This is a genomic window from Halalkalibaculum sp. DA3122, assembly GCF_043951865.1.
Taxonomy (GTDB): domain Bacteria; phylum Bacteroidota; class Rhodothermia; order Balneolales; family Balneolaceae; genus JAMQKA01.
Window position 1 is genome coordinate 57,672 of sequence record NZ_JBINJF010000015.1, and the last position, 50,237, is coordinate 107,908.

40 protein-coding genes and 1 pseudogene (1 of these 41 only partly in view) are annotated in these 50,237 nt (G+C 51.2%); 22 read left to right on the forward strand and 19 right to left on the reverse strand.

Annotated elements, in window-relative coordinates:
• On the reverse strand, positions 1-825 hold the 5' portion of the coding sequence (locus ACG2F4_RS11295; protein ID WP_395260786.1) for a sterol desaturase family protein. Its footprint begins 99 nt before the window's first position; only the first 825 of its 924 coding nucleotides appear in the window; the start codon lies at positions 823-825; the stop codon falls past the left edge of the window.
• A gap of 277 nt (positions 826-1,102) precedes the next feature.
• Between ACG2F4_RS11295 and ACG2F4_RS11300 the strand changes: the two genes are divergently transcribed.
• Positions 1,103-1,876 carry an outer membrane lipoprotein-sorting protein gene (locus ACG2F4_RS11300; protein ID WP_395260788.1) on the forward strand — a complete coding sequence of 258 codons (774 nt, stop codon included), beginning with the start codon at positions 1,103-1,105 and terminating at the stop codon, positions 1,874-1,876.
• Positions 1,877-1,914: 38 nt separating this feature from the next.
• On the opposite strand, the gene ACG2F4_RS11305 is transcribed toward ACG2F4_RS11300, so the two are convergent.
• The 3 genes from ACG2F4_RS11305 to ACG2F4_RS11315 all read right to left on the reverse strand — a co-directional run bounded on the left by ACG2F4_RS11305 (position 1,915) and on the right by ACG2F4_RS11315 (position 5,049).
• On the reverse strand, positions 1,915-2,910 hold the full coding sequence (locus ACG2F4_RS11305) for a universal stress protein (RefSeq protein ID WP_395260790.1): 996 nt from the start codon (positions 2,908-2,910) through the stop codon (positions 1,915-1,917).
• Between the two features lie 150 nt (positions 2,911-3,060).
• Positions 3,061-4,224, reverse strand: a complete 1,164-nt coding sequence (locus ACG2F4_RS11310) for a DUF368 domain-containing protein (RefSeq protein ID WP_395260792.1) — start codon at positions 4,222-4,224, stop codon at positions 3,061-3,063.
• Between the two features lie 156 nt (positions 4,225-4,380).
• Complete coding sequence (locus tag ACG2F4_RS11315) at positions 4,381-5,049, reverse strand: protein-L-isoaspartate(D-aspartate) O-methyltransferase (RefSeq protein WP_395260794.1); 669 nt, start codon at positions 5,047-5,049, stop codon at positions 4,381-4,383.
• Between the two features lie 254 nt (positions 5,050-5,303).
• On the opposite strand from ACG2F4_RS11315, the gene ACG2F4_RS11320 reads away from it, so the two are divergent.
• On the forward strand, positions 5,304-8,384 hold the full coding sequence (locus tag ACG2F4_RS11320; RefSeq protein ID WP_395260796.1) for an AsmA-like C-terminal region-containing protein: 3,081 nt from the start codon (positions 5,304-5,306) through the stop codon (positions 8,382-8,384).
• Between the two features lie 325 nt (positions 8,385-8,709).
• Here the strand turns inward: ACG2F4_RS11320 and ACG2F4_RS11325 are convergent, their stop codons facing one another.
• Entirely contained in the window at positions 8,710-9,357 is a 648-nt protein-coding gene (locus ACG2F4_RS11325) for a PIG-L deacetylase family protein (protein WP_395260798.1), read from the reverse strand.
• A 68-nt stretch (positions 9,358-9,425) separates the two neighbouring features.
• On the opposite strand from ACG2F4_RS11325, the gene ACG2F4_RS11330 reads away from it, so the two are divergent.
• Both ACG2F4_RS11330 and hisS read left to right on the forward strand, forming a co-directional pair.
• Positions 9,426-10,412: an NAD(P)H-quinone oxidoreductase gene (locus ACG2F4_RS11330; protein WP_395260800.1), complete on the forward strand. Its 987-nt coding sequence runs from the start codon at positions 9,426-9,428 to the stop codon at positions 10,410-10,412.
• A gap of 175 nt (positions 10,413-10,587) precedes the next feature.
• The gene (hisS, locus tag ACG2F4_RS11335; protein WP_395260801.1) at positions 10,588-11,865 is read left to right on the forward strand and encodes a histidine--tRNA ligase; all 1,278 of its coding nucleotides are present in this window, start codon (positions 10,588-10,590) and stop codon (positions 11,863-11,865) included.
• A gap of 350 nt (positions 11,866-12,215) precedes the next feature.
• Here the strand turns inward: hisS and ACG2F4_RS11340 are convergent, their stop codons facing one another.
• From ACG2F4_RS11340 to ACG2F4_RS11350, 3 genes are all read right to left on the reverse strand, one after another.
• Complete coding sequence (locus tag ACG2F4_RS11340) at positions 12,216-12,980, reverse strand: succinate dehydrogenase/fumarate reductase iron-sulfur subunit (protein ID WP_395260802.1); 765 nt, start codon at positions 12,978-12,980, stop codon at positions 12,216-12,218.
• Between the two features lie 97 nt (positions 12,981-13,077).
• Positions 13,078-14,997 (reverse strand): fumarate reductase/succinate dehydrogenase flavoprotein subunit, encoded by a 1,920-nt coding sequence (locus ACG2F4_RS11345; protein WP_395260803.1) that lies wholly within the window; start codon positions 14,995-14,997, stop codon positions 13,078-13,080.
• 79 nt (positions 14,998-15,076) lie between these two features.
• Positions 15,077-15,775 carry a succinate dehydrogenase cytochrome b subunit gene (locus ACG2F4_RS11350; protein ID WP_395260805.1) on the reverse strand — a complete coding sequence of 233 codons (699 nt, stop codon included), beginning with the start codon at positions 15,773-15,775 and terminating at the stop codon, positions 15,077-15,079.
• A 241-nt stretch (positions 15,776-16,016) separates the two neighbouring features.
• Here ACG2F4_RS11350 and ACG2F4_RS11355 point away from each other — a divergent pair, with 241 nt between their 5' ends.
• The 7 genes from ACG2F4_RS11355 to coaBC all read left to right on the forward strand — a co-directional run bounded on the left by ACG2F4_RS11355 (position 16,017) and on the right by coaBC (position 22,083).
• Complete coding sequence (locus ACG2F4_RS11355) at positions 16,017-16,634, forward strand: IMPACT family protein (protein ID WP_395260806.1); 618 nt, start codon at positions 16,017-16,019, stop codon at positions 16,632-16,634.
• A 192-nt stretch (positions 16,635-16,826) separates the two neighbouring features.
• Entirely contained in the window at positions 16,827-17,384 is a 558-nt protein-coding gene (locus ACG2F4_RS11360) for a cob(I)yrinic acid a,c-diamide adenosyltransferase (protein WP_395260807.1), read from the forward strand.
• A 118-nt stretch (positions 17,385-17,502) separates the two neighbouring features.
• Positions 17,503-18,849: a phosphoglucosamine mutase gene (gene glmM, locus ACG2F4_RS11365; RefSeq protein WP_395260808.1), complete on the forward strand. Its 1,347-nt coding sequence runs from the start codon at positions 17,503-17,505 to the stop codon at positions 18,847-18,849.
• Positions 18,850-19,010: 161 nt separating this feature from the next.
• A complete protein-coding gene (locus ACG2F4_RS11370) occupies positions 19,011-19,892 on the forward strand; it encodes a YicC/YloC family endoribonuclease (RefSeq protein ID WP_395260810.1) in 882 nt (293 codons plus the stop codon).
• An 88-nt stretch (positions 19,893-19,980) separates the two neighbouring features.
• Positions 19,981-20,571 carry a guanylate kinase gene (gmk, locus tag ACG2F4_RS11375; protein ID WP_395260812.1) on the forward strand — a complete coding sequence of 197 codons (591 nt, stop codon included), beginning with the start codon at positions 19,981-19,983 and terminating at the stop codon, positions 20,569-20,571.
• Positions 20,572-20,583: 12 nt separating this feature from the next.
• Positions 20,584-20,877: a DNA-directed RNA polymerase subunit omega gene (locus ACG2F4_RS11380; protein ID WP_395260814.1), complete on the forward strand. Its 294-nt coding sequence runs from the start codon at positions 20,584-20,586 to the stop codon at positions 20,875-20,877.
• A gap of 3 nt (positions 20,878-20,880) precedes the next feature.
• Positions 20,881-22,083: a bifunctional phosphopantothenoylcysteine decarboxylase/phosphopantothenate--cysteine ligase CoaBC gene (gene coaBC / locus ACG2F4_RS11385; RefSeq protein ID WP_395260815.1), complete on the forward strand. Its 1,203-nt coding sequence runs from the start codon at positions 20,881-20,883 to the stop codon at positions 22,081-22,083.
• A gap of 64 nt (positions 22,084-22,147) precedes the next feature.
• Here the strand turns inward: coaBC and ACG2F4_RS11390 are convergent, their stop codons facing one another.
• Positions 22,148-24,832, reverse strand: coding sequence for a PAS domain S-box protein (locus tag ACG2F4_RS11390; protein WP_395260817.1), 2,685 nt, complete (start codon positions 24,830-24,832; stop codon positions 22,148-22,150).
• 385 nt (positions 24,833-25,217) lie between these two features.
• A complete protein-coding gene (locus ACG2F4_RS11395; RefSeq protein WP_395260818.1) occupies positions 25,218-26,360 on the reverse strand; it encodes a hypothetical protein in 1,143 nt (380 codons plus the stop codon).
• 140 nt (positions 26,361-26,500) lie between these two features.
• On the opposite strand from ACG2F4_RS11395, the gene ACG2F4_RS11400 reads away from it, so the two are divergent.
• Together ACG2F4_RS11400 and ACG2F4_RS11405 are read left to right on the forward strand one after the other, a co-directional pair.
• Positions 26,501-27,499, forward strand: a complete 999-nt coding sequence (locus ACG2F4_RS11400) for a hypothetical protein (RefSeq protein WP_395260820.1) — start codon at positions 26,501-26,503, stop codon at positions 27,497-27,499.
• Position 27,500: 1 nt separating this feature from the next.
• The gene (locus tag ACG2F4_RS11405) at positions 27,501-28,361 is read left to right on the forward strand and encodes a lipase family alpha/beta hydrolase (RefSeq protein WP_395260822.1); all 861 of its coding nucleotides are present in this window, start codon (positions 27,501-27,503) and stop codon (positions 28,359-28,361) included.
• 353 nt (positions 28,362-28,714) lie between these two features.
• Here ACG2F4_RS11405 and surE read toward each other — a convergent pair whose 3' ends face one another.
• The 7 genes from surE to ACG2F4_RS11440 form a co-directional block, all read right to left on the reverse strand.
• Positions 28,715-29,476, reverse strand: coding sequence for a 5'/3'-nucleotidase SurE (surE, locus tag ACG2F4_RS11410; RefSeq protein WP_395260824.1), 762 nt, complete (start codon positions 29,474-29,476; stop codon positions 28,715-28,717).
• A 222-nt stretch (positions 29,477-29,698) separates the two neighbouring features.
• Positions 29,699-30,526 carry a 3-methyl-2-oxobutanoate hydroxymethyltransferase gene (panB, locus tag ACG2F4_RS11415; protein WP_395260825.1) on the reverse strand — a complete coding sequence of 276 codons (828 nt, stop codon included), beginning with the start codon at positions 30,524-30,526 and terminating at the stop codon, positions 29,699-29,701.
• Positions 30,523-30,969 carry a 3-hydroxyacyl-ACP dehydratase FabZ gene (fabZ, locus tag ACG2F4_RS11420; RefSeq protein ID WP_395260827.1) on the reverse strand — a complete coding sequence of 149 codons (447 nt, stop codon included), beginning with the start codon at positions 30,967-30,969 and terminating at the stop codon, positions 30,523-30,525. The genes panB and fabZ overlap by 4 nt, the downstream gene beginning before the upstream one ends.
• A gap of 50 nt (positions 30,970-31,019) precedes the next feature.
• On the reverse strand, positions 31,020-31,709 hold the full coding sequence (ubiE, locus tag ACG2F4_RS11425) for a bifunctional demethylmenaquinone methyltransferase/2-methoxy-6-polyprenyl-1,4-benzoquinol methylase UbiE (protein ID WP_395260828.1): 690 nt from the start codon (positions 31,707-31,709) through the stop codon (positions 31,020-31,022).
• A gap of 216 nt (positions 31,710-31,925) precedes the next feature.
• Entirely contained in the window at positions 31,926-32,567 is a 642-nt protein-coding gene (locus ACG2F4_RS11430; RefSeq protein ID WP_395260830.1) for a histidine phosphatase family protein, read from the reverse strand.
• Positions 32,568-32,577: 10 nt separating this feature from the next.
• Entirely contained in the window at positions 32,578-33,213 is a 636-nt protein-coding gene (locus ACG2F4_RS11435; protein WP_395260831.1) for a hypothetical protein, read from the reverse strand.
• A gap of 400 nt (positions 33,214-33,613) precedes the next feature.
• Positions 33,614-34,327 (reverse strand): ComF family protein, encoded by a 714-nt coding sequence (locus ACG2F4_RS11440; RefSeq protein ID WP_395260832.1) that lies wholly within the window; start codon positions 34,325-34,327, stop codon positions 33,614-33,616.
• 222 nt (positions 34,328-34,549) lie between these two features.
• Between ACG2F4_RS11440 and ACG2F4_RS11445 the strand changes: the two genes are divergently transcribed.
• The 8 genes and pseudogenes from ACG2F4_RS11445 to ACG2F4_RS11480 all read left to right on the forward strand — a co-directional run bounded on the left by ACG2F4_RS11445 (position 34,550) and on the right by ACG2F4_RS11480 (position 47,041).
• Positions 34,550-35,650 (forward strand): helix-turn-helix domain-containing protein, encoded by a 1,101-nt coding sequence (locus ACG2F4_RS11445; protein WP_395260834.1) that lies wholly within the window; start codon positions 34,550-34,552, stop codon positions 35,648-35,650.
• Positions 35,651-35,665: 15 nt separating this feature from the next.
• Complete coding sequence (gene ligA / locus ACG2F4_RS11450; protein ID WP_395260836.1) at positions 35,666-37,663, forward strand: NAD-dependent DNA ligase LigA; 1,998 nt, start codon at positions 35,666-35,668, stop codon at positions 37,661-37,663.
• Positions 37,664-37,780: 117 nt separating this feature from the next.
• On the forward strand, positions 37,781-40,225 hold the full coding sequence (locus ACG2F4_RS11455) for an HD family phosphohydrolase (RefSeq protein ID WP_395260838.1): 2,445 nt from the start codon (positions 37,781-37,783) through the stop codon (positions 40,223-40,225).
• Positions 40,226-40,327: 102 nt separating this feature from the next.
• The gene (gene xerD, locus ACG2F4_RS11460; RefSeq protein ID WP_395260840.1) at positions 40,328-41,236 is read left to right on the forward strand and encodes a site-specific tyrosine recombinase XerD; all 909 of its coding nucleotides are present in this window, start codon (positions 40,328-40,330) and stop codon (positions 41,234-41,236) included.
• Positions 41,237-41,418: 182 nt separating this feature from the next.
• On the forward strand, positions 41,419-43,116 hold the full coding sequence (ggt, locus tag ACG2F4_RS11465) for a gamma-glutamyltransferase (RefSeq protein ID WP_395260842.1): 1,698 nt from the start codon (positions 41,419-41,421) through the stop codon (positions 43,114-43,116).
• A gap of 334 nt (positions 43,117-43,450) precedes the next feature.
• On the forward strand, positions 43,451-44,509 hold the full coding sequence (gene mtnA / locus ACG2F4_RS11470; RefSeq protein ID WP_395260844.1) for an S-methyl-5-thioribose-1-phosphate isomerase: 1,059 nt from the start codon (positions 43,451-43,453) through the stop codon (positions 44,507-44,509).
• 54 nt (positions 44,510-44,563) lie between these two features.
• Positions 44,564-46,378, forward strand: a pseudogene (locus ACG2F4_RS11475) (protein kinase); the annotation flags it as partial.
• A 78-nt stretch (positions 46,379-46,456) separates the two neighbouring features.
• Positions 46,457-47,041, forward strand: a complete 585-nt coding sequence (locus ACG2F4_RS11480) for a tetratricopeptide repeat protein (protein WP_395260851.1) — start codon at positions 46,457-46,459, stop codon at positions 47,039-47,041.
• Positions 47,042-47,104: 63 nt separating this feature from the next.
• Here the strand turns inward: ACG2F4_RS11480 and ACG2F4_RS11485 are convergent, their stop codons facing one another.
• Both ACG2F4_RS11485 and ACG2F4_RS11490 read right to left on the reverse strand, forming a co-directional pair.
• Entirely contained in the window at positions 47,105-48,181 is a 1,077-nt protein-coding gene (locus ACG2F4_RS11485; protein WP_395260846.1) for a 6-phosphofructokinase, read from the reverse strand.
• The gene (locus tag ACG2F4_RS11490) at positions 48,178-48,855 is read right to left on the reverse strand and encodes an L-threonylcarbamoyladenylate synthase (protein WP_395260848.1); all 678 of its coding nucleotides are present in this window, start codon (positions 48,853-48,855) and stop codon (positions 48,178-48,180) included. Before ACG2F4_RS11490 ends, ACG2F4_RS11485 begins: the two co-directional genes overlap by 4 nt.
• Before the next feature lie 243 nt (positions 48,856-49,098).
• Here ACG2F4_RS11490 and ACG2F4_RS11495 point away from each other — a divergent pair, with 243 nt between their 5' ends.
• Positions 49,099-49,800, forward strand: a complete 702-nt coding sequence (locus ACG2F4_RS11495; protein ID WP_395260849.1) for a metal-dependent hydrolase — start codon at positions 49,099-49,101, stop codon at positions 49,798-49,800.
• The last annotated feature ends 437 nt before the right edge of the window (positions 49,801-50,237 follow it).

The window sequence follows — 50,237 nt, forward strand, 5'->3', positions numbered from 1 at the left end:
TAAGATCCACAAATACTCCTTCCACCCGGAGGCTTCTTTAATATCCTTCCAGATATCGATAAATTCGTGGAATACTAGGTACACCGGGTTATACGATTCGGGCGGTTTCGTTATGCCGTAATTCGGCGTATTCAGCTCGGGTTGAAACGTACCGAACATTCGGTCCCATATAATAAATGTAGAGCCGTAGTTTTTGTCCAGATAGTGATCATCCTTGGCATGGTGCACGCGATGGTGAGAAGGGGTTGTAAAAATAAACTCAATGGGCCGCGGCAGCTTGTCAATCATTTCAGTATGAATCCAGAACTGGTAAAGCACCGCAATCTGGTGACAGATAAAAAAGACCACCGGATGAAAACCCGCCATTGCCACAGGCAGAAAAAAGATCACTTTGAAACCCTGAACCCAGGAAAGACGAAAAGAAACGGAAAAATTATACTGCTCGGAAGAGTGATGAGGGACATGCGTTGCCCACCAGATCCGCTGTTCGTGGGCAATGCGGTGCGCCCAGTACCGGCAAAAATCCAAAAACACAAAACAGAGCGGGTAAGACCACCAGGTATGCGGTACACGCCAGGGCATCATGTTATAGAAAAAGAGTATCAGCCCAAAGATACTTACCTTGGTGAGAGAGCTGACAATGATATTGCCGATGCCGATCGCCGTGGAAGCCCAAAAATCTTTTGTATCATACCGATCCTTCTTTTGGTAATAACTTATACCCCATTCGAGAAACACGAGGGCAAACATTACCGGGGCTGCATAAATAATGATGGGCGGCAGGCCCATGTTCATAAGTTCTTCTAGAGTAATCAGTTCTGGCATATGACTTTAAAAAATTTTATCAGAGGCGTCGTAAAATCACCGTTTTACCGGGCTCTCCGGGTATTCGAAAATTCTCAATAATTATCCGGGAATGCGATTCTGCATCCGACCAGGGATTGGCCTGAACAAACCACCGGAGATCAACGCCCTCTGTCACAAGAGTTAAAGAGGACTAAAGCTATCAGTTATAATTATGAATCAAAAAATTTAATTCCGTGGAATTTACCTGACAGGTTGCAGTGTTAATAAAACCAATTATTAAGATTAAAACATGACTATGAAAAATTTTTTACCTGTTATCGGTATCCTCCTTTTGATTTTGCCGGTTACAACAGCAGCACAAAACGCTGATGAGGACCCACGGGCCCGCGAAATATTTGAGGAGGTCGACCAGCGCCGCGAGCGGATTGATTACGAGACGGCCGACATGCAGATGATTATCTACGATGCCCGGGGTCGCACCCGCAACCGGCAGATTCAGTCTTTCAGTTACAACAGGAATAAAACAAGTCGATCCCTGCTGGTTTTTGAGGAGCCCGCCAACGTCAGGGGAACGGCCTTTCTCACTCTCAGTGAAGGAAGCGATGAAGTCCAGAAACTCTACCTGCCGGCCCTCCAGCGTATCAAAATCATTTCGGCTTCAGAACAGGGTGACCGGTTTATGGGCAGCGATTTCACCTACGAGGACCTGGGAGACCGCCAGCCGGAAGATTACCGATTCCAGATGCATGCGGAAACAGATACCTCCTACGTACTGCGCGCCGAGAAAAGGGATCAAAGTCAATATGCCTGGCTTTATTTCCATGTAGATCCTGATCGCTACGTGGTAGAGAAGATTGAATATTTCAATGCACAAGGCGACATGATCAAGCGGCTGGAGGCCACCGGTCATGAGCAGGTCCTGGAGGGAGTCTGGCAGGCTAGTGCCATGGTGATGCATGACCTGGCGGAAAATCGGAAAACCGAGCTCCGCTGGAGCGACCGCACCATCGGAACTCCGATACCGGAATGGAGATTTACCGATCGGGGATTGCGGCGCGGAATAAACTGAACGAGCGGTAATTGAAAATATATGCCCCCGGCTCACTTTTAATCTGCTTTTTTAAGCTCCTTACCGGCGGGTTTAACCGTTAGAACCGGCATATCCACGTGCTGGGCCACTTTTTCAGTTGTGGAACCGAGAAAGAAGTGGGCAAGTCCGCTGTGCCCGTGTGTGGTCATAACGATCAGGTCGGCATTGTCCGGGGCATAATTTTCAATTTCATAATGGGCTGAAAGCCCTTTTGCTATAACGGTATTCAGCTGTATGGCTTTAGGATTTACTCCCTCTGTTATTAAAATCTGATCCTCAAATTCCCGGTCGCCCCGCTGTACGGTAATCCCATCCTGGCCGGTCTCAGAAAGGTATTCAGTCAATTTCTCAAGGATGGCTTGGTAGAGGTCAGACTCTTCGGTATTGCCGGGATTTCGTTCCAGGCTTTCCGACAAGGTTCCGTAGAGCTCCAACACATGGAAGAGCGTGATCCGGGCACCGTAGGTATCAGCGAGGGCCAGCGCCACCGGCAGGCATGCAAATGAAAGCGAAGATGCATCTGTTGGCAGCAATATATTTTTAATGCCCTCCGGTTTCAGGCGGTTATCAACCGTAAATACCGGTACCGCGGAGTAACGGATCACTTTTTCGGTAATGCTACCGCGCAGCAGATCTGAACTGTGCTCCCCCCTTGCTGCCATTACAACAAGATCATAGCCGTTATCCGAGGCGAACTCCGCTATCGCTTTCGATGGTTTCCGCTCAATTCGCACGAGCGCATCGCCCTTGTTTTCCTCCTTCAGATAATCCGCCATAAATCCCTTCAGGCGGTGCTGCGCCCCATCCTTGACATGAGGATACAGGTCTTCATCAAAATTCAGGGGAACTCCCAGTTTGTTAATACTTTCGCTAAAATATTTCAGCGTGGGCACAATATGTATCATATCTACCCGTGCCCCGAACTTTGACGCCAGTTCCTGAGCATGGGTATAAGCAGAAATCGCCTCGTCAGAAAAATCGGTGGGCACTAATATTTTTTTAATCTCCATCATGGTAATCTCCCTTTTGGATCAACACTTGAATTTACAGATGCATATACGCGAAGTTCTTCATCAATTGGTCATTTTTTCAGTACAACAAAAAGTAACATACAAATATGAATTTACGATCAATTTTTAAAATTGGTCGTACGAGAATACAGCCTATTCCAACTCTGTTGACCGCAGGTAGTCAAGTCCCCCAACCATGGCCAGACCAATTATCATGCCGATAATGCCACTCCAAAAATGTTGGGTGCCGGCGTCTTCCCTCGTCAGGTACGGGATGTAGGGGGTCGTCTTGATCATTTTCTGCTTTATCGTCTGGATTTCAACCCGTTTCTCCGGGCCGTCGGTCTTTACTGGTCCCAGCCGCTCGTATTCCGGCCGGTTTTTATCGGGACCATGCTCTCGCAATGTTTCTGCCCGTGGATGGTCGTAATCCACAATTTCTGTTTTCCGTACCGTTTCGTGGTATGTACGGTCTTGATACGGCCAGATAACGTAAAGCGACCCGATCAAAAAACCGATAAGCACTGCCAGGGTAAAACCGTAATAACGGTCCAGCAGCCAGGAAAGCAGCCGCGAAAACAGGGCCAGTCCTACTGCCGCGCCTGCAAAAAAGGTGAGCAATACCAGTACCGGTTCCAGTGATTCGCCCAATGCCGCCACCTGCGACAGGATGTAGTCGTACTTGCGGAGTATAAGCAGAAGATATGAGCCAGAAATGCCGGGCAGAATCATGGCACATATGGCAATGGAGCCGCTAAAAAAAACGAACAGGCTCGTTTCCGGCGTATCGGTGGGTACCAGCGTCACCACCCAGAACCCGACCAGCGTTCCGAACAGGATAAACAGACCATGCCTCCAATCCAGGGCGTCTATCACTTTTACGAGAATATAGATTGATCCCACGATAAGCCCGAAAAAGAGTCCGAAAATCAACTCCGGTTTTGTGAACATGTAGACTTGCAGTGGTACCACGCGGGTAAAGAAGATGATGGCCAGGACAATGCCACTGAACAGCATAAACAAGAATTTCCAGTGCACCACCTGGAACGCCGCCTGCCAGCGGAAGGTCAACAAACGGGTGAGAAACCGGGTATTGGCACTTTTAATAGCATTGATCAGGCGCTCATAAATACCCAGGATAAGGGCCAGAGTCCCCCCGCTCACGCCGGGTACGATATCCGCGGAGCCCATCAAAAAACCCTTGACAAGCAGGAGCGGCCACTCTTTCCATGATGTGGATTCTAAGTCTGTATTTTCTGTTGCAGGCGACGTCTGAGTTTCTTCTTCTCCAACCACAATGTTAGTAACAACGACCAATGAACAGGTGCCGGTTATTCATTGCTCCGGTTTCCGATTAACGTAAATATTCAATAATGGCGGTGGTAAGTTATCAAGATATGCGTAATACGCAACACCAAATTAAACCCTGAAAAAGATGGCAGGCAACCAGCTGTTCTCATCACTGATCCCCGCCTACTCGTTCCACCCCTTCTCCCCGATCAGCGGAACAAACTTGAAATCCTTGTAGTTTTCCTCTTCAAACTCATCTTCCCGAATCTTGATAATACGTTTCATCACCTGGCGTGTGGAGCTCCCCACCGGTATCACAAGCCGCCCGTTTACATTCAGTTGTTTTACCAGCTCATCGGGTACGACCGGCGCACCTGCGGTTACCACGATGGCGTCATACGGGGCATACGCGGACCAACCCATCGTTCCGTCTCCCAGTTTGAGCTGCACTTTGTACCCCAGCTCGCGGAGGGTGGAGCGCGCCCGCTCGTAGAGTTCCTTGTGCCGTTCAATGGTATACACCTCGGCTCCCAGCTCACACAAAATCGCGGCCTGGTATCCCGAACCGGTCCCGATCTCCAGTACCTTTTCGCCCGGCTTTGCTTCCAGCAGCTCCGTTTGCCGGGCTACCGTATAGGGCTGGGAGATAGTCTGTTCCTTCCCTATTGGCAGCGCCGTATCTTTGTACGCCCGGTCGGCCAGCGCCGTATCCACAAACTGGTGTCGGGGGACGATGCTGAACGCCTCCAGAACGCGTTCGTCCTTGATACCTTTGCTTCGCAGCGTATCCACCAGGCGACGCCGGCGCTGTTTGTATTTCAGATCTCCATGACCGGATCCCAAATTTAGCATATAGTATACTACTACCTATTTAGAAAATGCGTTTCAACAACTCTTCTAAACATAAGGAACTTGAACCAATAAAACGGATATTAATTTTACCGGCCTGCTGCCGGAAGACCTGTTTTCTGCAACAGCATCCCCCTCTGACGGGATAATAAACCAAGTCGATCTCTCCCCGAATCCCATAAATTTTAATGTGCCGGGCGCGGTTTATTTACTTAAATTGCGTTTCAAAAATCTGTTCATTTTTATTCTCATCATCCATGAAAACGTTTGCCAAGATATTTGCCGGAGTTCTGCTATTCATCGTTGTAGCCCTTATCGCGCTCAACCTTTATTTTACCGACGAACGGTTGAAACAGACCATCATGCCCTATGTGGATGAGAGTCTCGGTCGCCCGGTGCAGGTTGAGTCGATCTCACTGACATTTTTCAGGACATTTCCACGTCCCGGGGTCCGTATCCAGCAGCTGAGCGTTCCCGGTGATACGCCCTCCGATACGCTGCTCGCGCTGGATGAATTCGTGGCAAGCGTGGAGCTTTTCTCCCTGTTTGGGAACCAGATAAACATTGCCGAAATACGGCTGCAAAATCCCCGGTTTACCTACCGCATACATGCCGACAGCACCACAAATATCGACTTCCTGCTGGAAGGGGAAGCCGACACCACTGCCGAAGCGGAGGGGTTAGAACTGAACATCCCGCGGTTTTCAGTAACAGGTGGCAATTTTGGATTTGAGGATGCGACCAGCAGTGCCTCCATACGTATGGACAATCTGAATGCCGATATCTCTTTGCAGTATGCCGATGTAATCAACAGTTCGGTAGATATAGACCTTGGAGGACTTACGATCCAGGTCGACAGCAGCCGATACGTGAACCGGCTGCCGCTCAGCCTTGCCCAGAGCTCATCAATCGACATGGAAAATGAGACGCTTAACCTGGAAAGCGGCACCTTTTCTATCCGGGGACTGGCCCTGAACCTGACGGGATCCATCCGGAACTGGAGTGCCGACCAACCGGCGATAGATCTCGATTTCAGCTCGTCATCCGACAACTTCGGGGAGCTTTTACGGCTGCTTCCCGATGCGTACCAGGAACAGGCAAGCGGACTCGAAACAAGGGGAACCCTCTCGATCGCCGGTCATGTAACCGGAACCGTCGGGGGTGAAGCGCTCCCCTCTTTCGCTGCCGATATTGACGTTACAGATGGATACTTGAAAAACCCGGATCTCCCGGAGCCGATCCAGGATATCCGGTTGCAGGCCAGTGCTTCCAATGAGCTCATAACACTTGAAACGTTTGAAGCCACCGCGGGTTCGAACCAAATTTCAGCCAGTGGCAAGCTGGAACAGCCTCTTAGTGACGAAGCCCCGTTCAGCGCAAAGATCAACGGTGATGTAGACCTGGGAACCGTAGAGCAATTTTATCCGCTCGGGGAATTCTCCATTGATCAGCTGGGAGGAACACTAACGGTCAACGCCGTAGCCAACGGGCGGCTTGATCAACCGGAAGCAGCCACGTTTAACGGGGACCTCAACCTCTCCGAAGGGTTGCTCAAATACGCCGACGTACCGAGACCGATAGAAAATATTTCGATTGATGCGACGGCCAGTCAGGACCTGCTCACCATCAACTCCTTTAGCCTGAATGCTGCTCAAAACAGGCTTTCCCTGCAGGGTCAAATAACAGAACCACTGGACGAAGCCAACCGCTCCGTAGATTTGACGACAGACCTTTACTTTGACCTGGCCAGCATAAAGGAGTTCTACCCGATTGACGAGGATACGCTGCAACTGCGGGGAGAGCTCACTGCACAAGCAATCCTGAAGGGCTCCACCGGGCAGATAGAGCAGGCGGTCCAAAGCGGATCCATTGAACTGAACAACGGGTATATCGCACACAAGCAACTGGGACAGCCGCTGGAGGATATTACGCTCAATTCAACCCTGGAGGGCAACCGACTCTCCGTCACGCGTGCCAGCTTCCGTTCCGGGCAAAATGATCTCAGTTTATCCGGTACTGTTACCGATTATCTCAGTGAAAATCCCGTCATCGATCTTCGCGTGCAGGGAAATGCACAGTTTGCAGAAATTCAACACTACTACGACCTGCGCCCCACCATATCCGAACTCACCGGCAGTGGTCAACTTGATCTGTCGGTCCGGGGCCCCCTGCAAACGCCTGAGAATCTTATATTTAACGGCAGTGCCACTGTCAACGATGTGAACATGAGTGGTGATTCACTGGGTCAGCCTGTCAACAATCTCAACGGCGTTCTGAAACTAACTCCCAAATCCGTTGACCTGACTGGCCTCAGCTTTGATCTTGGCTCTTCAGACCTACACCTGGAGGGCTCACTTCAAAACTATATGGAATACCTCAAGCTGAAGGAAGACCGTACAGCCACGCCCGCTCTATCCGGCAATTTCCAAAGCGATCACTTCAATATGGATGAGCTTATCGACTGGGAGGACACCACCGCTGCCACCCCGATACCCATAGAACTGCCCGACCTTACAAGTTCGGTTACCGCGAATATCAGAACCCTGGTAATTACCGGCGTCACCATGAACAACCTGGAGGCACAGGCCGGGACCACGCCCACGCGGATAACCCTGGATCGCGCCTCCATCGAACTCTTCGACGGCACCGCTTCCGGCTCTTTCATTTGGGAGGTGCCACAGCCAGATCGAACAAACCTGAACTTCAAGGGACAGCTGGAGGGACTTGACCTGGATGCGTTCTTCAGGGAGTACCAGGTGCTTGGAGAAAAAAACAATTTTCACGAGCATGTCACCGGATCTTTCAGCGCCGATATCGATTACTACTCCGAGCTGGATGTCTACCTCGAACCCGATATTTCCACCACGGAAATGGACGGCACCTTCACCATGACCAAGTCGCGCATAAAGGGGCATCCGGTACAAGAAAGCGTTGCAACGCTTTTAAAAACTGATGAATTACGAAACATCGCTCTGGATGAATCACAAACGCGGTTTTCACTCAGCAACAGCGTCATGACCATTGAAAACCTGGGGCTCACCAGTGGAGATATCGGGGCCGAGATGAGCGGTACGAGGCATCTGGTTACCAATGACATCGACTACCAGCTGAAGGTCTACCTGCCGGGGCGATTCCGCGGGCGTATTGCCTCCGTTATATCTTCACAGGCGGTAGAGGCCCTTACCCAGGAAAACGGTACCATCCTGGTACCCCTTCGGGTAACCGGCACGCAAGAGGATCCCAATATCCGTCCAGACCAGGAGATGATACAACCGATACTCAAGGATATGCTTAAAGACAAGGCGGGCGATGCCATTCGGAATCTATTCGGGAATTAGCCTGCATTTCTAACCAAGAAATTGGTTTGTATGCAAGGCGATGGGAATATCGGGAACCGAAACGCATCCCTATACGTAGAGTGAGCGATTTCCATCATCAACGAAACAATTTCGCAACCGGCTACCCACTGTAATAGTATTTTTGGTGTTTAAATCATTATGCTGATTTAAACACCAACTACTGGTTTTCAGAGGGGACTCGTTTTGTGATTCCGTGTCAAGGTATTTAAAAACAATTCTTCAGGGCAAATATACGAAGGGCAAGGTTGCTTTTTTACGCATCACGCATTTTGCAAGTAAACCCAACCCCGAAATTACCGCTTTTTTACCACTTGACGCGAATGACTTCAAACGCTTCGGCGTAATCCGCTTTCACTTGCACGCCCCGTACTTTTGCGAGTCCCCTGATGAATTCCTCTGTAAAGTAGTTTCGATTCTTTTTTACCTGTGACTCATACACCGTCAAGATCTCCCATTTCTTGTCGATCTGCTCTTTTGTCAACGTGACGAACGCCTGGGCAGAAAACGTGATGTGGTTCCACGGCAGCTCATATCCCCAGACGGTAATTTCCTTAAACGCCCGCAGGCCCTCTTTATTGACGACCTGGTGATCCTGGTGCAGGTCGCTTCCCGAGGGCAATAACACCATTTCAGGCTCAATTTTCCTCTTCAACTTAACCAGCTCTTCCAGCACTTCCTGTCGGGAATAGTTGAGTTTTCGAACCTGGTAGTCATAAACATACCGGCGCTCCCCCGGAATATTTAGAATATCCATTGCGGCGTTAAACTCTTTTCGCAGCAGATCCGGATCGCTGCCGGGTGGCAAAGAGGCACGGGCCGTGGAGAATACGGCGACATGCACCTCCACGCCGTTATCCAGCATTCGCACAATCGTGCCCCCGCACCCCAGCTCCGCGTCGTCGGTATGGGGAGCCAGCACCAATACTTTATTAAGCCCGGTAATATCTGTCATGTCAAAAAATTCTCTATTTGCGTATGTTTGATTGAGCCATCACCAAAAGAAGGAAGGTACCGATTTGCATGAAAGCCATCAACGTCATAAATCCCGGTAAAAAATCATCGCTGGAGATCCGGCATGTAGCCACTCCCGAGCCTGATCCCCATGAGATACTTGTCAAAATTGAGGCCACTGCCCTCAACCGTGCAGACCTGCTGCAACGGCAGGGAAAATATCCTGCTCCAGAGGGTGCCAGCAATATCCTGGGACTGGAAATGGCGGGCATCGTGGAAAAAATCGGGGCCGAAGTATCGGAGTGGCATCCCGATGATTTTGTATTTTCCCTGCTGCCGGGCGGCGGTTATGCCGAATTCTGCGTCATTCCCGCCGATATGGCGATGCCGGTTCCCGGGAACCTGTCATTTACGGAAGCGGCGGCGATCCCGGAAACATTTTTAACAGCGTACCAGGCCCTGAAATGGGTGGGAGAGATCCGTGAAAACGAGACCGTTTTAATCCATGCAGCCGGCAGCGGCGTCGGTACCTCCGCTATCCAACTGTGCCGCCACCTGTTCAATACCCGGGTTTTGGCCACAGCCGGTAAAAAGCGCAAACTGGAAACGGCCCGGGAGCTCGGCGCCGATTTTACCTATAATTACAAGAGGAATGATTGGGCGCAACAGGTGGAGCAGGAGCTGGGCAAGCATGCTGCAGACCTGATCCTCGACTTTGTTGGCGCTTCCTACTGGAATCAGAACATCAGCGTGCTGGCAGAAGACGGGCGACTGGTGCTGCTCGCAATGCTCGGAGGTACAAAAGTAACCAGGATGAACCTCATCCCGATCCTTTCCCGGCGCTTGTCGATCAGGGGCTCCACCCTGCGGGCTCGGTCGAATGCCTACAAAATTGAACTGACCCGCGAATTTTCCAACCGGGCACTACCCCTGTTTGAACAGGGTATCATCCACCCCGTAATCGATTCAGTATACGACTGGCGGGAGGCAGAAGAGGCCCACCAGCGGATGGCTGAAAATAAGAATACAGGCAAAATTGTGCTTACGGGGATGTAGAAGAGGGATGTGCACTATTAATAAAGCGAAAACCCAATTACCCTGTAGCACTCCCGGTCGGTAAACGTTGCATTTTATGCCACCCGCCCATTTGAATTTTCTTACAAGATATTCTCCCCAGCCTCTGTTATCTTTGACCAGCTAATTGAACAAATATTATTACAAGTACTTATTCATGGCGCAACCCAAATACCGTACTCACGTTGGAATGGTAGACATCCTGCCCGGAGAAGTTGAAAAGTGGCAAACGATAGAACGAATTATCCACGAAGAAGCTCAGAAATTTAATTTTGAGGAGATTCGCACCCCCATACTGGAACAGACCGAGCTGATCGCCCGCGGCATTGGCCAGCTTACCGATATCGTCTCGAAAGAGATGTTTGCTTTTGAACGGGGCGACGACCAGTACGTGCTCCGCCCGGAGTGTACCGCTCCCGTGGTTCGGGCGTTTGTAGAGCATCACCTCGAGCAGCGCGGCGGCACCCAAAACCTGTACTACATCGGGCCGATGTTCCGCGCCGAAAAACCGCAGAAAGGGCGCCAGCGCCAGTTTCACCAGTTCGGTGCCGAAATACTGGGCAGCGACGATCCCATCGCCGACGTGGAGTGCATGGCGTTTATGATGAGCGTCTATGAAAGGGTGGGAATCACCAACACCAGTCTGAAGATCAACTCGGTCGGCGATCCCGAAAGCCGCGATGCCTACAAGAAAGCGCTTGTTGACTATTTCACCCCTCACAAGAATGAGCTGAGCCAGGTTTCTCAAAACCGTCTCGAAAAAAATCCGCTGCGAATCCTGGATTCCAAGGAGGAGGAAGATCAGACGCTGGTTGCCGAGGCGCCTGTGATCGGGGATTTCCTGAACAAAGAATCGGCTGACCATTACCGCAAGGTTAAGCAGTACCTGGATGAACTGGGGCTCGCCTATGACGAAGATCCCCACCTCGTGCGGGGACTCGATTACTACACCCGTACGGCGTTTGAACTGGTCAGCCCCGATTTGGGAGCCCAGGATGCCCTTGCGGGCGGTGGCCGGTACGATCTTCTGGTTGAGGAAGTAGGCGGGCAACCGACCCCTGCCGTGGGATTCGCAGCGGGAATAGAGCGGTTAATACTGGCTTGTGATGAGCTCGGTATCAAGCTTTCGAAACCCAAATCGGTGGACCTCTACATTGTTACCATCGGAGACAAAGCTCGCAGCTGGGCGCTTCAGCAACTGCCCATATTTCGGCAGGAGGGATTTTCCGCAACCATGGATTATGCCGGGCGCTCCATCAAATCACAGATGAAAGATGCCGACCGGGAGAACGCCCGTTACACAATTATAGTGGGAGAAAATGAACTGAATGAAGGAACATTCACCTTTCGCGACATGGAGGCCAGTGAAGAAACGCAGCTTCCAGTTGAGGAGATCCTGGACAGGCTTGAAAAGAAACTGGATCCACAGGAGTAGATTAAAGAGGTTTGTGTGCAAAAAAATTTTTCAACGACCTCTTGAACCAGGACAGCAGGAACAACAGGGGATTTTACAAAAAGCGGGATTTAACCTGCATTTCTCACCAAAAAATTGGTTTTTATGCAAGGCGAAGTAGTAATCGCAAGCGAGAGCAAGACGTATGCTGATACCTTGAGCGGGCGATCCCCAAATTCAACGCAGCAGATGTGCCAATTTCAAAGTCCGCTAACCCTGCCATAGTATTTTCGGTCGGGAAATCAATATAAATCATTGTAATTCATAGTATTACAATGATTCAAAATTATTCTCGCGGGAATGCAGGTTAGAAGCCTTTACATTCGCTAATTTTATACCTCTTCTCCTGCAAAGACCGCTTTCATATAATCTCGTCGCATTTCGGCGATAGCAGAGATTGAGATCCCTTTCGGGCAAACCGCTTCGCACTCGGCAAAGTTGGAGCAGTCGCCAAATCCTTCTTTCTCCATCTGTTCAACCATCGCCACTGTTCGCCGTTTCTTTTCAGGTTCGCCCTGGGGAAGCCGATTCAGGTGAGCAAGTTTCGCTCCCGTAAAAAGTGAGGCGGATGAGTTGGGACAAGCCGCAACGCAGGCCCCGCACCCGATACAGGTCGCATAGTCAAAAGCGGTGTCCGCTGTCGCTTTTTCGATCGGAATGGCGTTGGCATCCGGTGCCGAACCCGTTTTCGTAGAGACGTACCCCCCGGCCTCAATAATTCGGTCAAAGGCGCTGCGATCTACGACCAGGTCCCTGATTACGGGAAATGCTTTGGCCCGGAACGGTTCCACCACAATGGTGTCGCCGTCGTCGTAGTTGCGCATGTGCAGCTGGCAGGTACAAGTCATCGCCTTGGGACCGTGGGCCGTTCCGTTGATCACCAGGTTACAGGACCCACAAATTCCCTCCCGGCAGTCATAGTCAAACTCAACAGGTACTTTGCCCTCTGCAACAAGCTTTTCATTCAACACATCCAGCATCTCCAGAAAAGACATATGCTCATTGACATTATCCAGGGTGTAATCAACCAGCTTGCCCGGCTTGTCAGGACCTTCCTGCCGCCAGATCTTCAGATGTATGGTCATTGTCTCTGCCATAATTAAAATATTTTTATCAGGAAACGCGGTTCATCGTTTTACGGATCGAGCGTATTTGCGATTTACGTTGAATCCGCGTCAACTCTGTTCAATTCCGTTATTTGTAACTGCGTTGTTTCAGTTCTACATATTCAAATTCAAGATCTTCTTTGTGAAGCTCTTCCACCAGCTGTCCATTCAGGCCTTTAAACTCCCATGCCGAGACATAAGAATACTCCTCGTCATTTCGGAGGGCTTCTCCCTCTTCGGTTTGATGCTCTTCCCGCAGGTGGCAGCCAGCCGACTCATCACGGTCAAGCGCATCTTCAGCCATCAGTTCGCCGAGTTCAAGGAAGTCAGCCACACGCCCGGCAAATTCGAGATATTTATTGTAGTTGGTTGCCTCCCCGGGCACGCGAACATTCTGCCAGAAGTCCGCCCGCAGATCCCGAATCTGGCTGATTGCTTCTTTCAGACCCTCTTCGTTCCGGGCGATGCCCACCTTGTCCCACATAATCTGGCCCAGCTCGCGGTGATACTCGATCACACTTTTCTCCCCGTTCACATTCAGTAACTTGTCAATATGGTTTTGGGCATTCCGGGCCGCCTCGTCAAACGCATCGTGACGAGTATCCGCTTCCGCCAGGTCGTTGCCGGCAATATAGTTGCCGATGGTGTAAGGAATGATAAAATACCCGTCAGAGAGTCCCTGCATCAACGCGCTTGCGCCAAGCCGGTTGGCGCCGTGATCTGAAAAGTTTGCTTCGCCGGCGACAAACAGGCCGGGTACATTGCTCATCAGGTTATAATCCACCCAGAGACCGCCCATGGTGTAATGCACAGCCGGGAAGATCCGCATCGGAACCTCGTAGGGATCATCCCCGGTGATATTCTCATACATCTCGAACAGGTTCCCGTATTTTTCCTCGATCGTCTTCCTGCCGTCGCGTTCAATGGCATCCCGAAAATCGAGGTAAACCGCACGCCCCGTGGGTCCCACGCCCATGCCGTCGTCACAAACCATTTTGGCATTTCGCGAGGCGACATCGCGGGGCACAAGGTTCCCGAAGCTGGGATATCGCTCCTCGAGATAATAGAACCGGTCCTCTTCCGGTATCTGATTGGGAGGACGTTCATCATTCTTGTCGCGGGGTACCCACACCCGGCCATCATTTCGAAGGCTCTCGCTCATCAGGGTGAGCTTGGACTGGTAATCTCCCGATACCGGGATGCAGGTGGGGTGAATCTGCACATAGCAGGGATTGGCAAACGCAGCTCCCCGTTTATGGCAGCGCCAGGCCGCCGTTACGTTGGAATTTTTGGCATTTGTGGAAAGGTAAAACACGTTTCCATAGCCCCCGGTGGCCAGCACTACGGCATCGGCAATCCACCGTTTTATCTCCCCGGAAACCAAATCGCGGGTAATAATTCCACGCGCCTTGCCGTCGATCAAGACCAAGTCCAGCATTTCGTGCCGCGGATGATATTCAATTTTGCCTTCATGGATCTGGCGCATCATCGCCTGGTAGGCACCGAGCAGAAGCTGCTGGCCGGTCTGCCCGCGGGCGTAGAATGTCCTGGAAACCTGGGCGCCGCCAAACGACCGGTTGGCCAACAATCCGCCGTATTCGCGGGCAAACGGTACGCCCTGCGCCACGGCCTGGTCAATAATTTCGTTGGAGATCTGGGCCAGCCGATACACGTTGGACTCGCGCGAGCGGTAGTCGCCTCCCTTGATCGTATCGTAAAACAGGCGCCAGATACTGTCCCCGTCATTGGGATAGTTTTTGGCCGCGTTAATTCCTCCCTGGGCAGCGATACTGTGCGCTCGCCGTGCCGAATCCTGGATACAAAAACTCTGCACGTTGTACCCCAGTTCAGCCAGGCTGGCTGCCGCAGATCCACCGGCCAGACCCGTTCCCACAACAATGACATTATGCTTTCGCTTGTTGTTCGGGGCAACGAGTTTGATGTCATTCAAATGATTGGACCACTTCTCTTCTAACGGTCCCGAAGGAACTTTTGACTCTAGGTTCATGAATTAAACTCCATTTTATTTTGGAACGCTGATGATAAAGGCAGGGCTCTGCACCCGAACCCATTTCATCCGCGCTCTGTCAAGGTGATAATAATGCGCCCGATCCACCGGTAAAGTAGATGTACAAGGGGATAAAGATAAAGCCCACAGCCATCAAAACAGCGAAGATGATCCCCGCGGTATAAATAAGACCTGAAAACCTGGTATGCTTCATCGTCAGAGAGGTAAATGCGCTCCAAAAGCCATGCTTTAGGTGAAAGCCCAAAAGAATCATCACAAATGTATAGCCGAAGGCGTAAAGCGGACTTTGAAATTTTTCCACTACCAGCGCCTTCAGGTCGCGCGCCGGTTCACCGTCGATCATTACCGTCTCGGTAGCCCCGAACTTAAACGAGTCCAGGTGAACAATTAAAAACAGAAAGAGGACGATACCGGTAAAGATCATGCTTTTGGAAGCCCAGCTAACATGACTAGCTCCCCCTTTACTGTTGTATTCTTCATATCCCTCCGGCCGGGATTTCCGGCGTTTCAACCAGATCGAAACCCCGAGATAGGCGTGCAGCAGAAAGCCCACGACCAACACCGCTTCAATCAGGTACAAGATCCACCCAAGACTTTCAAGGGCATAGGTGTATTCGTTAAAGGCCTGCGGTTCCCCAAAAATCGTCAGATTTCCAATCAGGTGCCCGATAATAAAAAGAATAAGGCCAATACCTGTAACTCCGGTTAAAATTTTTCTACCAACTTGTGACTCTAGCGCTTGTAAAATTGATGGCATTGCAATCTGATCGGTGATTTTTCTTCTTAAAATAGGTAAGCCCAAACGTCGCGTTTGAACCCCTCTTCCCAACGCCTGAAAATGTAGCGAAATAACTAAAAAGGCAAGATCAGATGCCTCAAATAATTATAAACCACTTATTAAGAAAAAGTCTAAATTGGGTTTTGGTATTTGACAATTGGGATCAGTTATTTGTAGATAAAACTGATCGACAACCTTCTTTTCACCATTTAACCAACTGTTGAAGACTGTAGCCAAACAAACAACCGCCTCGTTTCGGGAGAAAGGCTCAAAATTTATCGGACACCTCTTTCCCTCGGAAACCAAAGACGAATTTAGCCGGCAGCTTTCCGGTATCACATCCCGGTATCCCGACGCGACGCATCACTGCTACGCCTACCGGGTTGACCCCACCGATCCACAGGAGTTCGCCCAGGATGACGGGGAACCTCGTGGAACCGCCGGACTCCCGATTCTAAACCAGCTCAAGTCGGCTGAACTGGTCAATGCCGGCCTGGTAGTCGTTCGCTATTACGGGGGCACGAACCTGGGAACGTCTGGGCTGATCGAGGCTTACGGGCACACCGCCCGATGCTGCGCCGAGAAGGCGGACCTGTTTACGCTCATTCCCACACTTAACATCGAGCTGCGATATCCCTACCATCGACAAAATGAGATCGATCAGCTCGCCTCAAGCTTTGACCTGACTGAACTGGACGCCACCTACCTGGCCGCCGTAACCCTTGTACTCGCATCGCCTCTGGACAAATCGGATCAGCTTACCCGGAAGCTGGACAAGATGGTGCACCTGGAAATTCAATATGAAATACTGGGAGAAAGTTTCGTGATTCATCAATAACTTATGCTTTACCCCGGGTTTTGCCAGGGGATAAAGTATTGCCACAGCCTCCTGAAAATATCAACATCCTGTTTCCCGGTTTCTTAACCAATCCGGGTTCAAAACCCGGACATCATCCCAATCCCAAATTGGAGCTGAAACTCTGGTAACCGCTCCTTACTTTAGCTTACTCAAATTCAACAATCAGATCCTATGAAGATTTATACAAAACAAGGTGACCAGGGGGATACTTCCCTTTACGGTGGCGACCGGGTGTCAAAATCGTCCTTGAGGATCGAGGCGTATGGAACCGTGGATGAGCTGAATGCCTGGGTCGGCCTGGCGCTGAGTGCCAGACTTTCTGAGAAAGGAACCGAAGTGATGACGAATATACAGGAGCACCTGTTTATATTGGGAGCCGATCTTGCCACTCCTCCTTCGGCAAAACCGCGTATTGAGCGGCTTGATGAACGTCACCTCCAATATCTTGAAACCATGATCGACGAAATGCAGAACGAACTACCGGCACTAAAAAACTTTGTCCGACCCGGCGGGGCAAAAGGTGGAGCTCACCTGCACGTCGCACGCACCATCTGCCGCAGGGCCGAACGCTCGGTCGTTCGGTGCAGCGAACAGGAAGCGGTTTCTGATTTCACGATTAAGTACCTGAACCGGCTGTCGGACCTCCTCTTTGTGGCAGCTCGCTACGAAAACCAACAGGCCGGGATCCCGGAAATCCCCTGGAAACCGGACCGGGGTGAGCAGGAATAACTTGGACCTTCCCGGCCACCAACAAAAACTGAATACCCAGACCCAAGACCCACGACTCAAGACTCAAGACTCAAGACTCAAGACGAAAAACACACAACACAAAACTCAAGACAAAAATATGGCCTTAATGATTTCAGTCTCGGGCATCCGGGGCATTTTTGGTACCGACTTAACTCCTGAAAATCTTGCCCGGTTTACGGCCGCCTACGGCACATGGATCGACCGCGGTACTGTCGTCGTCGGCCGCGATACCCGTGTTACCGGCCCGTTATGCGAGGACATCGTCTGCTCAACGCTGCAAGCCGTGGGATGCGATGTTGTCAAAGTGGGAGTCGTGCCCACGCCCACCGTAGCCATGTCGGTACTCGAGCAGGATGCCGATGGGGGCATTATTTTGTCCGCCAGCCATAATCCCGCCGAGTGGAACGCCCTGAAGCTGTTGAATGAGAAAAGTGAATTCCTGGATTCCGACCAGGGCCAGCAGGTTATTGAACTGTCGGAAAAGGGAACCTTCAACTACCAGCAGTATGAAACGATCGGGTCGGTATTTACCGACAAGCATGCGGTTGAAAAGCATATCGAAAAGATTCTCGATCTCCCCTACATCAATCCTGACAAAATCGCCGCGGCTGATTTCACCGTGGCGATCGACCCGGTAAACGGGACCGGGGCTGTCGCCCTCCCCCCCCTGCTGGATGCCCTGGGAGTTCATACCATTCACAAAATTAATGCGGCCCCCACCGGTATCTTTGCGCACAATCCCGAGCCCCTGCCCGAACATATGCAGGATATCTGTGCCCTGGTACGAAACAAATCATGTGACCTGGGTATTGTGACCGATCCCGATGCCGACCGGCTGGCACTGGTGACCAATACCGGTGAACTGTTCGGCGAAGAAAATACGCAGGCAGCTGCAATCGACTTTATGCTTGCCCGGCACAAAGGCCCTGTGGCCACCAACCTTTCCTCCTCGCAGGTGGTGGACGACATCGCTCAAAAATATGGACAGACCTGTCACCGCTCTTCTGTGGGAGAAATCAACGTAGTGAAGAAAATGCAGGAGATTGATGCGGTGATCGGGGGCGAAGGCAACGGCGGTGTGATAAATCCGGACCTGCACTACGGCCGGGATGCCCTTGTGGGAGTCGCCATGATACTGCAGATGCTGGCAGAACGAGGCATAACGCTGGCCGAATACCACCAGCAGCTGCCAAAATACCATATCAGCAAGAAAAAACTACAGCTCGACGGAATTGACGGTGACCAGGTGCTTGAGCGGGCCCGGGAGCGCTATGCCGATCAAAAACTCATTACTATTGACGGGGTGAAAATTCATTTCAGCGAAGGATGGGTTCACCTGCGAAAATCAAATACCGAACCGATCATCCGGGTCTATGCCGAGGCCCAAACCCGTGAAATGGCCGATGAGCTTGGAGGACGAGTTAAAAAAGAGGTATTAAAGTAAAAGTAACAGTTCTCCCTTGCTGGAGAGAAAAGTCCCCTCGGATGGGGCATGGTCAACGCTCGTTGTATATTTTGATCTTAAATTTCAATCTGCCTGCAGCTTTTTTATTTTAGATTCAATATTTCTTTTAATTGTAAATTTTATCCTCAAGTCAATTTTCCATGATAGTATCAATGACTGGTTTTGGGCGTGGCGAGGCCTCGGCAGACGGGTTCGCGCTAACCGCTGAAATTCGCGCTGTAAACAGCCGATATCTCGATCTTTCCATCCGCCTGCCACAGGAGATCCAGGAGAGGGAACTGGATCTTAAAGAAATTATCCAAGCGCAAATAAACCGGGGTAAACTGAATATTAATATCCGCCTCAACCAGGCACAAACCGGGCAGCCCGAGGTCACCTTCAACGAGGAGCTGGTTAAAGGCTACAAACGGCTGTTGGAAGAGCTCAGAGACTCCGCAAATATTGACGAACCGGTGACCCTGCGCAATCTCATGTCATTCAACGACATTTTTGTGAGTCGCGAACAGGATGAGGAGACGATCGAGAAAATATGGCATCTTGCCCGCGAAGCCACCGAAGAAGCCATCGTGCAGCTGAACCAGATGCGCCGGCAGGAAGGGCGGCAGCTGGAAAAAGACCTGCACCGTCGGGTTTCCAATATTGAAGAACTACTCAATAAAATCGCCGTACTCACCAAAGACCGCGCAGAAGAGGCGCGTGAAAAGCTCAAGGAACGGCTGGACGACCTGATTGATGATGATGCGCTGGACCCGGAACGGCTGGAGATGGAAGTGGCCATCCTTGCTGACAAAATGGATATCACCGAAGAGATCGTCCGGCTGCAATCACATCTCAAATTTTTCAGGGAGGCGCTCGAACAGGAGGAATCGGTGGGACGTCGTCTCAATTTTCTTTCCCAGGAAATTAACCGCGAAATCAACACCATCGGTTCCAAAGCCAACAGTTCTGAAATATCAAAACATGTGGTTCACGCCAAAGAAAACCTCGAACAGATCCGTGAGCAGGTGCAGAATATCGAATAGCGACTCAATGAATGTCGAATGCTTATGAAGTCGGAACAACACACCCCTGGACAGATTCAGTGCTGAATGCTGCCAAACAGATAACTTTTTGTATAAGACCATGACCTCCCGGGAAAACAAAAAAGGTAAAGTAATTATCATTGTAGCGCCGAGTGGGGCGGGAAAGACCACAATCGCGAATAAGCTGCTCAATGATATCGACAACGTAAAATTTTCAACCTCTGCCACCACCCGTTCTCCGCGGGAGGGCGAACAGGACGGCAGGGAGTATTTTTTCCTGAGCGATGAAGAGTTTGACAGGCGGGTGGAACGGGGTGAATTCCTCGAATGGGAAGCCTATGGAGAAAACCGGTACGGCACCCTGCGTTCAGAAGTTGATAAACTGGTGGAATCTGGCTATTTTCCTCTGCTTGATATCGAGGTCAAAGGGGCTTTGAATGTCAAAAAGATGTACGGCCCCGGCAGTGTTGCTATTTTTATCAAGCCTCCTTCGCTGGAAGAGCTCAAACAGCGGCTGCGCAATCGAAAGTCGGAAACCGAACAGGAGGTTCAAATTCGGCTGAAAGAAGCGCAAAAAGAACTGCAATACGCCGATGAGTTCGACCACGTTGTTATTAATGATGACCTGGATAAAGCGTATAGCCAGGTCAAACAAATTGTCACCAACTTTATCCGCTAACCGAGTAGTTTTATGTCCATACAAACATTAGATGTTGAAAAGCTGAACAAAGATACCGGCAATCAGTATGAACTGATTGTTATCATGTCGAAGCGGTCTCGTCAGCTTGCCGCCCAGGAGAAACTTCAACTGGATGAAAAGCTGAAATACTTTGAAGGGTTCGAAGATGACGATGAATTTTCCTTCAACGAAGAGCAGGAAAACATTTCCAAGGAGTTTGAAAAACTGCCCCATCCCACCCAGCGTGCCGTTCAGGAGATGAAGCGGGGCGAAATCTATTTCCGTTATCCTCAGGACGAGGATTAACATATGCTTTCCGGCAAGCGCATCTTGTTGGGCGTAACCGGTGGAATAGCAGCCTACAAGGCTGCTATTCTTTTGCGCGAATTTCAGAAGGCCGGGGCCGAGGTTCGTGTTGCCATGACCCCCTCGGCCACGCGTTTTGTTGGTGCCGAAACTTTTTCCTCCCTTTCCAGGCACCCCGTCGCGGTCGATATTTTTCCCGACAGTTCAGATTCCGGCGACTCCTGGACGCGCCATATTCAATGGGGGGAATGGGCCGACCTTTTTGTAATTGCGCCGTGTACCGCCAACACTCTGGCAAAAATTGTGCACGGGCTTGCCGACAATATGCTCACCTCAACGGTACTGGCAGCGCGTTGCCCGATCCTGATCTGCCCGACGATGGACGGGGAGATGTACCAGGCACCCGCCACACGGAAAAACCTAGAACAAGCACATAATTTGGGTTACCACGTCCTTGAACCCGAAGAAGGCTACTTGGCCAGCGGCCTGGAGGGCAAGGGACGTCTGCCCGAACCCCAGCAGATTCTGCAGTATTCCACTGAATTGATCTCTTCCGTCTATACGGGGGGAGTCCTGGCCGGCAAAACCGTCCTGGTGACGGCTGGTCCCACGCGAGAGCATATCGACCCTGTCCGGTTTATCTCGAACCCCAGCACCGGAAAAATGGGCTTTGCCATGGCCGAGGCCGCCCGGCAGCTGGGAGCTGAAGTGATACTTATTCACGGTCCGGTGCAGCTCTCCCCTCCAGCCGGAATGGAGACGATCGAAATTGAAACTGCCCAGCAGCTTTTTGAGGCGGTTAAAACGTATGCTGATGCTGATATTGTCATAATGTCGGCGGCAGTTGCCGATTTTTCCCCTTCCGAGTATCACGAGCAAAAAGTAAAGAAGGAGCAAGCAGAATCGGAGATCAAGCTCACCTCCACCCCCGACATCCTGTCCTGGCTGGGTCATAAAAAGCGAGACGGACAGGTACTGATCGGGTTTGCCATGGAGACGGAAAACCTGCTCGAAAACGCCTCCCGCAAGCTCAATGAAAAAAATATTGACTGGATTGTAGCCAACTCGCTCACTGAACCCGGAGCTGGGTTTGCCGTTGATACAAACGCCGTCCTTTTACTTGGAAACAGCCGGCAAGAGCAACTCAGCGGCTCAAAAAAAGAGCTGGCCCGGGAGATCCTGGATCTCATTTTTAATTCAAAATAGCAGTACACTGTCACAGTTTTAATTGCCCGGTTTGGCCCAGATTTCGATCAGGTTACGGAAGGTATTACTGTAGAAAATGGCTGCTCGATCCCGTGGTACTCATCTTCTCAAAGATCAGCTCGAAAGTGGTGCCGTTTTCGGAGTCAATATGGAGTTCTCCTTCCAGCTGGTCCGTTAACTGGTCGATCAGGGTCATCCCCATGGAAGCCCGCCGCAGTTCCTCGAAATTGTCTGGCAGGCCGATTCCGTTATCATCCACCACCACATGCACTTTACAATTCTTTTCCCAGATACGTACATTCAGGTTGCCCCTCTTCTTTCCCTCAAAAGCGTACTTGAAGGCGTTCGTTACAAATTCATTCAACACCAGCGCGCAGGGGATCGCCTGGTTGATATTGAGATTGATATCCTCCACCTCCAGGTTGATCTCGATATCCTTGTCCGCGGTAGAGGTCACTTCATTGTTAAAACCGATCAGCTTTTCTATATAGCTGCTTAGCTTCAGATGAGCAAAATTCTCGGTCTTGTAGAGGGTTTCATGCACCAGGGCCATCGTCTTAATTCGGAGCAGGCTGTCCCCCAGAATATCGGCCACATCTTCATTTTTCTCATTGAGAACCTGCAACTGTAACAGGGCCGATGTAATCGCCAGGTTATTCTTTACGCGGTGGTGAATCTCCTTGAGCAGTATCTCTTTCTCCTTCAGTGAATTCTGCAGTTTTCGCTGAACATTTTTTTGATCGCTGATATCGATGTAGATCCCAAATCCCGCCAGGGGTTCTCCCTCCAGGTATACCGGTATCGCTCCCACCAGCACGTCAACCGGGTCTCCATTCTTCGTAATACGGGTAAATTCTTTGATAAAATCTTCTCCCAATATTTCCTGTCCCGGCATTTTAGGGGCCGCGGCCGCCTCTTCTTCCGGAACAATAAAGTCATCGATATCCTCTCCCGCCAGTTCATCTTCCGTGTAGCCAAACAGCTGCTCGAATTTTCGATTAATCATTTTTACCTGGTTGTCCCGGTCCACCATTATCATGGCTACCGGCGCCCGCAAAAAGAGGTTCCGGAAAAGCTCCTCACTTCGTTTCAGATCCTGTTCGGCCTGTTTATGGCGGGTGATATCCCGCACGATCGCCTGGATGTAGACCCCGTCCTGCAGCACGATCTTGTTCAGGCTTATTTCCGTATCGATTAATCGCCCCTTTTTGGTAACGTGTTTCCACTCAAATACCTGGGGTGACCCGTTAAGTGTTTTGCGCAAATACTGACGACCTTTGCGGTCAGATTTGCTCCCGCCTGGCTGGACCGCCGGGGAAAAGACAAAGGGCGTCTGCCCGATAATTTCATCCCGGGAGCACTCAAAAAGCTCCTCCATTTTGCTGTTGCAGTCAACAATATTGCGCCCCTTGAGAATCAAAATGCCGTCATTGGCCCGTTCGTACAGTTTGCGGTACTTTCGTTCGCTGAGTTCCAGCTCCTCCCGAACACGTATGCGTTCAAGGATACGTCCCAGTTGACTCTCAACAGTCGCCATAATCTCCATCAGCTCCGGCTGCATCTCCACCGAATGCTCGCTGAAAAATTCCAGTACCACCGTAATCTCGTCCTGCACCTTCACGGGGAAGGCAAAACAGGTGCTTACAGGGAGCGATTTTCCCAGTTCTTGACGGATAAACGTTTCCTTGTGGGCTTCCAGATTTTTCAGCCACAGCGGCTGCTCCCGGTTGATAACCGCCCCCAGGAATCCCTTGCCAGGCTCAACATCTGTTTCTTTTGACAGGTCCACGATCGCCTGGTACCGGTCGGGGTCCTTAAGGTACCATATATCCGTGCTCTCAAAACGCTGCGCATTGGCTCGCTGGTATACATGTCCCACCGGCCAGTCGATAAACGCGCAGATCTTCTTGACCGCCATCTTCAGGGCCTGGTCGTAATGGTTCAGATTCCCCACCGAACTGGAAAGCTCATTGACAAAACGGATCATCTCATTTTGCCGCGAAAGCTTTTGCTCCGCTTGTTTTTCTTGTGAGATGTCTTCGACGAATGTCAGCAGCATCCGGGCTTCTCCCTCCTCGTCGCGGAGTACCGAGGCGTGAATACGGATGTCGACCTGCGTTCCCCCGCGGTGGGTGATTCGCGTATCCAGTTGCCGGGCCGGTCGCCCGCCCTTTACTTCCCGGAATCTTTGTTCCAGTTTCTGCTTTACTTCAGAGGAAAACAGATCCATTGCAGACAATCTTTTCCCCAGCATTTCGTCGCCGGGATACCCCGAGAGCTCCTCTGCACGTTTTGACCATTCAACCACTTCCAGCCTGCTGTTCCACTTGATCATCGCAAGTGGATTTTCCCGGATGAGATGATCCAGCTCCCGGTAGGCCTCTTCCACCTCCATCCGCGCGTTTACCTCTTTTGAAATATCCAGCACCGACACCAGGCGCGAGCGGTATCCCTTGTATGGAAAAGCGTGCGAGGTAACCTGGACATGAAAAATTTCCCCATCTTTCTTTTTATGACGAAACACGCGGCTGCTGTTCAATCCTTCATTCAGGTGTTCCAGGGTATGGTGCAGCCTCTCGATCTCCTCTTCAGGCCGGATATCCTCCAGGTTCAGCTGTGTAAATTCATCAGCTGAATAACCGTACTTTTGGACGGCGGCGTGATTGACTTTCAGGATATTGAGCGTATCCATATCATAGAGCAACATGGGGTTTGGATGCCGCTCAAAGAGCAGGGCCTCGTTCTCCATCTTACGATAATAAACTTAATATTGAATTGTGTGCTGATATACCTTTGACAGGATCTGCATAACTATTTTTTAGCCGTTTACGACCCGTTATGTTTCTCCCGTTAAATACTTTTAATCCTTTTGTACCAACGTTCATTTTATTAATGCATTCACCGACACAGCATTCCTGAGAGAGTGGACGTCCTCCCGGCGATACGCTACTATCCCCCGATAATAACGTTATTAATCCCTGTCAAGACCGTCGGCAGGGCGTGGCGCCTGCGGCTCGTCTCCACACAAGGCTCGCATCGAGGCCCTGAAGCGGCACGGAATGTACCCCGCTTGGTCTTTCAATAGCCTCGCAATCTGTCGTCGATACTGTAGATGATAATGATATTCGGGAAATTCAGTATTCCCACTTGTACGTTCTGTGCGTTTTGTGATGTTTACATCCCAGCGCCTCCAGGCTGCGCTGCATAAGCCAGTTTTTTTCACTGACCCAAGCCCCCTCCAGGTATTTCATTGATGGAGCCGCTTCTTTTGTATACTGTATCCCCCGGGTAAATGTAAGCGCCTCCAGCCCCATCTTCCTGAATTTCGGACGGGTCCCGTATACCAGCGTCCGCAGATGCCTGGCGCGTCGTTTAAACCAAAAAAGCTTGGGATAATGCCACCACCGGAGCCGTCCGCCCGTTTCTTTCGAAACCTCATTCAGATCGGGTACACACACAATAAATGAAGCAGGTTCCCCATCTACAAATGCCAGCAGCACGCTTTCCGGGATGAGCACCGGTTTCAGTTTCCGGACCAGCCTGTTGATGGTCTCTTCCGTCAATTCTGTAAATTCCTGCTCCCGTTCCGGGATCTCCTGGTTGCTCCATGCATCGTTATAAATTTCACGCATGTACTGGGCATCCCGGTAGATATTATTCATGTCGATCGGGCGGAGTTCAACGCCGGGCTTGCGCTCAATACGGTCGGTGATCTTGACCATGCGGTCCGGCACCGGCTTGTCAAAATAACGGATGTAGCTCCAGTGATCGTCCAGTTTCTGACCCCCCGTCTGCTCCAGCAGGTCCTTGTAGTAGGGCGGATGGTAATACATACCGTAGATATTGGGATGTTCAAAATTTTCGACCAGCAGTCCCCAGTATGTATCATTTTCCCCAAAATTTATGGGTCCCCTCATCGCCCGGTACCCCCGCTTTTGATGCCACCGGCGGGAAAAATCGATAATCTCGTGCGCCAGCTCAGCATTATTTTCCATCTCAATAAACCCGATACCGCCCATCTTGGGCTCCAGCACTTTATCCCGCTCCGGGGTGTTCATCAGGGCAAACCGGCCCACCACCCGTGCACCGTTCTGTACGATAAAACGCTCACACTCCCCGGTTTTAAAAAAATCATTCTTCTCGGGATCAAAAATGTTCTCGAGTTCAAATCGAAATGGCGGAGCCCAGTAGGGGTTATCCCGGTAAATTCTAAAAGGCAACTCATGAAAAGCATCAATATGCTTTTCTGTTTGCACCTTCACAACATTAAAAGCCATGATATCTGTAGTATTTCCAATTTTTCAAGGCATGATAAATGTAAGACACTGCCTGCTTTTCTCAAATTTCATTTCCTAAATACGTAGATTTACACCACAATAACACCTATTTTTGAGCTCTCAAATAAATCTACAGTGAATTGGATACCAACACCGACGGGAAAACAAAAAAGAGGCTGATAGCCCTGCTGCTGCTCATCTCATGTATAACCAGCGGTGCAATGCTGTTTTATTCCGAAGAGGGATCGCCCACGCGGCTCCGAAATTTCGCACAGGCCGACTCCCTGATCGTCAGTACACTCCAAAAATTCAATATTAACCGTACCCAGTTCAGCACGGAAACACGGCCGGTTGATTCCGCCCTGGTCCGTAAAACCTATTACATCGATCTGCCCCCGGGATTTTCAAAAACCCTGCTCCACGCCGAGCTGAACCGTATTTTTCATCCCCTGGCGGTAGGGACTCCGGCCAGAGTCAACCTCCCTGAGGAACGCATGCTGATCCAGTTAACCTACAAGGGCACCGTTTTTCGATCTCTTTCGCTCAGAACGGATGACAAGCTGGTACTGGACCGCAACATCGCGAGCATTATCATCGCGTTCAGCGAGCAGCCGTCAGCGGAGATGGTTGAATCGGTTATCCGGTTTGGAGAGCCGATCCCGATAGCTCTGCAGGTTTCCAGTCCCGAAGAGGTACGCCGGCAAGTCCAGGAGATCAAGCCGGAGTACCCCCATGTCTGCTACTGGATTGAGCCAGAGATGGAGAAGGAGAACCCCGAAACTCCGACTCCACTGCCATCCCTGTCTCTGCTTGAGCACGTTCCCCCAAATACACCAATTCTCAACTTCCGGCAGGCTTCCGTGCTTTCTTCTCAGGATGCGGCCCCGATCACGGAAACCGCATCCCAAAAAAATATCACCTTCATCGACGTCAATGACGCCGTCATCTTGAACTCAAATCTAGGGGAATCGTTCTTCAAGGAAAAGCTCGAAACATTCTCAACACAAGCCCGTCAGCAAGCCCACCCGGTAGCCATTATCATGGCCGACGAGTCGGCCCTGCAGTGGCTGAGAGAAAAACTGCCCGGCTTTAAAAAGCAGGGACTCTTCCTGATTCAACCTCCCCAAATCAACTATTGATATGCTCGATCAATTCAACAGTGAAAAGTGGTTCAAAAAATTCAAGCTGAAAGCATTCCCTGAACCTGAATACATACAGTTGCGGCATCCCGTATTGCTTTGCCACGGCTATGGTGCATTTGCCTCTCTCGTCAAGCCCTCACCGCTGAACGATGTCGCCATGTTTATGCGCTCGCACGGCGTGCCGGCGTTTGCGCCCAATATTGTACCCTATGCCAAAATTGAGATCCGTTCAAAAGAGTGGAAAACGCTGATCCGGCAGCTTTCGGAGCGGTACGACATCTCCAAATTCAATATCGTTGCCCACAGCATGGGCGGACTCGACATACGCTATGCCCTTTCAAAGCTGGAGCTGGAGCGATATGTGGCCTCGCTCACCACGGTTGCAACTCCTCACCACGGCACCAGCCTTGCTGAGCTGGTATTGAAAGCGCCCGATTCCGTACAGGGCAAGCTTGGCGATTTCTTTGACTGGATGGGAGACCGCGTCTACCCCAAAACCAAAAGTGACGCCATCGGCTCGGTAAAACAGCTAACACGCAGCTACGTGCAGGAACGGTTCAACAACGAGATCCGAAACCTGGAGTCGATCCCCTATTTCTCTTTCAGTGCGGCCGTTGGAAAAGGCACAACCGCTCCCATAGAGACGGTGATCCGTTTTCAAAACAATCACATCTACGAAAATGAAGGAATCAATGACGGACTGGTTTCCGCCCGAAGCGCAATTTGGGGTGAACATATCAAAACCGCACCGATTTCACATTTGGAGCAGATGAGCCTCCGCACCGACAAAGATCGGATGCCGGTCGTCAAGTCGTTCTGGCTGGATGTGCTGAAAATGCTGCAGGAAAAAGGCTTTTAACCCGCAAACAAAAGACGACTCGGGGAATTAGCCCGGATTTATCACCAAGAAATTGGTTTTTCAGCAAGGCGAAGGGCAAATGGCTGCGCAGACGTACGTTGGTACGTTGAGCCGGTGATTTATTTGCCCTTCAACGCAGCTGAAAGGCCCATTTCGCAGCCTTTTACAGGCTGTAATGATAATTTGGCAGTAAAAAATGGTATAAGGTATGGTCATCCATAAAGTGACATGATCTTATCCGAAATACTCGTGAGAAATCCGGGTTAGGCATGACGTACTGATTGAAGAGTTGCTCCAATCCCGTACACCCGCTCTTTCCCGGCAACGGGCCGGCTGCCGACTGTGTACTGCTGCTAAAGCTCGAGGTCTTCCGTGTTTTTGAGCAGCGTATAGGCGGTCATGTCATATTGAATGGGCGTAAGAGAGGCATATCCCTTTTCTAGCACACTCAGGTCCATGTCATCCCCCTCATCCAGCAGCTGCATGCGGCCGGTCATCCAGTAGTAGTTCCTGTTGTTGGGATCGACCCGTCCCTCAAACTCCTCCACGTATCGACTGTTGGCCATGCGTGCCCATTTTATGCCTTTCAACGGACCGGAAGGGGCATTCAAATTCAGGGTCACTCCTTTGGGCAACCCTTCACTCAGTATCCACCCGATAACCCGGCGTGCGGCGTCTTTAGCTCCACTCAGGTCTGCATCCTCGTCATAATCCGTGCAGCTAACCGCCAGCGAGGGATATCCCAGGATCGTACCCTCCGTAGCCGCACTTACGGTGCCGGAATACAGGATGTTAATACCTGCATTGCTGCCGTGGTTGATACCGCTGACCACCAGGTCCGGCTTGCGCTGCAACAGCTGGTCATGTGCCAGCTTCACGGAATCGGCCGGGGTGCCGGATACGGCCTGTCCGTTGAAACGATGGTCGATCTGGAAAGCGCGACTTCGGAGCGGGGTGCTCACGGTAACCGCGTGCCCTACGGCGCTCTGCTGCCGGTCGGGAGCGATAATCTCTACATCGCCGAATTCATCAGCGACCTCTGCCAGCGCTCGAATACCCGGCGCAAAAATGCCGTCGTCATTGCAAACCAAAATGAGGGGCTTGTCACTACTCATAAGACAGATTCCTCGATTGAAAAATTATCATAAAACGCTTTTAAGAATTAACAACCTGTTTTAAGTCATCCGATTCTGGGTCCCTCCTCCTGCTCTCCTTCCTCATGGAGGAAAGCACTGAGCCTGTAAAGCAGGTCATTACCACTTTTGAGGTCGTATCCTCCTCTTCCCGAAGAGGAAATGCAGGGAGATTAATTCTATGGCTAAAAAGCCGATTCTACATTAATCATACTGTTCATCTTCGCTGGGGAAATCTCCCCGCTTAATGTCTTTGATAAACTGGCCTACCGAATCCGTTATTATGCTGTGGAGATCGGCATAGCGCCGCAGGAAACGGGGCTCGAACTCTTTGTTGAGTCCCAGCATGTCGTGCAACACCAACACCTGCCCGTCACAAGCAGCCCCTGCACCAATACCAATGGTGGGAATGGAAAGTTGTTCCGTCACTTTGGCAGCCAGATCAGCGGGAATTTTCTCGAGTACAATGGAAAAACAGCCTGCTTCTTCGAGCCGCCTCGCATCCTCCAGCAGCTCTTTGGCTTCCCGGTCCTCTTTGGCCCGCACTTTGTAGGTGCCAAACTTGTAGATACTCTGCGGGGTGAGCCCCAGGTGCCCCATTACGGGGATACCGGCATCCACAATTTTCTTCACCGTGTCGATAATCGGCTTGCCCCCTTCCAGCTTGACGCCGTGCACGCCCGCTTCCTTCATCATACGGCCGGCATTGATCAGTGCTTCCTTGGGCGTAACCTGGTAGCTCATAAACGGCAAATCCGCAATAATCAGCGACCGCCCGACGCCCCGCACCACGCAGGAGGCGTGGTAAATCATATGCTCAAGCGTCATCGGAACAGTGGTCTCGTGCCCTGCCATCACATTGCTGGCAGAATCACCCACCAGTATGACATCGACACCGGCCTGATCTACAATACGCGCCATCGTGTAATCGTAGGCGGTAAGCATGCTTATTTTCTGTCCCTCCCGTTTCATGTTGACCACCGTCTGGGTAGTCACTTTGGGAGGTCGACTCTGTTTCTGTTGCGTGCTCATGCTTCCTCTCTGGGTACAATCGCCGCTGAAGCTTCCAGTTCGCAAACTACATTTCCGTCTACTGTTGAAAGTCCGTCCATCGTTACAAAATTGCGGCGCTGATTTTTAAGAATTACCTCCATTCGAATCTGGTCGCCCGGCTCTACCGACTTCCGGAACTTGGCCTTGTTGATTCCGGTAAAGACCACCAGATTTTCCGCGGGATTCTCCACCTGGTTTTTCATCAGCATGATTCCTCCGCTCTGGGCCAGCGCCTCTACCTGCAATACGCCCGGCATGATGGGGGCACCCGGAAAGTGACCGTTAAAAAACTCCTCGTTGACAGTCACATTTTTAAGCGTAACAATACGTTTCTCTTCCAGCTCCAGCACGCGGTCAACCAACAGGAATGGATACCGGTGGGGAATATACTTTTTTAGCTCTTCGACTTTCATTTCAGCCATAAACAATCGTCATTTCTTGCAGTTTCAGCTCGGGGCGTAATATAGCAGATTTATTGAACGGTACCCACATATATATAGGCGATACCGCTTGTCAATTTTTTATATTCTCGCCTTGAAAAAGCGTTGGCCTGATCCATCAGGGTTAAAAACTTGTCGCCCGCAGGGAAGGCTGCGCTTGTTTTGGGAAGATAGGTATAGGCTTCGCGGTTGCCGCTGATCCACCCTCCTATGGCCGGCATGATATACTGGCTGTAGAGTTCATAGGGAAATTTCATGATCCCCTCTGGCTGGCCAAATTCAAGCACGACCACACTCCCCCCCGGACGAACCACCCGGGCCATCTCACCCAGCGCGGTCACAGGCTCGTCGACATTGCGAATTCCAAAGGCGATACTGCAAATGTCAAATTTGTCATCCTCATACGGCAGGTTCATTGCGTCGGCCACTTCAAAATCCACGACAAGATTCTGGGCTTCCGCTTTTGCGGGTGCGTGTTCAATCATCTCTTTGCAGAAGTCGGTACCGAGCACGTAGCCGTCGTCCCCCACTTTCTTTTTAAACTCCAGCGCCAGATCGCCGGTGCCGGTGGCACAATCCAGCACTTTGTCACCAAGCCCGGCACCGCTGAGCCGCACCGTCTCGGTCCTCCAGGCGTGGTGAACTCCAAACGAAAGGATGGAGTTGATGCGATCGTAATCATCGGCGATATCGGCAAACATATTCCGAACCTTTTCACTCATATTCTTCCAATTGTTAAATTTATCGCTTGATTCTCCCGGTAGCCGGACATTCTGTCCGGCTCGGCAACCGATGTCCGTCCGGGTTATATTTCAGCGTCATGCCCTGGTCAGTATCTTGTCAAACTCGATTCGAGCAACAATATCCCTTCGATCCCCCGGGGAACAGCCCTTTCAGTAATCATGGGTCAGCATGCAACGAATGTAGTGGTAACAGCACTAGGTATCCACCTTTGTTGACATATTTTTCTCCAGGTGATTTGTCTTGTCCAGGCAGACAATTTCAAATGATTCGCCGTTCCATCGCAGGTGGTTGAGCGAACCGTTGCTGTGTTTGATCTCGTGCATCCGCTCCAACCCGTATCCCAGCCAGCTGGAAAGCAAAATACGTATTAGCCGACCATGCAGTACCGTCAGAATATTTTTACCGGCGTGCTCTTCTATAATAGAATCCATCCGGCCGCGCACTCTCGAGAGCGCCTGGGACGGACTTTCTCCTCCCTCAATAGCCAGGTCAACTTCCCCGTTCCGCCAGCGTCTATGAACCGCTTCCAGATCGTCCTGGATCTCATCGGAGAATTTTCCCTCAAAAATACCAAAATTAATTTCGTCAAGCTCACGGTAGGAGACCAGCTCCACCTGAAAGCGATTGGCTGCTACTTGTGCCGTTTGGATAGAGCGTTTTAAGCTGCTGCTTACCGCCAGGTCTATGCCGAACTCTTCCAAGTAGCTCGCCGTGGCTTCGGCCTGCCGTCGCCCCGTTTTATTCAGGGATTTATCGATGCCCCGGCCCTGCATACGCCCCAGCCTGTTGTACTCGGTCTCACCGTGCCGGACAATAAACAAATTGGTTTCAGACATCAGCTCTGATTTAGTTGTTCTTTTTCCTGCTGCTTGCGAGGCTAACTATTTGCTCTTCCATTTCCCGGATATCATCCGGTACCAGGTTCTCCCTGATCGAAAACCGGAGAATAACCATTTTCATGACCCGGTCATTCAGTGTCAGCAACACTTCCTGCCGCATCTGGAATAATTTATCCCAGAGCTTTCTGAGGAGGCCGAGTTTAAGTACAAAGAAAAAGAGCAGTCCAATACTTGCTGCAAAATATTCGCCCATAATCCCCAAATAGCTCAGTACAACCAGGGAAGTCACCAGCTGGGTTCCGTCTTTGTAGAGATACTCCATCAGGGTGTTCAGAGAGATCATTACAAAAGAACTCTTGTTGAAATACCAGGCCGCGTGAAACGCCACCGCCAGCAGGGCCGCAACCAAAGGAGGAACAAACAGCAGCAGCCCCAGCAGCAGCAACATGGAAAGGCTGTCAGCACTTTTCACCCACGCCTGGGCTGCTCGCACCAGCTCCTCCAGCTCCACTTCTTCCAGCAAACCGGGGACAAACTCCTCGATATAATCGGTGGTGGTGTGGAACCAATCGCCATACCGGGTGACGATCCCCATCCGGGTTTCTGCAAACAGTCGATGAGGGACTTTTCGTTTGTGCTTCATGAGCATTCCAATACTTTTGAAGAGGACGGTCCTCCAACGGCTGGTGCCTGGTGCATCCTCGCATTAAACATTGAGCGTTAATTTATTTAACATCGATCAAATCTGTAAATCATTCAGCGTATTACCCAATACCTCTAAAAAGGTTGATTTAGACAAAAATCCATTTTGCAACGCCTTCTTAAAAGTAACATTCCGATCAGAGAGCACACAATGTTCTTTTAAGATCGAAATTTACAGAACTGCATTCCAGCCAAACCGGGTATACGCGTGATTGCAGGTTTTTCCCGGTTATTTGAAAAAGCTCACCTTGAGGTTGGTAATAAACCAAGAACTGTGAATAAATGCGAAATCTTATCCCAGGCAGGATCCAGTTTCAAGCTGATGCCACTGGGTAGTATCGTCAAGCCTGCGCTACAGTCAATATGATGACGCCATCTGCACCGGCTTCCAGCAGTTTTCCCGCGAGTTCAAAAGAAGTTGCGCCTGTCGTAAAGACATCGTCCACCACGATGGACAATTTATCCGCTATCTCCTCCCCGTTTTTTACTCGAAACGCATCTTTCATGTTTGCATTTCGCTCTTCCAGGTCAAATCCCGTTTGGCTCCTGGTGTTTTTCTGCCGTACCACATCACTGATTCCGCAGATCGGGATGTCCAGCTTTTTTTGCAAACCCTGCGCAATCGTAAAAGCCTGGTTAAAGCCCCGTTGCATAAATTTGATATAGTGCAGCGGTACCGGTACCAGTAAACTGTTTGACGAATATTCTTCCATCATTGCAGCGATACCGGGATGCTGCAGCGTGCGCCAGCCCAGCCGCTCCCCCAGCTGTACCCCGATCTGTTTCAGGTGGTTGTATTTCAACTGGTGCATGAGGTCCTGAAGCGCCCCGCCCTTGTCAAATTGCCAGAGCGCATGCTGAGCCCATACTCCATCGGGAAGCAGCTCGGCCGCCGAGGTGTCTGTATTTTCCGGATTTGCATCCTCAAAACGCTCCATCAGGCAGAAAGTGCAGATCTGCCGCTGCTGTTCCGTTACTTCCATCCCGCAGCAGACACAAACGTTGGGAAAGACGATGCCCGCGAGCCCTGTCTTGATAAAATTTGATATCCCCATAACCGTTTAATACGTGAGTTTTTGCACGTTCTTTTATTGAATAGACCTGCTCAATCCGGGATCCTTACGCAGTTTTGGAGAAATCGGTAAAAAATTTTTGGCATCAGCCATATTTGATTAGATTTACTTGAATATTCTGGAGTTCCTTTTACAAATTTGACTGACTACGTCTCTCTGTTATTTTCAAGTTCTCTTTTATCTATTTAATCACAAATAATACTCATGGCTTCACTTGGTAAAGACCTTGCTACCATCCGAGAGCATCAGAAAAAAACGCTGGAGGATATACATGATGAAACGAAAATTCCGGTGCATATCCTCCAGGCAATAGAAGATGGAACCATTTTTACCGATTTTGAAGAGAACAAGACCTATATTCGCAGCTATATCCGGAGTTATGGCAAGGCCCTGAAAATTGAAGAGGAGCAGGTCATTGAAGCCCTGGATCATTATGAGCTGGGAACCTACGACGGCCACCTGATGGAACAGAATGAAGTTGAGTCGTTCTCCTTTCCTCCCGGGGATCTAACCGCTGAAACAGAAAAACCGGAAGAGTCGTCTGATGCGGAACAGCCTGACGCGGAGCGGCCTCCAGAGATCTCCGCCCGCTCTGCAGATCGGTCCGCCCGGCGCCAGTCCGCGACCGCTCCCCCTTCTGTCAGTTCCGTCGACTGGGCTGACCTGGGGCGCAAATTCAGGCCCCTTGAAAACAGGTCCCGCATATGGATCGGCATTGCCGTGGTTTTGCTTGTAATATCGGGAGTTATCGGATACTGGTTTTACCAGAACAGCAGTTTGGAAGGGCTGGAAAACAGCGATCAAAATACGCCGCAAAACGTCTCGCAACCGGCTATCGTGCCTGATTCCCTGCAACTGAATCTTTCCGATTCCGGCGATACGACTGCCGTTGAGATGCAACAAACCCAGCCAGAAACCACCCAGGCCCTGTCCGACACGCTAACCCTGCTGGTGTACGCGGCCTACGACCGGCTGGACCCTGTCCGGGTATACACGGATGTTATGGCCGAATTTAATCCCTACTGGATTGAAGAAGGCCAGGCGTTCCGATTTGAATTTACTGATGTTGTTCGGATACGCGGACCCTACAGCCGCATGGAGCTGCTGATGAACGGTCATCCGATCGAAAATTTCACAGAGCGGTTTTTAACGACTGTCAGCCCCGATTCGCAATATGTCGAGCTCTCCCGCTCTCTGTTTGAAGGCGATACCATGTGGCTTCAGCCCGCGCCCGATTCCACGGAACTAAACTTTCCTCCCCCCTCCACTGTTTTAGACCGACCAAGCTTTCCAACTGATAACTGACCCTACTGCAATACCATGAACCGAGAGCAAGCGGAACAACGGGTTCAGGAGTTGCGCGACCTTCTGGACCGCGCCAATAAGGCCTATTACCAGGAGGCACAGCCGTTTATTTCTGATCGCCAATTTGATGATTACCTGAAAGAACTGGAACAGCTGGAACAGCAGTTTGACCTACAGGCTCCCGATTCTCCAACCATGCGTGTCGGCGGCGAACCCTCCAGTGACTTTCCCACTGTAGAGCATCCGGTTCCCCTGCTAAGCCTGGACAACACCTACAATGAAGCTGAGCTCAACGACTTTGACCGGCGGGTGCGGGAAATCCTCGGACATTCCGATTTTACCTATATGGTGGAGCTAAAGTTTGACGGGGCGGCGATCCGACTGCGGTACGAAAATGGGACTCTTGTATTGGGAGCAACCCGGGGCGACGGGGAACGGGGTGATGATATCACCCGGAATATCAAAACCATTCGCGACCTGCCGCTGACATTGAGCAACGATTACCCGGAAGTGGTGGAAGTGCGGGGAGAAGCCTACATGGAACGAGAGGCGTTTATCCGGCTGAATGAACACCGCGACGAGCAGGGACTCAATGAGTTTGCCAATCCCCGCAACTCCACGGCGGGCTCCCTGAAAATGCAGGATCCGCGTGAGGTATCCCGGCGGCCCATCCGGCTCTTCTGCTTCGATCTGCTGCTCGACGGAGAGGATGAAACGATTACCCAGTTTCACAAAATGGAGCTCCTCAAAAAGTATGGACTTCGCGTCTGCGAGCACTACACCGTCTGCCAGGGTATTGAGGAGGTCCACCGCCAGATTGAGGAGTGGAAAGAGCTGCGCCACGAACTTCCGTTTGAAACTGACGGCGTGGTCATCAAGGTCAATGAGGCGCGATTCCGCGATCAGCTCGGCACCACCTCCAAGGCGCCCCGCTGGGCCATCGCCTACAAGTTCGAAGCAAAGCAGGCGACCACCACTATCCAGGGCATCACCCTGCAGGTGGGACGGTTGGGCAAAATCACGCCTGTTGCAGAATTGAAACCGGTACAGCTGGCAGGAACCACGGTTAAACGGGCCTCCCTGCACAACGAGGACGAGATCCACCGAAAGGATATCCGGGTGGGTGACCAGGTGGTGGTGGAAAAAGCCGGTGAGATCATTCCCCAGGTGGTAAGTGTAGTAAACCCCGGTCGCGACAATCGCGGCGCAAAATTCAGGATGCCGGATAACTGTCCCGCCTGCGGAGAAGAACTCGTGAAATTTGGGGATGAAGTAGCCTGGCGCTGTATCAATCCGCAATGTCCCCCGCAGGTGCGCAGCCGGATTGAACACTTTGCCTCCCGCGATGCCATGGACATTGAAGGCCTGGGAGAAGCGGTCGTGGATCAGCTGGTGAGCAACAACCTTATCCGGACGTACGCCGACCTGTATGACCTTACTGCAGATCAGCTGCTTCCGCTGGAACGGATGGCCGAAAAGAGTGCGCAAAACCTCCTGGGTGCGATCGAGCAGAGCAAGCAGCAACCGCTCGACCGGGTCATCTACGCCCTTGGCATTCGGTTCGTCGGGGCTACCGTCGCCCGGGACCTGGCCCGGGGCCTGCGCTCCATGGATGCATTGATGAATGCCCGTCAGGAAGACATGACGGCCATTGATGCCATCGGGCCGAAAATAGCGGCCTCTGTTTCCGCTTTCTTCCGTAACGAAAAAAACCGGGAAACCGTGGAAAAACTCCGTTCTCACGGACTCCGTTTCCAGATGGAGGAAGAGGAACAGGCCTCCGGTAAACTGGAAGGCAAAAAATTTGTACTCACCGGATCCCTTCCCACGTTAACACGTAAAGAAGCAACCGAGTTGATTGAAAGTCACGGTGGCAAGACGACCTCATCCGTAAGCTCAAACACCGATTACCTGCTGGCCGGCGAATCGCCCGGCAGCAAGTATGACAAGGCACAGGAGCTGGAAATTCCCGTAATCAGCGAAGAGGACCTGCGCAATATGATCGGGGAATAGGCGTTTGTCTCCTGCTCATTAAATTTTTTCTATATAACCTGAATGATTACTTTAACAGAGTTGCAGCTTTATGTATTGTTACAATTTGCAATGTAATTGCTCATAAAACCTTCTTTCATGGGGTTATTAGACAAATTGGGACTCGGCCAGAAGTCCAATACAGGTGCACCTGTCATTGGAGAAAAGAAAAAAAGGAAGGAAGAGGCCGCCTCTCTCAAAAGAAATAAATATGTACGTGCACTCATACTGGTCGGTTTTCTGGGAGTACTGATCAGCTCCGTACCCCACACATCGTTCAAGGAGCCGATCAACTACACGGTGGGCGAACCCTGGCGCGCAGAGGATTTAACAGCCCCCTTTACCTTCCCGCTTCAAAAAACCCAGCAGGAGATCGACCAGGAACGGCAAAACATAAGGCAGAGCACCCCCCCGATTTTCCATATAGATCACAAGGCGAAAATTAACATTCAGAGCCGGCTGGATTCTCTTTTTAAAGATATGCAGCCGGTTCTGCAGTCATACCTGCAGTGGCAGCAGTCCAAAACTCAAGACAACGGCACCACCTCCAATGACAGCCTCCGGTTTGTCCGGGAGATGAATCTGGCGGAGGTCAACCTCTCCGAATCGTCTTGGCGGGCCCTGCTTGAAAACTATGCCAAGGTCAACGGGGTGGGCACACAGCAGAACGGCAGCGCACAGTTTGTGGGAGATGACCTCAAGCAGCAGCTCGAAGACCTGATCAACGAAGTGCTGCGCGACGGAATCATAAACGCTGAAAAAGACACCCTCTCGCTCGATGAAATTACGGTTCGCGACCTGAGGGAACGCACCGAACGTACCTACAGCGTGGCAAACGTCCGCGACATGGACGAGGTAAAAGAGTTTGCCCGCTTCCGGCTCTCCCGCTCCTATTTCGAGGAGATCGCCTCTGCCGGGTCGCAGCTGTTCAACCAGGTGATTCAACCCAACTATATTTTTAATAGGAATGACACTGAATCCCGGGTTGACGAGGCCCTGGCCAATATCTCCACCACCAAGGGGGCCGTCTCCCAGGGGCAGGTGATCATCCGCAAGGGTGACCTGGTTAACAGGGAGAAAGCCAACTGGCTGGAAAGCCTGGCCGAGGCCCGGGCCCAAAATGCGAGTGATACTGAACGATGGCTGCGCTACTTCGGGGATGTACTGGCGATTATGGCCATCATCACCGTATTTATCTTTTACCTGTACCTGTATCGGCGCTCCATTTTTAATGACAACTCCATGCTCCTGCTGGTGGTAATCGCCATGAGCATTATCTGTATTGCCAGTTCCATCTCCTACGGACTCAATGATATATCCCCCTACATCGTACCTGTGGCCGTGGCCCCGATCATTCTCACCATCATTTTCGACTCGCGGGTGGGTTTGCTGTCCACAATCAGCCTGGCCCTGTTGACCGGCCTCATCATCGGGAATAATTTCGAATATGTCGCAGCCACCACGGTGGCCTGCAGCCTGGGCCTGTTTTCGGTGCGCGACATCAAAAAACGGTCCCAGTTCTTCTTTATAACGCCGGGTATCGTCTTCGTTTCGTACGCGGTCATTCTTATCGGGTTTAATATGACCGCCTTTGAGGGGTGGAATGAACTTGCCACGGACCTCCTGTTTGTTATTATTAATTCTGTCTTTATCCTGTTTACCTACCCGTTGATTCTCTTTTTTGAAAAAGTGTTTAACGTCACAACCGACTTTACCCTGCTGGAGCTCAGCGATACCAACCTGCCGCTGCTCAAAGACCTGATGACGAAGGCCCCGGGCACGTTTCATCACAGCCTGCAGGTAGCCAACCTTTCGGAAGCCGCCGCCGGATCTATCGGGGCCAATGGTCTTTTATGCCGCGTCGGGGCTCTCTACCACGATATCGGGAAGATGGAAAATCCCGGTTATTTTGTGGAAAACCAGTCCGGACCCAACGAGCATGACAAGCTCAAACCGCGCATGAGTGCCCTGGTAATCAAGGCACACGTAAGCAACGGGGTAAAAGTGGCCCGCAATCACGGGCTCCCGGAGATCATTGTTGACTTTATAAAAACCCACCACGGCACCTCGCTGATTAAGTTTTTCTTTGAGAAAGCCAAAGAAAATACCGATGAAGAGAAGGATGAAATCCAGGAAAAAGATTTCCGCTATGACGGTCCCCTGCCCCGCACCAAGGAAACCGGGATCCTGCTGCTGGCCGACGGGGTCGAAGCCGCTTCCAGGGCCATGAAGGATCCAAGCTACCAGAAGTTGGAAAACCTGGTCAACAAGATGGTGGACGACCGGGTTAATGAAGGGCAGCTCAGCAATTGTCCGCTTACGTTCCAGGATCTCCGCTCTATTAAGGAAACCTTCCTGAATATCCTGATGGGTATCTATCACAGCCGCGTTGAGTATCCGGAAGACAAGAAAGATAAGGGAAAAAAACAGGTCGAAAAGATAGCTGCAGACACCACAATCACCGACGACAAATCGACCGACGTTACACTTCCCGAATCCGAAACCCCGCCACCACCCAAGGTGGATGACTATATTAACACGTAGGAGTCCCGCAGTCAGTATTTTTCAGGGAGGAAATTGAAATACCGGGATTTGGATGGAATCCGGGTTAAAACCTCTTTATAAATCTTTTTTTGATTATCCCTCATGCAGTTTGACAACGAACTTCGTCGTTATCTCCAGTTTATCCGGGTTGAAAAAGGACTTTCCGAGCACTCGGTTGAGGCCTATAAAAATGACCTCAACCGGTATCTGAAATTTTTGGCGCAGGACCTTCGCATCAAGGATCTTGCCGGGGTGACGCTCCAACATATTGAGGATTATCTGGAGGAACTTTCGGCAATGGACCTCTCCACCAGCTCAATCGTTCGGAACGTCTCGAGTATCCGCAACTTCCACGAGTTTGCCGTAGTCGAAAATATGACCAAGACTAATCCCGCAGAGCTGGTAGATCTGCCGAAAAAAGCGCAAAAGCTTCCAGAGGTCCTTACCCCGGATGAGATTGTGCAAATCCTGGAAGTTCCGGATCGAACCACTGACCAGGGTATCCGCAATGCGGCCATCATGGAGTGCTTGTACGCTACCGGCATGCGGGTAAGCGAATTGACAGGCCTGGAGCTTGACAGTCTCTTTTTTGAAATCGGCTTTATTCGCGTAATCGGGAAGGGCAATAAGGAACGGCTGGTACCGGTGGGAGAAAAGGCACAAGAAGCCGTGGAGCACTATATCGAATATATCCGGCCGAACTACCTGAGCGAGGAGAATCCTCAGAAATCCAATAACCGGGTGTTCCTGAATAACCGCGGGGGACCGCTGTCGCGCATGAGTATATGGAATATTGTGAATAACGCAGCCGAACGGGCGGGCATCAAAAAAAATGTGTATCCCCATATTTTCAGGCACTCATTTGCCACCCACCTGCTGGAGGGCGGAGCCGACCTGCGCGCCGTTCAGGAGATGCTGGGACACACCTCCATCAACACAACAGAAATTTATACCCACGTAGACCGAAGCCTGCTGCACCAGGTACACAAAGAATTCCACCCGCGGGCGTAGCTTCCCGTGGAGTTCCTTTCAATATACCTGAGGGTTACCCCTTCATTCATCTGCCTTCAAGTCCGGGATATGGCTGAAAATCTGCGGCATCATTTCTCCCGGTTTCCTCATTCCCGCGCAAACCAGAGCATATTTTTTTATATTCCCGTTTAAACCAACACTCGCAATCACACCTGTTTTTGATGAGGTACCCGCTCCAACTTCTGCTCTCATTTTTCCTGCTCTCCCTCCTCTTTGTTAAACCAACCCATGCCCAGATCGGATGGACCAAATCTTATGAACAGGGCACGGTCGTAGCGGCGGAACAAAAAGCCGCCGATATTGGACGCCAGATCCTGGAAGAGGGAGGTAATGCGGTTGACGCTGCCGTGGCCGTTCAATTTGCCCTTGCCGTAACGCTGCCACGCGCCGGCAATATCGGGGGCGGGGGATTTATGGTACTTCACCTGGCCGGTGGCACAACCCGTGCGCTGGACTTCAGGGAAGTCGCTCCCGACCGGGCGAGCCGTGACATGTTTATCCGTAACGGGGAATACCAGCCCGACTTGAGCCGGCGCTCGATCCTGGCCTCGGGCGTTCCCGGCGTGGTAGACGGCATGATCAAAGCGACCGAACGGTATGGCCGCCTCCCCCTTGAGGCAGTCATACGCCCGGCCATTACGCTGGCCAGGGAAGGATATGCCCTTTCCTGGACCCAGGCCCAGACGCTCAATAACCACGCATCCTCTTTTAAGCAGTACCAAGGCTCCCGCAGGTATTTCACCAAGCAAAGCGGGAGACCATTTGCCGAGGGCGACCGGTTTGTCCAAAAAGACCTCGCGCAAACACTGGATCGTATTGCCCGTTTTGGGCGGGAGGGTTTCTATTCGGGGCGCACCGCGGATATGATTGTCCGCGAAATGAACCGGCACGGCGGATTAATTACACACCGGGATCTCAAAAATTACCAGAGCACCTGGAGGGATCCGGTTGAAACACATTTCCGGGGCTACGATCTGCATATCATGCCGCCGCCCAGCAGCGGCAGCATCGCCATCGCACAGATCCTGAACATGGTTGACAATTATCCTTTGCGCGAGCTGGGCTTCAATTCAACTGACTATATTCACCTGCTTACCGAAGCGATGCGTCGTGCTTTTGCCGACCGCGCCCATTTCCTGGGTGATCCCGATTTTGTGGATATCCCCGTCAGCCAGCTGATAAGTCGATCCTACAGCGATCGACGAATGCAAAGTTTTGATCCCATGCAGGCCACCGAAAGCGACAACATCGATCACGGTTCGATCCCGGGGTTCCGATCATCCGAAACTACGCACTACTCCATTGTGGATGACGAAGGCAACGCCGTGGCGGTAACCACCACGCTCAACGGTTCGTTTGGGAGCAAAATCAGTGTTGACGGGGCCGGATTCCTCCTCAATAATGAAATGGATGACTTTACTGCCGAACCCGGCGAGCCAAATATGTTCGGCCTGGTACAGGGCAAAGCCAACGCAATAGAACCGGGCAAACGGATGCTCAGCAGCATGTCTCCCTCCATCGTCACCCAAAAAGGAGAGATCCGCATGATGCTGGGGGCCGCGGGTGGGCCCAGAATTATCACGGCCATCCTCCAAAACTTTCTAAATATCGCCGTATTCGGAATGAATGCACAGCAGGCTTTGAGTGCACCCCGGTTTCACCACCAGTGGCTGCCAGACCAACTTTTTTATGAACCTTACGGGCTCACGCGGGATACGCGGGAGGAGCTGGTCAAAAAGGGGCATCGCCTGACTACACGAGATACGATCGGGCGCTCGCACATTATTTATGTTGATGAGACAGGAATACGGCATGGGGCCGCTGATCCCAGGGGAGACGGCTATGTGAGTGGGTATTGATGGTTGTGGGTCGTGGGTCGTGAGTTTTGGGTTGTGGGGAGTGTGTTGCTTGGGGTTCTGCCGGAGAAAACTCCAAAGGGCGTATTCCACTCAATATGTAATCACAGCTAAAAAATTGGAAAGCCGGTTAAACCGGGTCTTGCCACATCATCTTTGCACTATATCTGTCATTAACACTTGCGCACAAATTGGTATATTCAGCATACAATAACGCTTCGATCTATAAACGTTTAACAACATTGTGAGGAACAGCATACCGGATCATTGATAGAATACGGATTGCAATGAGAGGAGTCGAAAGGATTGAATCCAACACAAAAAGATAAAACAAGTTATGGCCAACGATACCGAGACCACTGTACAATCTATTGAATGGCGCGGCGATCACCTGCGAATTCTGGACCAAACCTACCTTCCCAATCGCGAGGTATACAGCGACATTGAAGACGTGGGCCGCATTTGGGAGTCTATTAAAAAGCTGCGGGTACGGGGAGCCCCGGCGATCGGCATTGCAGCGGCATATGGATTTTACCTGGGCATTAAAGACCTGCCCGAAAGCACTTTCGAGAGCTTTTGGGTAGAGGTGGAACGAATCGCGGATTACCTGGAATCGGCTCGTCCCACTGCTGTAAACCTGCACTGGGCGTTAAACCGGTTGAAAAGTACCATACAGGCCCACAAGGAAAAGGAAATTTCCGAGATCAAGGATATCGTCCTTAAAACGGCCAAAACGATCCATGACGAGGACAAGCGAATCAACAAGAAGATCGGTGAAAACGGGCTGGATCTGGTCGGCGATAAAGCGAATATCCTGACTCACTGCAATACCGGTAGCCTGGCCACCGCACAATATGGGACAGCACTTTCGGTCATTTTCCACGCTCACGAGGCGAAAAAAGATATCCACGTTTGGGTAGATGAAACCCGGCCCCTGCTGCAGGGAGCCCGGCTGACCTCCTGGGAGTTGATGAACGCCGAAATACCGATGAAGCTGATCACCGATTCCATGGCGGGGTCGCTTATGCAGCAAAACAAGGTCGATATGGTCATCGTGGGAGCCGACCGCGTGGCAGCGAATGGAGATACAGCCAATAAAATCGGTACGTACCCCCTGGCGGTTCTGGCCAGTGAGCACGACCTCCCGTTTTACGTGGCGGTGCCACTGTCCACCATCGACATGGAACTCAAAGACGGTACCGACATTCCGATTGAAGAACGGGAATCGGACGAAATCGCTAATTTCAACGGCTCGCAGGTGGCCCCTGACAAAGTCGAGACCTATAATCCCGCCTTTGATGTGACGCCCCATAAATATATTACCGGTTTTATCACCGAAAAGGGGATCATCAAACCGAATTTTGAGGATAACTTTAAAAAACTTTTTAAGGATTAGGGAAACTCTGCAAACCGGTTATGTTACCCGGTACCGGCATTTTCACTTTACGGTATGATCGAAAAAATACACCACTACGAGATTCATCAGAAGCTGGGATCCGGCGCGCAGGGTACCGTATACCTGGCAACAGACACCAAGCTGATGCGGCCGGTGGTGATTAAAATCGTTCACCCGGAACGCTCCTCTGAAAAACGAGTACGGGTTGAAATTCTGGAGGAGGCACGGCTGGCCTCCGCTATCCAGCATCCGAATGTCTGTACCATCTATGAAGTCAGCGAATATGAAAAGCGTCCCTATATGGTGATGCAGCATGTACCCGGCAAAACGCTTGAAAAGCTTGTTGAGGAAGAGCCGCTCAATATGCAGTTTGCCCTCTCCGTAGGCATATAAATATCGGAGGGGCTCGAAGAAGCCCACCGCCTGGGCATCTTGCATCGCGATCTGAAACCGGCGAATATCATGATCACCGAAGCCGGACTGGTAAAAATCCTGGATTTCGGGCTGGCCCGCAAGCGCACAGATGAGGAGAAAGAGCCCAGGCCAGTCCATGAGTCTGAATTCGGATTTGGCCCATCTCCCCAAGGAGCGCAGGGATCCCGGACCAAACAGATGGGCACCGTTGCCTACATGGCACCTGAACAATTCGTAACCCTGCGAAGTACCGAGCAGTCGGATATATTTTCGGTCGGCGTTATCCTCTACGAAATTACAACCGGTCGCCATCCTTTCTGGGTCCCTGAAAGTGCCGGACAGGGCGGACTTATTCACCAGATTAAAAATACTGATCCGATCCGGCCGCAGACATTGAGGGATGAGGTGCCCGAATCGCTGCAGAACGTAATTTTAAAGGCTCTGGACAAACAGCCTTCAAACCGTTTTAAATCGGTCACCGAGCTGAGCGAGGGGCTGAAGACCATTATGAAAAGCATGGACTTTGAGGTCGGAACCGTACCCGGCGAACATTCTGCAGTTCTGCCTTCTCCGGCCCCGAGCACCAGGTCGGAGTCGCGCCCGCGCAGCAGCCTTTTATCGATACTAACCGACTTTTTTGACCAGGCTGAAAACAAGGAGATACCGGAAAACTCTGTCGCTGTCCTTCCATTTAAACAGGCCGGGGAGGCTGCCAGACGGAAAAATCGGTATTTTGGCCTTGCCATGACAGATGCGATTGCCAACAGGCTCGCACAAAACTCTTCGGTTCGCATTCGCCCGCCCGGTGCCTTTCTGTCTCTTTCCGACCGCAGCCTAGACGAAATACAGGCCGGTCACCGGCTGGAATCGGAATATATTCTTACTGGCTCCTATTTCAGGTCAGATGAAGGTTTCAACCTCAACTGGCAGCTGCTGGAGGTGGCCGGCAAATCGATCGCAGCCGGAGATACCATCGAGGTTCCCTCATTCGACCTGGTGAAAGTTCAAAGCGATATTACCGACCAGGTTGAACAAGCGCTGTTCAACCTGGAAAACCTGGAAATGAAAAAACCCGAAAAAAAATCGCCGGCACTGGCCGACCATCTCTCGGAAATATACCTCGAAGCCCGCGCGCTGCTCTCCAGGTTTCTCTGGGGATCCAGCAACCCGAGTGACCTTGAGGAGAGTAAAAACAAGTTCAAAACCGTGCTTGAAACCGCTCCCGATTTTGCTCCCGCCCAGGCCGGATTGGGGCGCGTTCATTTAAATTATGTAGTCAACGGTTTCGGAGGGCACACCCATTTTATGGCTGCCCAGCGGCATCTTGAAAAAGCCCTGGAGATCGATCCCTCCAATACAGAGGCCAAGCTGCAGCGCGCCTACACCTACCTTTGGCGTGGCGAAAAGGAGCAGGCGCGGCGCGACATCCAGGTTCTCCTCAAACAGACGCGGCACGACGCAGAAGTATTTCTGGGAGCCGGCATCATCTTTCAGCTTGATGGAATCTATGAAGATGCCCTTCGCCTTTTCGGGATGGCCCTGCAACACAATCCCACAGCGGCAACCCAGATATACAACCGGCGGGCCCGCATCTATCACTACAAAGGGGAACTGGAGCTGGCATGGGAAGAGGTGAAAAAAGGGCTGTCCCTGGAACCTCAACATTCGCTGCTTCAGACCACGGAGGGATACCTGTACTTTCGCGCGGAACAATACGGGAAAGCGATTCCGATCCTCGAATCGGTGATCCGGGATGACCCCTCCCGCCGGATGACCTACCCCACACTGGCGATGTGTTATGTAAAAAACGGAGAGCCCGAAAAAGCAGCCAAACTCATAACCGATGAGCTGCTGGCCATTTCGGCGACCGACTGCGAGATGGCCTACCGGATGGCCACTTACTGCGTGGTGGAAGAGAACAGCTCGGAAGCCCTGCACTGGCTCCGGAAAACGATCTACCTGGGTTATGAAAACTATCCCTGGATTGTGTCAAATCCCGCCTGGAACGAGTTACATAATCACCCGGAATTTAAAAAGCTAACCTCCGACCTGAAGCGGGTGTATGACAACAGTAAAAAGAAGTGGAAAAATTTTATGAGCGATTACTGGGACCAATAAGCTGCTGCAAGATACCTCAAATGATTTTCGGGAATTCCACCCCGCCTTCGGTTCAACAGGATTTTAATCCCCCAGACAGATACCCACGTCCCGGGCCGTTTGCACGATATCGCTGTCGAGCGGCACATATTTCATTTTCCCCGCCACTTCGCTGAGAGGGATGGTCGTCAGCTTGTTATCCTGCAATACCACCAGCTCGTTAAAATCACCGTTTTCCACGCACCGGATTGCCGAGGCCCCGTAGCGCATCGAGATCAGCCGGTCGTAGGTCGTCGGTGATCCCCCGCGCTGGAGGTGCCCGAGGACGACCGAGCGCGACTCCTGCCCGGTCCGTTCGGTTAACTCGGTGGCCACCTGGCTGGCGATGCCGCCCAGCTGCTCCTGTTGCCCCAGCGTCTTTCCCTTGGTCACGATATCCCCGCCCTTGACCTTGGCCCCCTCGGCTACCACAATCATCGTGTAGTTTTTGCCTTTGGACTTCCGCTCTTCAATCTTTTCGATAATCGCTTCGTAGGTAAACGGAATTTCAGGTATCAGGATCACATCGGCAGTAGAGGCCAGCCCGGAATACAGGGCAATCCACCCGGCGTAGCGCCCCATTACCTCCACAACCATCAGCCGCTCGTGCGACTCCGCCGTGGTGGTAATCCGGTCGATCGCCTCGGTGGCGATACTGCGGGCGGTATCAAACCCGAGGGTTACATCGCAGCCCCACAGGTCATTGTCAATGGTTTTGGGCACTCCAACTATCTTGATCCCTTTCTTGGTCAGCTTGTGGGCTATATGCATGGATCCGTCGCCGCCAATAGCCACCAGGGCATCGATGTTGTACTCATCGAATTTTTTTACCAGGTGGTCAGAGACATCTTTCAGGCCCATGCTTCCATCCTCTTGCCGGCAGGGCATCTCAAACGGATTCCCCTTGTTGGCGGTCCCCAGAATGGTACCGCCCAGCAGGGTAATGCCCCGCACCGACTCCTCTGTCATCTTGATAAAGGGGGTATCGGTATAGATTGAGCCGTACCCGTTCTTGATCCCAAACACTTCCCACCCTCGTTTCAGTGCAGCTAGTGTAGCAGACCGAATGGCGGCATTCAGCCCGGGTGCATCTCCCCCTCCGGTGTTAATCGCTATTCTCATTCTGCAGCAACCTCCCGGAGTGGTTCACCCTGGCTTCGGAATACCTGTTCAACCTGCTCGGCACCCAGCCCGCTGCGCAGCACTTTTGCCTGGTCATCCGTCATATCCAATATGGTCGTCTCCCGGCTGGGCAGCTCCTGCTGGTTGTCAATAATGATATCCACGAGCTTTTCAAATTCTCTCAAAAAAGGCTCGCGCTCGTAGTTGGCCAGTTCTTCATCCCCGATGTTCGGTTTTTTTGCGGTAATGGAGACCAGTGGGTTGCCCACCTCCCTGCCCAGCAGTTCACAGATCGGATAATCGGGCACCCGAATGCCCACCGTCTTTTTCTTGGGATGCACCAGCAGCTTGGGAACCTCTTTGGTGGCCGGCAGAATGAAGGTATAGGGACCGGGTATCAGTCGTTTGATCAGCTTAAAATTATGATCGGAAATGTGGGCAAATTTTGCGATCCCGGAGAGTGAATCACACAGAATTGTCAGGTGGTCGTCATCATTCATCTGTCGAATATTCCGGATCCGTTTAATTCCTTTTTTATTCGTGTATTCGCATCCCAGCGCATACTGGCTGTCGGTCGGAAACAGCGCTATACTCCCCTGTTTAAGCATATCAGCAATTTCAAAAATTCGTTTTACGTGGGGGGTTTCGGGATGGAGTTTTATACGTTCGGCCATAAAACCTACCTCTGTAATTTAAAAGGTTAACTTTGGCTGTTAACATGGATCGAAGCGGTTATATAACATGCCAACATCAGATTGCAACGCTTGTTCTGAAACTGTTAAAAAAGAAAAGCTGTTAAAACCATAAGCTTGTTGTTGAATACAATAGATGATATATAACCGGCTGATTTATTAATAACATATTGAGTCAGGATAGTCAACTAAAATTTGAAAAGTTAATTAAAAATCATTCACACCATGAACAATTCTGTCAACGCATACTGGTTGGGACATTCCGCTTTCAAACTGGAAAGCCCGGAGGGCAACATCATTTACATCGATCCCTTTTTGAAAAACAATCCCACGACCCCCGATGAGTTTAAATCCCCCTCCGAGGCCGATTATATACTGCTCACCCACGGCCATGAAGATCACGTGGGCGATACCATTGAGATTGCCAAGCGGACCGGATGCGATGTGGTTTCGATTGTGGAGCTCTCGGGGCTACTGAAAAAACACGGGTTGTCGGAAGACCAGGCTGTGGAATTCAACAAGGGAGGGGCCATAGAGTTTGACGATTTCAGCGTAACCCTGGTTTCAGCCAATCACAGCTCCTCGTTCGGGGGCGAATATGCGGGCGACCCCGGCGGGCTGGTAGTGGAATTCGACGATTTCACCTTCTATCACCTGGGAGATACCAATATTTTTGCGGACCTGGAACTGTACGGCGAGCTCTACGAGCCCGACCTGATCGCCGTTCCGATGGGAGATCACTACACCATGGGGCCTGCAGAAGCCGCCTGGGCTTGCGAAATGATCGATGCGGCATATGCAGTACCGATCCATTACGGCACTTTTCCCGTCCTTACGGGCAGCCCGGAAGATTTCAAAGAACTCACCGAGGAATCTTCCGACACCGAAGTTCTGATTCCAGAAGCGGGTAAAAACTTCCTGAAATAAAAAACTACGTCAAACCGTGCTTTCGCCCGATTGGAAGCACGGTTTTGTTGTACAATGCACAACCGCCGCCACTGTTAAAAAAATGCTAAACCTGTGGTGAGCCCCCTATCAACCGGCTTATTTTATTATATTGGGATAGGGAACTTAGAAAACCGATCCTGCGAAAAACTAGATACCGCTGCGTGATCTTGCCGGCAATCCAGAGCTACACGCTAAAACAGCAAACGGGTACCTGCCTCGGGCTGTTGAACCGACCGGCAAACACGGTGAAAATGATCCGGCAACTGAAAGAAGCTCACAGGGTTTGGTAAAGTCCAGCAGCAGTATCATTTAATGCTAATAAACGCGTTTAGGGGTTAGGATTTTAACAATTTTAAACTAAGAAAGGCCATGCAAACGCTTGATATTCAATATCTTAGGGATGTTAATTCTCACAA

Coding starts and splice junctions, on each gene's coding strand:
- ACG2F4_RS11300 (WP_395260788.1), top strand. CDS start 1,103: ATGAAAAATTTTTTACCTGTTATCGGTATCCTCCTTTTGATTTTGCCG.
- ACG2F4_RS11305 (WP_395260790.1), bottom strand. CDS start 2,910: ATGATGGAGATTAAAAAAATATTAGTGCCCACCGATTTTTCTGACGAG.
- ACG2F4_RS11315 (WP_395260794.1), bottom strand. CDS start 5,049: ATGCTAAATTTGGGATCCGGTCATGGAGATCTGAAATACAAACAGCGC.
- ACG2F4_RS11320 (WP_395260796.1), top strand. CDS start 5,304: ATGAAAACGTTTGCCAAGATATTTGCCGGAGTTCTGCTATTCATCGTT.
- ACG2F4_RS11325 (WP_395260798.1), bottom strand. CDS start 9,357: ATGACAGATATTACCGGGCTTAATAAAGTATTGGTGCTGGCTCCCCAT.
- ACG2F4_RS11330 (WP_395260800.1), top strand. CDS start 9,426: ATGAAAGCCATCAACGTCATAAATCCCGGTAAAAAATCATCGCTGGAG.
- hisS (WP_395260801.1), top strand. CDS start 10,588: ATGGCGCAACCCAAATACCGTACTCACGTTGGAATGGTAGACATCCTG.
- ACG2F4_RS11340 (WP_395260802.1), bottom strand. CDS start 12,980: ATGGCAGAGACAATGACCATACATCTGAAGATCTGGCGGCAGGAAGGT.
- ACG2F4_RS11345 (WP_395260803.1), bottom strand. CDS start 14,997: ATGAACCTAGAGTCAAAAGTTCCTTCGGGACCGTTAGAAGAGAAGTGG.
- ACG2F4_RS11350 (WP_395260805.1), bottom strand. CDS start 15,775: ATGCCATCAATTTTACAAGCGCTAGAGTCACAAGTTGGTAGAAAAATT.
- ACG2F4_RS11360 (WP_395260807.1), top strand. CDS start 16,827: ATGAAGATTTATACAAAACAAGGTGACCAGGGGGATACTTCCCTTTAC.
- glmM (WP_395260808.1), top strand. CDS start 17,503: ATGGCCTTAATGATTTCAGTCTCGGGCATCCGGGGCATTTTTGGTACC.
- ACG2F4_RS11370 (WP_395260810.1), top strand. CDS start 19,011: ATGATAGTATCAATGACTGGTTTTGGGCGTGGCGAGGCCTCGGCAGAC.
- ACG2F4_RS11380 (WP_395260814.1), top strand. CDS start 20,584: ATGTCCATACAAACATTAGATGTTGAAAAGCTGAACAAAGATACCGGC.
- coaBC (WP_395260815.1), top strand. CDS start 20,881: ATGCTTTCCGGCAAGCGCATCTTGTTGGGCGTAACCGGTGGAATAGCA.
- ACG2F4_RS11390 (WP_395260817.1), bottom strand. CDS start 24,832: ATGGAGAACGAGGCCCTGCTCTTTGAGCGGCATCCAAACCCCATGTTG.
- ACG2F4_RS11395 (WP_395260818.1), bottom strand. CDS start 26,360: ATGGCTTTTAATGTTGTGAAGGTGCAAACAGAAAAGCATATTGATGCT.
- ACG2F4_RS11405 (WP_395260822.1), top strand. CDS start 27,501: ATGCTCGATCAATTCAACAGTGAAAAGTGGTTCAAAAAATTCAAGCTG.
- surE (WP_395260824.1), bottom strand. CDS start 29,476: ATGAGTAGTGACAAGCCCCTCATTTTGGTTTGCAATGACGACGGCATT.
- panB (WP_395260825.1), bottom strand. CDS start 30,526: ATGAGCACGCAACAGAAACAGAGTCGACCTCCCAAAGTGACTACCCAG.
- fabZ (WP_395260827.1), bottom strand. CDS start 30,969: ATGGCTGAAATGAAAGTCGAAGAGCTAAAAAAGTATATTCCCCACCGG.
- ubiE (WP_395260828.1), bottom strand. CDS start 31,709: ATGAGTGAAAAGGTTCGGAATATGTTTGCCGATATCGCCGATGATTAC.
- ACG2F4_RS11430 (WP_395260830.1), bottom strand. CDS start 32,567: ATGTCTGAAACCAATTTGTTTATTGTCCGGCACGGTGAGACCGAGTAC.
- ACG2F4_RS11435 (WP_395260831.1), bottom strand. CDS start 33,213: ATGAAGCACAAACGAAAAGTCCCTCATCGACTGTTTGCAGAAACCCGG.
- ACG2F4_RS11440 (WP_395260832.1), bottom strand. CDS start 34,327: ATGGGGATATCAAATTTTATCAAGACAGGGCTCGCGGGCATCGTCTTT.
- ACG2F4_RS11445 (WP_395260834.1), top strand. CDS start 34,550: ATGGCTTCACTTGGTAAAGACCTTGCTACCATCCGAGAGCATCAGAAA.
- ligA (WP_395260836.1), top strand. CDS start 35,666: ATGAACCGAGAGCAAGCGGAACAACGGGTTCAGGAGTTGCGCGACCTT.
- ACG2F4_RS11455 (WP_395260838.1), top strand. CDS start 37,781: ATGGGGTTATTAGACAAATTGGGACTCGGCCAGAAGTCCAATACAGGT.
- xerD (WP_395260840.1), top strand. CDS start 40,328: ATGCAGTTTGACAACGAACTTCGTCGTTATCTCCAGTTTATCCGGGTT.
- ggt (WP_395260842.1), top strand. CDS start 41,419: ATGAGGTACCCGCTCCAACTTCTGCTCTCATTTTTCCTGCTCTCCCTC.
- mtnA (WP_395260844.1), top strand. CDS start 43,451: ATGGCCAACGATACCGAGACCACTGTACAATCTATTGAATGGCGCGGC.
- ACG2F4_RS11480 (WP_395260851.1), top strand. CDS start 46,457: ATGGCCCTGCAACACAATCCCACAGCGGCAACCCAGATATACAACCGG.
- ACG2F4_RS11485 (WP_395260846.1), bottom strand. CDS start 48,181: ATGAGAATAGCGATTAACACCGGAGGGGGAGATGCACCCGGGCTGAAT.
- ACG2F4_RS11490 (WP_395260848.1), bottom strand. CDS start 48,855: ATGGCCGAACGTATAAAACTCCATCCCGAAACCCCCCACGTAAAACGA.
- ACG2F4_RS11495 (WP_395260849.1), top strand. CDS start 49,099: ATGAACAATTCTGTCAACGCATACTGGTTGGGACATTCCGCTTTCAAA.